This is a genomic window from Neisseria subflava (assembly GCF_024205705.1).
Taxonomy (GTDB): domain Bacteria; phylum Pseudomonadota; class Gammaproteobacteria; order Burkholderiales; family Neisseriaceae; genus Neisseria; species Neisseria subflava_D.
Genome location: NZ_CP073115.1, coordinates 1,720,605 through 1,778,275, shown reverse-complemented (window position 1 = coordinate 1,778,275; position 57,671 = coordinate 1,720,605). Strand labels below are relative to the sequence as shown.

At 50.2% G+C, this 57,671-nt stretch carries 45 protein-coding genes and 9 pseudogenes (2 of these 54 cut by a window edge); 26 read left to right on the top strand and 28 right to left on the bottom strand.

Going from position 1 to position 57,671, the window contains the following annotated elements; genetic code table 11:
* From znuD to KCG54_RS08555, 3 genes and pseudogenes are all read right to left on the bottom strand, one after another.
* Positions 1 to 359, bottom strand: partial view of a TonB-dependent zinc receptor ZnuD gene (gene znuD / locus KCG54_RS08565; RefSeq protein ID WP_254323935.1) — the 5' end (the start) only. The gene continues 1,930 nt to the left of window position 1, outside the view; only the first 359 of its 2,289 coding nucleotides appear in the window; its start codon is at positions 357 to 359; its stop codon lies beyond the left edge, outside the window.
* Between the two features lie 219 nt (positions 360 to 578).
* Positions 579 to 1,060: pseudogene (locus KCG54_RS08560) on the bottom strand (cupin domain-containing protein).
* Between the two features lie 100 nt (positions 1,061 to 1,160).
* The gene (locus KCG54_RS08555) at positions 1,161 to 2,570 is read right to left on the bottom strand and encodes a leucyl aminopeptidase (RefSeq protein ID WP_254323934.1); all 1,410 of its coding nucleotides are present in this window, start codon (positions 2,568 to 2,570) and stop codon (positions 1,161 to 1,163) included.
* 158 nt (positions 2,571 to 2,728) lie between these two features.
* Between KCG54_RS08555 and lptF the strand changes: the two genes are divergently transcribed.
* The 4 genes from lptF to hflX all read left to right on the top strand — a co-directional run bounded on the left by lptF (position 2,729) and on the right by hflX (position 7,456).
* Positions 2,729 to 3,844, top strand: coding sequence for an LPS export ABC transporter permease LptF (gene lptF / locus KCG54_RS08550; protein ID WP_004519285.1), 1,116 nt, complete (start codon positions 2,729 to 2,731; stop codon positions 3,842 to 3,844).
* Positions 3,841 to 4,911: an LPS export ABC transporter permease LptG gene (gene lptG, locus KCG54_RS08545; RefSeq protein ID WP_063075941.1), complete on the top strand. Its 1,071-nt coding sequence runs from the start codon at positions 3,841 to 3,843 to the stop codon at positions 4,909 to 4,911. Before lptF ends, lptG begins: the two co-directional genes overlap by 4 nt.
* A gap of 119 nt (positions 4,912 to 5,030) precedes the next feature.
* Entirely contained in the window at positions 5,031 to 6,251 is a 1,221-nt protein-coding gene (locus tag KCG54_RS08540) for a glycosyltransferase (RefSeq protein WP_254323933.1), read from the top strand.
* 44 nt (positions 6,252 to 6,295) lie between these two features.
* Positions 6,296 to 7,456, top strand: a complete 1,161-nt coding sequence (hflX, locus tag KCG54_RS08535) for a GTPase HflX (RefSeq protein ID WP_254323932.1) — start codon at positions 6,296 to 6,298, stop codon at positions 7,454 to 7,456.
* A gap of 68 nt (positions 7,457 to 7,524) precedes the next feature.
* Here the strand turns inward: hflX and KCG54_RS11985 are convergent, their stop codons facing one another.
* Complete coding sequence (locus KCG54_RS11985; RefSeq protein ID WP_263340872.1) at positions 7,525 to 7,650, bottom strand: hypothetical protein; 126 nt, start codon at positions 7,648 to 7,650, stop codon at positions 7,525 to 7,527.
* Between the two features lie 361 nt (positions 7,651 to 8,011).
* On the opposite strand from KCG54_RS11985, the gene KCG54_RS08530 reads away from it, so the two are divergent.
* Both KCG54_RS08530 and KCG54_RS08525 read left to right on the top strand, forming a co-directional pair.
* Entirely contained in the window at positions 8,012 to 10,498 is a 2,487-nt protein-coding gene (locus KCG54_RS08530; protein ID WP_254325013.1) for a heavy metal translocating P-type ATPase, read from the top strand.
* A 37-nt stretch (positions 10,499 to 10,535) separates the two neighbouring features.
* Positions 10,536 to 10,976 carry a DNA polymerase III subunit chi gene (locus KCG54_RS08525; RefSeq protein ID WP_219089491.1) on the top strand — a complete coding sequence of 147 codons (441 nt, stop codon included), beginning with the start codon at positions 10,536 to 10,538 and terminating at the stop codon, positions 10,974 to 10,976.
* Between the two features lie 88 nt (positions 10,977 to 11,064).
* Here the strand turns inward: KCG54_RS08525 and KCG54_RS08520 are convergent, their stop codons facing one another.
* The 3 genes from KCG54_RS08520 to rph form a co-directional block, all read right to left on the bottom strand.
* On the bottom strand, positions 11,065 to 11,715 hold the full coding sequence (locus tag KCG54_RS08520; protein WP_254323931.1) for a hypothetical protein: 651 nt from the start codon (positions 11,713 to 11,715) through the stop codon (positions 11,065 to 11,067).
* Between the two features lie 336 nt (positions 11,716 to 12,051).
* Positions 12,052 to 13,272, bottom strand: coding sequence for an aspartate kinase (locus KCG54_RS08515; protein ID WP_004519299.1), 1,221 nt, complete (start codon positions 13,270 to 13,272; stop codon positions 12,052 to 12,054).
* 171 nt (positions 13,273 to 13,443) lie between these two features.
* Positions 13,444 to 14,172, bottom strand: a complete 729-nt coding sequence (gene rph, locus KCG54_RS08510; RefSeq protein ID WP_254323930.1) for a ribonuclease PH — start codon at positions 14,170 to 14,172, stop codon at positions 13,444 to 13,446.
* A gap of 138 nt (positions 14,173 to 14,310) precedes the next feature.
* Between rph and KCG54_RS08505 the strand changes: the two genes are divergently transcribed.
* Both KCG54_RS08505 and KCG54_RS08500 read left to right on the top strand, forming a co-directional pair.
* On the top strand, positions 14,311 to 15,198 hold the full coding sequence (locus tag KCG54_RS08505) for a YicC/YloC family endoribonuclease (protein ID WP_283254573.1): 888 nt from the start codon (positions 14,311 to 14,313) through the stop codon (positions 15,196 to 15,198).
* A gap of 204 nt (positions 15,199 to 15,402) precedes the next feature.
* Complete coding sequence (locus KCG54_RS08500) at positions 15,403 to 16,353, top strand: bile acid:sodium symporter family protein (protein ID WP_004519302.1); 951 nt, start codon at positions 15,403 to 15,405, stop codon at positions 16,351 to 16,353.
* Between the two features lie 68 nt (positions 16,354 to 16,421).
* On the opposite strand, the gene KCG54_RS08495 is transcribed toward KCG54_RS08500, so the two are convergent.
* Positions 16,422 to 16,967, bottom strand: a complete 546-nt coding sequence (locus KCG54_RS08495; RefSeq protein ID WP_004519303.1) for a TIGR00645 family protein — start codon at positions 16,965 to 16,967, stop codon at positions 16,422 to 16,424.
* A gap of 196 nt (positions 16,968 to 17,163) precedes the next feature.
* Between KCG54_RS08495 and KCG54_RS08490 the strand changes: the two are divergent.
* Together KCG54_RS08490 and KCG54_RS08485 are read left to right on the top strand one after the other, a co-directional pair.
* Positions 17,164 to 17,730 (top strand): annotated as a pseudogene (locus tag KCG54_RS08490) (sulfite exporter TauE/SafE family protein); the annotation flags it as partial.
* Positions 17,717 to 17,887 (top strand): annotated as a pseudogene (locus KCG54_RS08485) (IS3 family transposase); the annotation flags it as partial. The pseudogenes KCG54_RS08490 and KCG54_RS08485, both read left to right, overlap by 14 nt.
* A 24-nt stretch (positions 17,888 to 17,911) precedes the next feature.
* Here KCG54_RS08485 and copM read toward each other — a convergent pair.
* The 5 genes and pseudogenes from copM to KCG54_RS08460 all read right to left on the bottom strand — a co-directional run bounded on the left by copM (position 17,912) and on the right by KCG54_RS08460 (position 23,962).
* Positions 17,912 to 18,295, bottom strand: coding sequence for a CopM family metallochaperone (gene copM, locus KCG54_RS08480; protein ID WP_036491551.1), 384 nt, complete (start codon positions 18,293 to 18,295; stop codon positions 17,912 to 17,914).
* 241 nt (positions 18,296 to 18,536) lie between these two features.
* Entirely contained in the window at positions 18,537 to 20,132 is a 1,596-nt protein-coding gene (locus KCG54_RS08475; protein ID WP_254323929.1) for a peptide chain release factor 3, read from the bottom strand.
* A gap of 213 nt (positions 20,133 to 20,345) precedes the next feature.
* Complete coding sequence (locus KCG54_RS08470) at positions 20,346 to 21,488, bottom strand: NADH-dependent flavin oxidoreductase (RefSeq protein ID WP_254323928.1); 1,143 nt, start codon at positions 21,486 to 21,488, stop codon at positions 20,346 to 20,348.
* A gap of 118 nt (positions 21,489 to 21,606) precedes the next feature.
* The gene (locus tag KCG54_RS08465) at positions 21,607 to 22,671 is read right to left on the bottom strand and encodes a 2,3-butanediol dehydrogenase (protein ID WP_003745670.1); all 1,065 of its coding nucleotides are present in this window, start codon (positions 22,669 to 22,671) and stop codon (positions 21,607 to 21,609) included.
* Between the two features lie 233 nt (positions 22,672 to 22,904).
* Positions 22,905 to 23,962 (bottom strand): annotated as a pseudogene (locus tag KCG54_RS08460) (histone deacetylase family protein).
* A 177-nt stretch (positions 23,963 to 24,139) separates the two neighbouring features.
* Here KCG54_RS08460 and yajC point away from each other — a divergent pair.
* The 4 genes and pseudogenes from yajC (at position 24,140) to KCG54_RS08440 (ending at position 28,479) form a co-directional block, all read left to right on the top strand.
* The gene (gene yajC, locus KCG54_RS08455; protein WP_003678762.1) at positions 24,140 to 24,406 is read left to right on the top strand and encodes a preprotein translocase subunit YajC; all 267 of its coding nucleotides are present in this window, start codon (positions 24,140 to 24,142) and stop codon (positions 24,404 to 24,406) included.
* A 75-nt stretch (positions 24,407 to 24,481) separates the two neighbouring features.
* A pseudogene (gene secD / locus KCG54_RS08450) lies at positions 24,482 to 26,334 on the top strand (protein translocase subunit SecD).
* 3 nt (positions 26,335 to 26,337) lie between these two features.
* Positions 26,338 to 27,273, top strand: a complete 936-nt coding sequence (gene secF, locus KCG54_RS08445) for a protein translocase subunit SecF (protein ID WP_003686183.1) — start codon at positions 26,338 to 26,340, stop codon at positions 27,271 to 27,273.
* A gap of 324 nt (positions 27,274 to 27,597) precedes the next feature.
* Positions 27,598 to 28,479, top strand: a complete 882-nt coding sequence (locus KCG54_RS08440) for a carbohydrate kinase family protein (RefSeq protein ID WP_254323927.1) — start codon at positions 27,598 to 27,600, stop codon at positions 28,477 to 28,479.
* A gap of 79 nt (positions 28,480 to 28,558) precedes the next feature.
* Here the strand turns inward: KCG54_RS08440 and KCG54_RS08435 are convergent, their stop codons facing one another.
* From KCG54_RS08435 to rimP, 5 genes are all read right to left on the bottom strand, one after another.
* On the bottom strand, positions 28,559 to 29,116 hold the full coding sequence (locus KCG54_RS08435) for a nitroreductase family protein (RefSeq protein ID WP_254323926.1): 558 nt from the start codon (positions 29,114 to 29,116) through the stop codon (positions 28,559 to 28,561).
* Positions 29,117 to 29,226: 110 nt separating this feature from the next.
* Positions 29,227 to 31,965 (bottom strand): calcium-binding protein, encoded by a 2,739-nt coding sequence (locus KCG54_RS11980; protein ID WP_283254572.1) that lies wholly within the window; start codon positions 31,963 to 31,965, stop codon positions 29,227 to 29,229.
* A 350-nt stretch (positions 31,966 to 32,315) separates the two neighbouring features.
* Positions 32,316 to 35,210, bottom strand: a complete 2,895-nt coding sequence (gene infB, locus KCG54_RS08415; protein WP_254323925.1) for a translation initiation factor IF-2 — start codon at positions 35,208 to 35,210, stop codon at positions 32,316 to 32,318.
* A gap of 11 nt (positions 35,211 to 35,221) precedes the next feature.
* Entirely contained in the window at positions 35,222 to 36,727 is a 1,506-nt protein-coding gene (gene nusA, locus KCG54_RS08410) for a transcription termination factor NusA (RefSeq protein ID WP_254323924.1), read from the bottom strand.
* Positions 36,728 to 36,754: 27 nt separating this feature from the next.
* On the bottom strand, positions 36,755 to 37,186 hold the full coding sequence (gene rimP / locus KCG54_RS08405) for a ribosome maturation factor RimP (RefSeq protein ID WP_003685973.1): 432 nt from the start codon (positions 37,184 to 37,186) through the stop codon (positions 36,755 to 36,757).
* Positions 37,187 to 37,528: 342 nt separating this feature from the next.
* Between rimP and serC the strand changes: the two are divergent.
* Positions 37,529 to 38,634, top strand: a pseudogene (gene serC, locus KCG54_RS08400) (phosphoserine transaminase).
* A gap of 62 nt (positions 38,635 to 38,696) precedes the next feature.
* On the opposite strand, the gene KCG54_RS08395 reads toward serC, so the two are convergent.
* The 3 genes from KCG54_RS08395 to rnhA all read right to left on the bottom strand — a co-directional run bounded on the left by KCG54_RS08395 (position 38,697) and on the right by rnhA (position 41,087).
* Positions 38,697 to 39,890, bottom strand: coding sequence for an LD-carboxypeptidase (locus KCG54_RS08395; RefSeq protein WP_254323923.1), 1,194 nt, complete (start codon positions 39,888 to 39,890; stop codon positions 38,697 to 38,699).
* A gap of 73 nt (positions 39,891 to 39,963) precedes the next feature.
* The gene (locus KCG54_RS08390) at positions 39,964 to 40,362 is read right to left on the bottom strand and encodes an HIT family protein (RefSeq protein WP_254323922.1); all 399 of its coding nucleotides are present in this window, start codon (positions 40,360 to 40,362) and stop codon (positions 39,964 to 39,966) included.
* A gap of 323 nt (positions 40,363 to 40,685) precedes the next feature.
* Positions 40,686 to 41,087 (bottom strand): ribonuclease HI, encoded by a 402-nt coding sequence (gene rnhA / locus KCG54_RS08385; protein WP_254323921.1) that lies wholly within the window; start codon positions 41,085 to 41,087, stop codon positions 40,686 to 40,688.
* A gap of 154 nt (positions 41,088 to 41,241) precedes the next feature.
* Here rnhA and KCG54_RS08380 point away from each other — a divergent pair, with 154 nt between their 5' ends.
* Positions 41,242 to 41,631, top strand: coding sequence for a PH domain-containing protein (locus tag KCG54_RS08380; RefSeq protein ID WP_003678731.1), 390 nt, complete (start codon positions 41,242 to 41,244; stop codon positions 41,629 to 41,631).
* A gap of 12 nt (positions 41,632 to 41,643) precedes the next feature.
* Positions 41,644 to 42,513: an SAM-dependent methyltransferase TehB gene (gene tehB, locus KCG54_RS08375; RefSeq protein WP_254325010.1), complete on the top strand. Its 870-nt coding sequence runs from the start codon at positions 41,644 to 41,646 to the stop codon at positions 42,511 to 42,513.
* Between the two features lie 56 nt (positions 42,514 to 42,569).
* Here the strand turns inward: tehB and KCG54_RS08370 are convergent, their stop codons facing one another.
* On the bottom strand, positions 42,570 to 43,070 hold the full coding sequence (locus KCG54_RS08370) for a GNAT family N-acetyltransferase (protein ID WP_070843398.1): 501 nt from the start codon (positions 43,068 to 43,070) through the stop codon (positions 42,570 to 42,572).
* A gap of 13 nt (positions 43,071 to 43,083) precedes the next feature.
* Positions 43,084 to 43,620, bottom strand: coding sequence for an isochorismatase family protein (locus tag KCG54_RS08365; protein ID WP_254323920.1), 537 nt, complete (start codon positions 43,618 to 43,620; stop codon positions 43,084 to 43,086).
* 153 nt (positions 43,621 to 43,773) lie between these two features.
* Between KCG54_RS08365 and argS the strand changes: the two are divergent.
* A pseudogene (gene argS / locus KCG54_RS08360) lies at positions 43,774 to 45,491 on the top strand (arginine--tRNA ligase).
* A 156-nt stretch (positions 45,492 to 45,647) separates the two neighbouring features.
* On the opposite strand, the gene KCG54_RS08355 reads toward argS, so the two are convergent.
* Positions 45,648 to 46,004: an STAS/SEC14 domain-containing protein gene (locus tag KCG54_RS08355; RefSeq protein WP_003745709.1), complete on the bottom strand. Its 357-nt coding sequence runs from the start codon at positions 46,002 to 46,004 to the stop codon at positions 45,648 to 45,650.
* A gap of 18 nt (positions 46,005 to 46,022) precedes the next feature.
* Positions 46,023 to 46,913, bottom strand: a complete 891-nt coding sequence (locus KCG54_RS08350; RefSeq protein WP_070826590.1) for a DMT family transporter — start codon at positions 46,911 to 46,913, stop codon at positions 46,023 to 46,025.
* Positions 46,914 to 47,087: 174 nt separating this feature from the next.
* On the opposite strand from KCG54_RS08350, the gene KCG54_RS08345 reads away from it, so the two are divergent.
* Positions 47,088 to 47,435, top strand: coding sequence for a hypothetical protein (locus KCG54_RS08345; RefSeq protein ID WP_254323919.1), 348 nt, complete (start codon positions 47,088 to 47,090; stop codon positions 47,433 to 47,435).
* Between the two features lie 72 nt (positions 47,436 to 47,507).
* On the opposite strand, the gene KCG54_RS08340 is transcribed toward KCG54_RS08345, so the two are convergent.
* Positions 47,508 to 48,260 carry a CPBP family glutamic-type intramembrane protease gene (locus tag KCG54_RS08340; RefSeq protein WP_107858270.1) on the bottom strand — a complete coding sequence of 251 codons (753 nt, stop codon included), beginning with the start codon at positions 48,258 to 48,260 and terminating at the stop codon, positions 47,508 to 47,510.
* A 206-nt stretch (positions 48,261 to 48,466) separates the two neighbouring features.
* Here KCG54_RS08340 and KCG54_RS08335 point away from each other — a divergent pair, with 206 nt between their 5' ends.
* Entirely contained in the window at positions 48,467 to 48,865 is a 399-nt protein-coding gene (locus tag KCG54_RS08335; protein WP_192832374.1) for a DUF350 domain-containing protein, read from the top strand.
* A 198-nt stretch (positions 48,866 to 49,063) separates the two neighbouring features.
* On the opposite strand, the gene KCG54_RS08330 is transcribed toward KCG54_RS08335, so the two are convergent.
* A complete protein-coding gene (locus KCG54_RS08330; RefSeq protein WP_254323918.1) occupies positions 49,064 to 49,906 on the bottom strand; it encodes an outer membrane beta-barrel protein in 843 nt (280 codons plus the stop codon).
* A gap of 407 nt (positions 49,907 to 50,313) precedes the next feature.
* On the opposite strand from KCG54_RS08330, the gene KCG54_RS08325 reads away from it, so the two are divergent.
* The 6 genes and pseudogenes from KCG54_RS08325 (at position 50,314) to KCG54_RS08300 (ending at position 57,028) form a co-directional block, all read left to right on the top strand.
* Positions 50,314 to 51,327 (top strand): SPFH domain-containing protein, encoded by a 1,014-nt coding sequence (locus KCG54_RS08325; RefSeq protein ID WP_254323917.1) that lies wholly within the window; start codon positions 50,314 to 50,316, stop codon positions 51,325 to 51,327.
* Between the two features lie 202 nt (positions 51,328 to 51,529).
* Positions 51,530 to 53,047: pseudogene (locus tag KCG54_RS08320) on the top strand (DUF4178 domain-containing protein); the annotation flags it as partial.
* A 4-nt stretch (positions 53,048 to 53,051) separates the two neighbouring features.
* Positions 53,052 to 53,198: a hypothetical protein gene (locus tag KCG54_RS08315; protein ID WP_168164757.1), complete on the top strand. Its 147-nt coding sequence runs from the start codon at positions 53,052 to 53,054 to the stop codon at positions 53,196 to 53,198.
* On the top strand, positions 53,195 to 53,578 hold the full coding sequence (speD, locus tag KCG54_RS08310; RefSeq protein ID WP_254323915.1) for an adenosylmethionine decarboxylase: 384 nt from the start codon (positions 53,195 to 53,197) through the stop codon (positions 53,576 to 53,578). The genes KCG54_RS08315 and speD overlap by 4 nt, the downstream gene beginning before the upstream one ends.
* 260 nt (positions 53,579 to 53,838) lie before the next feature.
* Positions 53,839 to 55,356 carry a DUF4178 domain-containing protein gene (locus tag KCG54_RS08305; RefSeq protein ID WP_254323914.1) on the top strand — a complete coding sequence of 506 codons (1,518 nt, stop codon included), beginning with the start codon at positions 53,839 to 53,841 and terminating at the stop codon, positions 55,354 to 55,356.
* 67 nt (positions 55,357 to 55,423) lie between these two features.
* Positions 55,424 to 57,028, top strand: a complete 1,605-nt coding sequence (locus KCG54_RS08300) for an NAD(P)-binding protein (protein ID WP_254323913.1) — start codon at positions 55,424 to 55,426, stop codon at positions 57,026 to 57,028.
* A 62-nt stretch (positions 57,029 to 57,090) separates the two neighbouring features.
* Here KCG54_RS08300 and KCG54_RS08295 read toward each other — a convergent pair.
* A pseudogene (locus KCG54_RS08295) lies at positions 57,091 to 57,671 on the bottom strand (bifunctional 4-hydroxy-2-oxoglutarate aldolase/2-dehydro-3-deoxy-phosphogluconate aldolase) (it continues 3 nt past the right edge of the window).

The following is a 57,671-nucleotide window of genomic DNA, read 5'->3' as shown; positions in this document are numbered from 1 at the left end:
AAGTCCGCCATGTCGCCCGTTTCGCCATGATGGTTTAACACTTTAATTCGTCTGCCTGTTTGACCGCGAATAACGGGAGCGGACGCGCCGCCGCCGTATTGCGAGGCATGAATGCCCGGTACGCCGTCTAAAGCATCGCCTAAGTTGACGGCTTTTTGGCGCAAGGTATCGCCGGAGATGATTTTGTCGGAGGCGGTCGAAGTGTGCAACAGCCCCGACGTAGCGCGCGGACGGCTTTTACCGACGACGGTAACCTCGTCCAAGTCAACTGACTGCTCAGTTTCATGCGCTTGGGAGAGGATGGGGGTGCTGATTAAAAGAATAGATAAAACAATGGGCTTGAGTGTGGTTTGTGTCATTTTAGTTTCTCATCATATTTCGAAAGGCTGTTATTATATAACATTGCATCATTTATATGATAAGATTTTTGAGAAAAAAAGGCCGTCTGAAAACGAAGCGTGGTTTTCAGACGGCCTTTAGCTTGTATGTAGGTTTAAATGAAAACGGAACAATCTCTCTGCTGCCTGGTTTGGGTAAAGCAGAAAGTCATGGCAGATGGTTTGCTTTCATTGAAAGCATTACTTGGTTTCGGCGGCTTTAGCGCCAGCGGTCTCTGCAATCAGATCAAGGAAGACTAACGGCTTTCTGCCGATATTTTTCAACGCGTGGGACTGGCCGGGGCGGGCGATGGTAATGTCGCCGGCGCCGACTTCGGTTTGTTTGCCTTCGCTGTCGGTAAACAGGCCTTTGCCGGATACGATGATGTAAACGTCTTCATTGCCGGTATGTTTGTGTTGGCCGATGGAAGCGCCCGGCGGTAATGTGAGCCAACCGATTTCTTTGAATGCGTCTTGGTCGGCGGTTTGATGGCGCGTGAAGGCAAAGCTGCCGAGCAGAGGGCCTTGGCCTCCGGCAGCGTTTTCGCGGTTCCATTCTGCTAAGTCGGCTTTTTTGTACACTTGGATGCTGCGGTCGGTGGGGTGGTTTGTTCGGCAGCTTGAGCACTTATGGATGTGCCGAGCAGAAGGGCGACAGATAATGCGGCAAATAGTGGTTTCATGGTGGTTCTCCGTTTGTCAGGTTGAGTCAGATAATGCCGATTCCGTTTTCAGACGGCCTGCGGGGTTGAAATGTGTAACCCCGCAGGCTTCCCCCAAGATTTATTTCACATTGCGCAGATAGTTCAACAATAAAGGAACAGGGCGGCCGGTCGCGCCTTTTTCACCGCCGGATTTCCATGCGGTACCTGCGATGTCGAGGTGTGCCCATGAATAGTCTTCGGTAAAGTAAGACAGGAATGTTGCGGCGGTAATCGTGCCTGCACCCGGCGTGCCGATGTTTGGAATGTCGGCAAAGTTGGATTTGAGTTGGTCTTTGTAAGTCTTAAAGAGCGGCAGTTGCCATGCTTTGTCGTCCACGTTGCGGGAAGCGGCCAGCAGGCTGTCGACCAAATCTTGATTGTTGCCCATCACGCCGCTGACGTCATGACCCAAGGCGATGATGCACGCGCCGGTCAGGGTAGCGACGTCGATGACGGCTTGGGGTTTGAATTGTTCGGCGTAAGTTAAAGCGTCACACAAAATCAGACGGCCTTCGGCATCGGTGTTCAACACTTCGATGGTCAAGCCTTTCATGCTTTTTACGACATCCCCCGGTTTGTTGGCCACGCCGGAAGGCATGTTTTCACAAGTGGCGACGATGGCAATCAGGTTGATCGGCAGTTGCAGTTTGACGGCGGCGCAGAATGTGCTGATGACGGTTGCCGCGCCGCACATGTCGAACTTCATTTCGTCCATGTTTAGGCCGGGTTTGAGGGAAATGCCGCCGGTGTCGAAGGTAATGCCTTTGCCGACCAATACCACAGGCGCGGCTTCTTTGTCGGCTGCACCGAAATAGCTCAGTTCGACCAAATATGGGTCTTCGACGCTGCCTTTGGCGACAGACCAGAACGAACCCATGTTTTCTTTGATGTAGTCTTTTTCAATGATTTTAGCGTGTGCGCCCAGTTTTTCGGCTTCGGCTTTGGCGGTACGCGCGAGGAATTCAGGCGTGCATTCGTTTGGTGCGGCATTGCCCAAGTCGCGGCAGAGGCTTTGTCCGTAAACTTGCGCTTCGGCAACGCGCAGGGCTTCTTTGACGGCGGCTTCGTGTGCGCTGTGGAACACGGCTTCTGCAAATTTGGCCGGTTTGGCTTCTTTTTTGTAGCGGTCGAAACGGTAGGCGGCATTGCCGAACGCAATTGCAAACGCTTCGGCAACGGCGGCGGCTTGCGCTTCTTCAAAGGCGTGAACGTCCACATTGACCGTTTCTTGATTTTGCGCCCATTTGGCGGCTTCGGCTGCGGCTTTGTTCAATGCGGCGCGGTCGGTTTTTTCGAGGCGGACGACGGCAATGGCTTGCAAACCGTTGTCCGTCGGGATTTTGGTGTCGGCGAAATTTTGACCTTCTTCAAGGGAAGCGAAGAGGGCGAGGGCAGTCGGGTTGCTCAGTTGCGATGCGTCGGCGCAGACAAATAATTGCGCACCTGCCTGTTGAGCCTGCAAAGTTTCGGCTTTTGTGCTAAATTTCACGTTTATTCTCCTGATTGGAACGGTTGTCGGTTGTTCAGACGGCCTGTTGACCAGCCGTCCGAACAGATGAAAATCATTGTACTCCATTTGTGTCATGCCGTCTGAAGCCTTATTAATAAATATAGGTTTCCCATAAACCGTATACCACGCTCAATCTTATGATTTACCAAAGAAACTTTATTAAAGAACTTTCCTTTACCGCCGTCGGCATCTTTGTCGTCCTCTTGGCAGTATTGGTGTCGACGCAGGCTATCAACCTGCTTGGCCGCGCAGCCGACGGGCGTGTCGCCATCGATGCCGTGTTGGCCTTGGTCGGCTTTTGGGTAATCGGCATGACCCCGCTTTTGCTGGTGTTGACCGCATTTATCAGTACGTTGACCGTATTGACCCGCTATTGGCGCGACAGCGAGATGTCGGTTTGGCTCTCTTGCGGATTGGCATTGAAACAATGGATACGCCCGGTCATGCAGTTTGCCGTGCCGTTTGCCATTTTGATTGCCGTCATGCAGCTTTGGGTAATGCCGTGGGCAGAGTTGCGCAGCCGCGAATATGCCGAAATCTTGAAGCAGAAGCAGGAATTGTCTTTGGTGGAAGCCGGCGAGTTTAATAGCTTGGGCAAGCGCAACGGCAGGGTTTATTTTGTCGAAACCTTCGATACCGAATCCGGCATCATGAAAAACCTGTTCCTGCGCGAGCAGGACAAAAACGGTAACGACAACATCGTTTTTGCCAAAGAGGGCAATTTTTCGCTGACCGACAACAAACGCACGCTTGAATTGCGCGACGGCTACCGTTATAGCGGTACGCCCGGCAAAGCCGATTACAACCGCGTTTCTTTCCAACACCTCAGCCTGATTATCAGCACCACGCCCAAACTTATCGACCCTGTTTCACACCGCCGTACCATTCCGACTGCTCAACTGATTGGCAGCAGCAATCCCCAACACCAGGCGGAATTGATGTGGCGTATTTCCTTGACCGTCAGTGTTTTGTTGCTGTGCCTGCTTGCTGTGCCGCTTTCCTATTTCAATCCGCGCAGCGGCCATACCTACAATATCCTGATTGCCATCGGTTTGTTTTTGGTTTACCAAAACGGGCTGACCTTCCTGCGCAACGCCGTGGAAGACGGCAAAATCCATTTCTGGCTCGGGCTGCTGCCTATGCACATCATCATGTTTGTGATTGCCGTCGTCCTGCTGCGCGTGCGCAGTATGCCCAGCCAACCCTTCTGGCAGGCGGTTGCCAAAAGTCTGACATTGAAAGGCGGAAAATGAACCTGATTTCACGTTACATCATCCGTCAAATGGCGGTTATGGCGGTTTACGCCCTCCTTGCCTTCCTCGCTTTGTACAGCTTTTTTGAAATCATCAACGAAGTCGGCGATCTTGGAAAAGGCAGCTATAACGGCGCAAAATTGGGGCAGTATGTTTTAATGCAGATGCCTGCGCGCGCATATGAACTGATGCCGTTAGCCGTTTTGATCGGCGGCCTGATTTCCCTCAGCCAACTGGCTTCCGGCAGCGAGCTGACCGTTATCAAAGCCAGCGGCATGAGTACCAAAAAGCTGCTGTTGATTCTGTCGCAGTTCGGTTTGATTTTCGCCATTGCCACCGTCGCACTTGGCGAATGGGTTGCTCCCACTCTGAGCCAAAAAGCCGAAAACATCAAAGCTGCGGCCATTAACGGCAAAATCAGCACCGGCAATACCGGCCTTTGGTTGAAAGAAAAAAACAGCATTATCAACGTGCGCGAAATGTTGCCCGACCATACGCTTTTGGGCATCAAAATTTGGCAGCGCAACGATAAAAACGAACTGATCCAAGCGGCAGAAGCCGAATCCGCTGTTTTGAATCCAGACGGTAGCTGGCAGCTGAAAAATATCCGCCGCAGCATATTGGGCGAAGATAAAGTCGAGGTTTCTACTGCCGCCGAAGAAAACTGGCCGATTTCCGTCAAACGCAACCTGATGGATGTATTGCTCGTCAAGCCCGACCAAATGTCTGTCGGCGAATTGACTACCTACATCGACCATCTGGAAAAAAACAACCAAAATACCCAAGTCTATGCCATCGCATGGTGGCGCAAGCTGGTGTATCCCGTTGCCGCATGGGTGATGGCGCTTGTTGCCTTCGCCTTTACCCCGCAAACCACGCGCCACGGCAATATGGGCTTGAAACTTTTCGGCGGTATCTGTCTCGGTTTGCTGTTTCACTTTGCCGGACGGCTCTTCGGCTTTACCAGCCAGTTGTACGGCGTGCCGCCGTTTTTGGCAGGCGCATTGCCGACGGTTTTGTTTGCACTGTTGGCGGTGTATCTGATACGCCGTCAGGAAAAAAGATAAGGCAAAATAAACTTCAGGCCGTTTGAAAGGCAATCTTCAGACGGCCTGAGTATTTTGTGTGCAAAAAACAAAATGCTAAAGTAAAATAATACCTTTCCAAACCAATGCGGCTATTGAAAATGTCCCAAACCATCTGCTTGAATATGATTGTCAAAAACGAAGCGGCAATCATCGAAGAAACACTGGCCAACATCACCGACCACATCAAACTTGACTACTATGTCATCAGCGACACCGGCTCGACCGATGATACCGCCGGCGTGATCCGCCGCTTTTTCGATGCAAAGGGCATCGCAGGCGAGATTCATCATGATGGTTGGCAAAATTTTGCATACAACCGCAATCAAGCGTTGAAACACGCAAAAGACAAAACCGATTACGTGTTGATTTTTGATGCGGACGACCGCTTTGAAGGCAAATTGGAATTGCCCGAGCTGACCGCCGACCGCTACCGCCTCCGCATGAGAAATGCCATGGGCAGCGTGGTTTATTATCGTCCGCTGTTGTTACGCAATGACGGCACATTCTACTGGCGCGGCGTGTTGCACGAATTTATTGAAACCGACAAACAAGATACCAGCGAAGCCACGCTTCATGGCGACTATACGGTTCTCAGCGGTCGTTTCGGCGCACGCAGCAATATGGCGAACAAATACCTGCTTGACGCCGTTTCTTTGGAAAAAGCGTTTTACAGCCCTGAAGACGAAGACCTGAAACCGCGTTACGCCTTTTATGCGGCACGCTCTTATTGGGATTCTGATATGCCCGAGCGTGCAAGCGAATGGTTTAAAAAACGCATCGAGTTGGGCGGTTGGATAGAGGAAGTGACGGTTTCTTACCAACAGCTGGGCGAGTGCTACAAATTAATGGGCAAACGCGATGAAGCCTTGGCGACTTGGTTGGCAGGCTACGATTACAATCCGCGCCGTGCCGAGTGTCTCTACCTTGCGCAAACCATGCTGCGTCAGGAAGGAAAATACCGCATTTCCCATGCAATCGGCCTGATGGCGAAACGCATTCCGTTCCCAACAGACGATATTCTTTTTGTCCAAAGCAATGTTTATCAGTTGGACATCGACTATGAATTGTCGGTTACCGCCTATGCGGCCGGCGATTTGCGTCAAGGCTATGAGTCTTGCCGACACTTGCTCTTGCTGGATGTACGCGAGGAATTGACCACTGTGACCATGCAAAATATGTGGCTCTACCGCGAACACGCGCAAACCGAAACGCGCGAAGTATTGGAGCAGCTGGTGGCCGTCATGCAGCCTTATGCCGTGCAAGGCGGACGTTTGGCAGAAGTGGCCGAATATTTCGCCGATATTTTGAAAAACCGTTAATCAGCACTTTGACCCAGCCGTCAGGCCGTCTGAAAGGAAATTCTTTGAGCAAGCGCAATCTGTTTTCCGTCGATAAATCTTTGGAAAAGCCCGAACGCGTCCTCTTGGTCGGCGTGATGCTGACGGCGGACTATTCCGGCGCAAACGAAACGCGCGAACGCGGCTTTCAGACGGCTTTGACCGAAGCGGCAGAATTGGTGGGCGCGGCCGGCGGCGATTTGGTTTCTATCGAAACTTCACGCCGCGATAAACCGCATCCGGCTTTGTTTGTCGGTACGGGCAAGGCGGAAGAGTTGGCGGCAGTGGTTAAGCAGCATGATGTCGGGCTGGTCGTGTTCAACCACGAACTCACGCCGACACAAGAGCGTAATCTGGAAAAAGAGCTTCAATGCCGCGTCCTCGACAGAGTGGGTTTAATTTTGGCGATTTTTGCCGAACGCGCCCAGTCGCAGGAAGGTAAGTTGCAGGTGGAGCTGGCTCAGTTGAATCACTTGAGCGGACGGCTGGTGCGCGGTTATGGGCATTTGCAAAGTCAGAAGGGTGGTATCGGCTTGAAAGGGCCGGGTGAAACCCAGTTGGAAACCGACCGCCGTTTAATCGGACAGAAAATCACGGCATTGAAAAAACAGCTTGCCGATGTCCGCAAGCAACGCGCCACACGCCGCAAATCGCGCATGAGCGGCCGTCTGAAAACCTTTGCCATTGTCGGCTATACCAATGCCGGAAAATCCAGCCTGTTCAACCGCTTGACCAAAGCGGACGTATTGGCGAAAGACCAGTTGTTCGCCACTTTGGATACTACTGCGCGACGGCTTTTCCTGTCGCATGAGGCAAGCGTGATTTTGACCGATACCGTCGGCTTTGTCCGCGATTTGCCGCACAAGCTGGTATCGGCGTTTTCCGCTACCTTGGAAGAGACGACGATGGCGGATGTGCTACTGCACGTCGTTGATGCCTCCAATCCCGATTTTGAACGGCAGATGGACGATGTCAACGAAGTCTTGGAAGAAATCGGCGCACATGAAATTCCGCAATTGGTGGTGTACAACAAAATCGATTTGCTGCCGTCGGGTATGCGTGAAGCAGGCATTTTGCGCGACAATTCCGGGCATGCCGTCGGCGTGAATGTTTCCGTTGCTGAAAGTTTGGGTTTGGACGGTTTGCGCGAAGCGATGATTGAATTGGCCGTACAGCCAAGTGCTTGATGGTATGGAATGAAACAAGGCCGTCTGAATGTTCAGACGGCCTTACCGTAAAATTCTAAATCCGAGGATTATGCCGACAGAGGGCTTTTCTTTTTGAACACGTTTTCGTAAAGCATCCAAGCGGCGAGGCTCAGGTATACGGTGCTGGACAAAATGCCGATAACGGCGAAGATAGGCATAAGGCGATCAATCATGGTGAGGTTTCCCAATAAGTTAGTTTTATAAGTAAATGTGTGTTTTTTGATTTCCGTCTTCGCGGAATGCCTAAAGTATGCTGCTTAAATGGATTGAGGTCAACAAAGAATGTATCGGGATTTTTAAAAAAGTTCCATTTTTACATTAAAATAATCGGAAGTTTTTAAAGATAAACGGTATTTATATGTTACCGTTCATCGTTTGATGAACGGGCAATACTTTGTTTTCCATATTTTTTACAAAATCCGACAGCCTGTTAATTCAAAATTGAATGAAAAGAGGCGGAAAAACGCTTTTTGCTAAAATGTAACACCCAGGGACGGTTGTTTCAGGCCGTCTGAAAAATAAATCGAACACATGATGACATCTCCCACACATCCCAAAAAAAACTGTTTCCATTGCGGGCTTGAAGTCCCCGAGCATCTGCATCTGACGGTTCGTTTTGAAGACGAAGAACACGAAACCTGCTGCGCAGGCTGCCAAGCAGTGGCGCAGAGTATTATTGATGCCGGTTTGGGCAATTATTACAAACAGCGTACTGCCGACGCGGAAAAATCCGAATTGCCGCCGCCGGAAGTATTGTCGCAATTAAAGCTGTACGATTTGCCCGAAGTACAGGCGGACTTTGTCGAGGTAGGCGTTGGGGATGAACGCGAGGCGGTGTTGATGCTGGGTGGCATTACCTGCGCCGCGTGTGTGTGGCTGATTGAGCAGCAGTTGTTGCGCATGAAGGGCGTGGTGCGTGTGGATTTGAATTACAGCACCCACCGCTGCCGCGTGGTGTGGGACAGCGCCCACATCGAATTGTCGGACATTTTGCTTAAAATCCGCCAAACCGGTTATACCGCTGCGCCTTATGATGCGCAAAAAATCGAAGCGCAGGCGCAGAAAGAGCGCAAGCAGTTTATCGTCAGATTGGCCGTGGCCGGTCTGGGCATGATGCAGACGATGATGTTTGCCCTGCCGACTTATTTTTACGGTGGCGACATCGAGCCGCTTTATTTGGAAATCCTGCATTGGGGCGGCTTTTTGATGGTGTTGCCCGTTGTGTTTTACAGCGCGTTGCCGTTTTACCGCGGCGCATGGCGCGACTGGAAAAACCGCCGTGTCGGCATGGATACGCCGATTGCCATTGCCATTGTGATGACCTTTATCGCGGGTATTTACAGCCTGATCACCAACGCAGGGCAGGGCATGTATTTCGAATCCATCGCCATGCTGCTGTTTTTCCTGTTGGGCGGGCGTTTTATGGAACAGATTGCCCGACGCAAAGCAGGCGATGCGGCGGAGCGGTTGGTCAAGCTGGTTCCGGCATTTTGCCACCGTTTGCCGTCTTATCCGGAAAGCGAAGCCATTGAGGAAGCCGCAGTCGTCCGCCTCAATATCGGTGATACGATTGTTGTGAAACCTGGCGAAGTCATTCCGGTGGACGGTACGGTTTTGTCCGGCGAGAGCGAAGTTAACGAAGCCATGTTGACCGGGGAAAGCCTGCCCATTGTGAAAAGGCCGTCTGAAAAAGTAACCGCCGGCACGCTTAACACCAGCAGCCCTTTAATCATCCGCACCGACCATACCGGCGGCAACACGCGCCTGTCCCATATCGTCAAACTGCTCGACCGCGCGCTGGCGCAAAAACCGCGTGCCGCCGAGTTGGCCGAAAAATACGCGTCCAGTTTCGTGTTTGGCGAGCTCTTGCTTGCTATTCCCGTTTTTATCGGCTGGGCTTGGTATGCCGACGCGCACACCGCCTTGTGGATTACCGTCGCCCTGCTGGTCATTACCTGCCCGTGCGCCTTATCGCTTGCCACACCGACCGCGCTGGCCGCTTCGACCGGTGCGCTTGCCAAAGACGGCATTCTCATCAGCGGCAAACAAAGCCTGGAAACCCTCGCCCAAATTGACGACGTCGTGTTCGATAAAACCGGTACGCTGACCAAAGGGCAGCTTTCCGTCAGCCGGATGTTGAGTGCAGGCCGTCTGAACGAAGCCCAAGCCCTTGCCATTGCCCAAGCATTGGAGCAGCAATCGGAACACCCCATCGCCCGTGCCATTTTGAACCATATGCTTTCAGACGGCCCTGTATCCGCGCTTGATGTGAAAGTGCAGCAACGGGTCAACCGTATCGGACACGGTGTCAGCGCGCAAATTGAATTGGATGGCGAAACCCAAGTGTGGGCTTTGGGCAAAGCGGCGTTTGTTTCGGAAATTGCCGGGAATCTGCCCGAAGCCTTTACCCATATCGACCACACGGGCGGCATTATTTTCTTGGGCAATCAAAGCGGTTTTCAGACGGCCTTTTTGCTGGAAGACCAAATCAAAGACAGCGCCGCTGAAATGCTGCAAAACCTGAAGCAACACGGCATCCGTCTGCACCTTTTAAGCGGCGACCGACAGGCTGCCGTCGCCCAAGTCGCGCAAGAGCTGGGCTTGGATGCCTATCGTGCCGAAGCCACGCCGGAAGACAAGCTGGCTTATGTAGAAAGTCTGCAAAAACAAGGACGTAAAGTCATGATGATCGGCGACGGGATCAACGACGTCCCCGTCCTTGCCCAAGCCGACGTGTCGGCCGCTGTGGCCACGAGTGCCGATGTGGCGCGCGACGGTGCCGATGTGGTTTTGCTCAATGATGATTTGAACGTTTTGCCCGTGATGATGGAACAGGCACGCCGCACCCATCAAATCATCCGCCAAAACCTGACTTGGGCGAGCGCATACAATCTGGTTGCCGTTCCGCTGGCCGTATTTGGTTACGTGACCCCGTGGATCGCCGCGCTCGGCATGAGTTTCAGCTCGCTGCTGGTGTTGGGCAATGCCTTGAGATTGTTGAAAACCAAAAAGGCCGTCTGAAAACGGCAAATTTATTGCCTAAACGAAAGAATACGCCATGCCTAAAGCCACTTTTTATACACACGTCGCCCGACCGGCCGCCTTTGCCTGTCGCTTGATTTCGCGCGCCATACGCGATGGCGGGCAGATTTTGGTGTGGTCGGATTCTGCCGCGGCAGTACAGCAACTCGACATTGATTTGTGGCAGCAGATTCCCGAAAGCTTTATTCCGCATGAAATCTGGCTGTCTACCGACCCCATGCCGTCTGAAACGCCGGTATTGCTTGCGTTTGGAAACGCATTGCCGAATATTTCGCAAGATTGCACGGTTTTGAACCTGTCTGCTGATTTCTGGAGTCAAGCCCCGGCCATTCCAAACCGTATCCTTGAAATTGTGGGCAACAGCTTGGAAGATTTGGCCGAAGCCCGAGACCGTTTCCGAGCTTATCGTCAGAGTGGATTCGAGATTGAGCATTTTTCTAGAGAAGGGAAGGATTGAGTGTTGGAGATATTCAAGGCCGTCTGAATATAAACAAAGGGACATTTTGATGATGTCCCTTTCTGCTATTTATTGGAAACAATAGGGCTTATTGGGAATATTTCTTGCCTAAGGCTGTGGCAGCCTTTTCTACTTCTTGATTGGCTGCACGCAGGGTTTCTTGCAATTTTTGAGATTTTTCTTGGAAATCTTTGGCAAATTTGACTGCATCTTTATCTTTGCCGTCGATAGTCAGCTCAGAAGAATACTTGCCTGCATAAATCATCAGGTTGTTGGCAGCACTGCTGACTTGCAGTGTACGATCCATAACTGCTTTGATTTCAGGATCTTTGATATCGAGGGCAGTTGCGCTCTGATGGAATTGCTCCAGAGCGTCAGTCAGTTTTTTCATCTGATCTAAAGTCTCGGCTTCTTTACCTTGTCTGGCCAGTTGTTGTAATTCTTGCCCCATCTTACCGATGTTTTGAGCTTCTTCACTGGTGGTGAAGTGAATAAATCTTTGCAATTCGGCAAGACCTTCTGGAGATTTTTTATCGGAAATAACAATAGGTTCAGCCAGTTTAGGATCTGCTTCCGGGAATTCACTCAAAGCTTTTTCGTATTTATTGGCCGGGCTAGATTCGCTTTGAGCGACTTGTTCGGCTGGTTTGTCGCTGCTGCCTTTATTGCCGGAGTCGCCGCAGGCTGCCAGCAGGGAAGCGGTCAAGATTAGCATACCGAATTTGTTTAATACGTTCATATTAGGATTCCTTCTTAAGTTAAGAGAAAATTGGGGGAAATTTGTTTTTATTGATGAGCGTAGATAATTGTTTGTACTTTTGTTCTATTTTATTACAGATTTGTTTATTTTTCTCAAATTAGGTTAAGTGGTATGTTTTTGGAATTAAACGGCGAAGGTGGATGGTTGTAAAATATTGAACATATAATGAAATTAACAAGGGTAATAATAAGCAAGGCTACACTGTTTTGAGCTAAAGTAGATTTTTTTATTAAGATATTGTTGATTTATGTAATGGAAATAAAAAAGGCCGTCTGAAACAATAAAGTTTCAGACGGCCTTTTTGACTGGTTGAAATTAGTTGCCTAAGTCGAATGCTTTATGCAGAACGCGGGTAGCCAGTTCCATGTATTTTTCGTCAATCAGGACGGATACTTTGATTTCGGAAGTTGAAATCATTTGGATGTTGATGCCTTCTTCTGCGAGGGTGCGGAAGATTTTGGCGGCCACGCCGACGTGTGAACGCATGCCCAAGCCGACTGCGGAGACTTTGCATACGGTGTCGTCGCCGTCGATGTAGGCGGCGCCGATGCTGTCTTGGCGTTGTTGCAGGAGTTCGATGGTTTGTTTGTAGTCTCCGCGTGGAACGGTGAAGGAGAAGTCGGTTGTGCCTTCGCTGCCGACATTTTGGATGATCATGTCGACTTCGATGTTGGCATCGGCAACTGCGCCGAGGATTTGGTAGGCAACGCCGGGTTTGTCAGGTACGCCGCGTACGTTGATGCGGGCTTGGTTTTTGTCGAATGCGATACCGGTTACGGCTGCTCTTTCCATGTTGTCGTCCTCTTCAAAGGTAATCAGGGTGCCGTTGCCGCCATCTTGCAGGCTGCTGAGTACGCGCAGGCGCACTTTGTATTTTCCGGCGAATTCTACGGAGCGGATTTGTAAAACTTTTGAGCCGAGGCTGGCCAATTCGATCATTTCTTCAAAAGTGATCGTGTCCATACGGCGCGCTTCGGGTACGACGCGCGGGTCGGTCGTGTAAACGCCGTCTACGTCGGTATAAATTTGGCATTCGTCAGCTTTGAGGGCTGCGGCGATGGCAACGGCGGAGGTGTCGGAACCGCCACGACCGAGGGTTGAGATATTGCCTTCGCTGCTGATGCCTTGGAAACCGGCTACGATAACGACTTTACCGGCGGCCAAATCGGCACGCATTCTTTCGTCGTCGATGTTTTCGATGCGGGCTTTGGTGTGGGAAGTGTCGGTTTGGAGGGCGACTTGCCAGCCGGTGTAGCTTTTGGCGTCAACGCCAATGTCTTTCAGGGCCATGGCCAGCAGGCCGATGGTTACTTGTTCGCCGGTGGCAAGGACGACGTCCAGCTCGCGCGGATCGGGATGTTCTTGCATTTCGTGCGCCAGGGCGACCAGTCGGTTGGTTTCGCCGCTCATGGCGGATACGACGACTACGATGTCGTGTCCTTCGGCGCGGGCTTTGGCGACACGTTTGGCTACGTTTTTGATGCGTTCGGGCGAGCCTACTGATGTGCCGCCGTATTTATGTACGATTAACGCCATGTTTCGTGCTTTCTTGTGGGGGTTGTCGGGCAGCTTGGTTTGCTGGAAAAAGGGTTATTATTACTATTTTTTACATGGAATTCAAGGATAGAACGCGCTTTTTTGAGTAAATACGCATAAAGGGGTTTAGTTAAAAAAGGCCGTCTGAAATCTTTCAGACGGCCTTGCTGATTATAGGGCCAAAAGGGCGGCCTGCTGGTGTTGAACCAATTCGGCAATGCCTTTATGTGCCAAGGCAATCAGCTTGCCCAATTCTTCGATGCTGAACGGTGCGCCTTCGGCCGTGCCTTGGATTTCGATGATTTTGCCGGATGCGGTCATGATGATGTTAACGTCGCTGTCGCAGCCTGAGTCTTCGGGATAGTCCAAGTCCAAAAGCGGTACACCGCCAACCACGCCGGCGGAAACGGCAGCGACGGCTTCACGGATCGGATTTTCGCTGATAAGGCCGTCTGAAAGCAGTTTGTCCACGGCGATTTGCAGGGCAACGTAGGCACCGGTAATGGAGGCGGTACGCGTGCCGCCGTCGGCTTGGATAACGTCGCAGTCAATCAGGATTTGGCGTTCGCCGAGTTTTTCCATATCGACAACGGCGCGCAGCGAGCGGCCAATCAGGCGTTGGATTTCTTGTGTGCGGCCGGACTGTTTGCCTGCGGTGGCCTCGCGGCGCATACGAGAGGCGGTGGAAGCCGGCAGCATACCGTATTCGGCCGTTACCCAGCCTTGTTCTTTCCCGCGCAGGAACGGTGGGACATTTTCGTCGATAGAGGCAGTGCAAATCACTTTGGTGTTGCCGCACTCGATAAGGCAGGAGCCGTCGGCGTGGGGGAGAAAATTGGGCGTAATTTTGATGTTGCGCAGGCTGTTGGCGGCGCGGCCGGTGCGGGTGTAGTTACTCATGATGATCCTTTGGGCGGAATGAAAAATAGGTTGCCTTGAATTATAGAGGAATTTGGCACCAAAGGCCGTCTGAAAATCGTCGGTCGGGTGTGTTATAGTGTCCATACTTTCACTCGTATTTGGAAACGGAGTAAAACCATGGCTACAAGACGAACTATTCAAATCCACAGCATGACCGGCTTTGCCAATGCCGCAGGCGAATGCGGCGGCAAGCGGATTAATTTGGAAATCCGCGCGGTCAACCATCGTTATTTGGATGTCCAATTCCGTATGCCGGAAGAGTTGCGCTATTTGGAAGGTGCGTTGCGCGAACAGATTGCCGCGGCTGTGGCTCGCGGTAAACTGGAATGCCGTGTTCAGCTGCAAGATGCGGCTTCTGGCGGTCAGACTTTGGAGGTCAATCAGGACTTGGTCGCACAGCTGGCGAAGTTGAACAAAGAATGGCGCAAGGAACACAATTTCGGCAAGCTGAGCGTGGCCGATGTTTTGCGTTTCCCCGGCGTTTTGGCAGGGCAGGGCGAAGACGCCGAGGCCTTGGCGAAAGGTGTCAAAGATTTATTGACCGGCGCGTTGAAAGAGTTCACGGCTGCCCGCAAACGTGAAGGCAAAAAACTGGGCGAGCACCTGCTGCAACGTCTGGACGGCATGGAAGAGATTGTGGATGCTTTGAACGAACTGTTCCCAAGCCTGCTGCAGGCGCATATGGACAAAGTCAAAGCCCGTTTGGCAGAAGCCGTCGGCAATATCGACAACGACCGCTTGCAACAGGAATTTGCTTTGTTCATCCAGAAATCCGATGTGGATGAGGAATTCAGCCGTTTGCGCACCCATATCGCCGAAGTACGCCGCATCGTTACCGAAGGCAAGGGCAGCGCAGGCAAACGCTTGGATTTCCTGATGCAGGAACTCAACCGCGAGGCCAATACATTGGGCAGCAAGGCCATCGCCGCCGAATGCACGCAAGCGTCGGTAGAACTGAAAGTCTTAATCGAACAAATGCGCGAACAGGTTCAAAATATCGAATAAATCGATAACGAATAGATAAAACAAGGCCGTCTGAAAAGTTTCAGACGGCCTTTGTGTTGATATTGGGTGGAGTTAGTGTGGTTTGTTTTTAAACATTATTGGATGATGGATTTCCTGTTTCGTTACTGTAATTGCGCATAAGAGTTAACATGTGTTAAATTATGGCAATTATTGTCATGATAAAAACATACAAAGGAGTAAAATATGAACTTTCTGACCGCTATCAGTCGGCAAATGACCCGCTTCACCGCCTTGATTATCGTCCTTGCCTCCATCATCGCCTTTATCGAACCTGCCACTTTTTCGTGGGTAAAAGGCGATACGCAAGTCGTCGTACTCGGCATCATCATGCTCGGCATGGGCATGACTTTGGGCAAAGAAGATTATCAAATTCTGGCGCAACGTCCGCTCGATATTTTTATCGGCGCCATCGCCCAATACACGATTATGCCCTTGCTCGCCATCGGCATTGCCAGAGCCTTTGACCTCTCGCCCGGATTGACGCTGGGTTTGGTTTTGGTCGGTACCTGCCCGGGTGGTGTTTCGTCCAATATCATGAGTTTTTTGGCTAAAGGCGATGTTGCCTTTTCGGTTGGCATGACCACTGTTTCCACCGTCCTCGCGCCTGTGATGACGCCGCTGTGGATGACTTATTTGGTCGGACAAACCGTCGAAATGGACGGCTGGGGTATGTTCAAATTTATGCTGCTCGTTACCCTGTTGCCTGTCGTTATCGGCTCTGCCGCCAATATATTGCTGCATAAAAAACATTGGTTTGAAGACGTGCGCGCGATTATGCCTGCCGTTGCCGTTGTCGCGTTTGCCTGTATCGTCGGCGGCGTTGCTGCCGTTCACGGCCACCGCTTTGCTGAATCCGCTTTTGTTATGGTACTCGCCATCGCTGCCCACAACATCGGCGGCTACATCCTCGGCTACTACAGCGGTGCGCTGACTGGCATGAATACTGCTAAAAAACGCACCCTTGCCATCGAAGTCGGTGTACAAAACGCCGGACTTGCGACTGGTTTGAGCGCTAAATTCTTCCCCGGTAATGCCGAGTCTGCCGTTGCCGCCGCCGTTGCCTGCGTTTGGCACTCTGTGTCAGGAACGGTTTTGGGTAACTTGTTTGCCTGGTGGGACAAGCGTAAGCAATAAGCTGTAAACATTGCCAGATAATAAAAGGCCGTCTGAAACACTTCAGACGGCCTTTTGATTGCTTTTTATCAATGCGCTTTATGTGTCGTGCTGTACACGATTTTGTCTGTTAAAGCCATGGCGAGGGCGGAAATCAGGAAGCAGATGTGGGTAATACATTGCCACATGATTTGTTTTTCCGACAGATTGGCGGCGTTGAGGAAGGTTTGCAGCAGATGGATGGAGGAAATGCTGATGATGGACATCGACAGCTTAACCTTTAAAACCGAAGCATTGACATGGCTGAGCCATTCGGGCTGGTCGGGATGTTCGTCAACGTGAAGGCGGGAGACGAAGGTCTCGTAGCCGCCGACAATGACCATGGTCAGCAGATTGGCAATCATCACGACATCAATCAGGTTCAATACAGCGATCATGATGGTGTTTTCATCCATGATGCTGAAATTGGATACCAAGTGCCACAAGGATTTGAGGAACTTACAGGCATAAATGACTTGGGCGATAATCAAGCCTATATAAATCGGCAGTTGCAGCCAGCGGCTGGCAAAAATGAAATGCGCGAAGATGCCCATTCGGTCGTGGGCTGTGCGTTTGGTTGGGGTGGAATGTTCCATAAAATGTGTTGTGTGTAGGAAAGATAAGGGGCGGCATTTTAATGGAAAAATTTTCAGGCTGCAATTTGAGCGGCTGAATTGAAAAAGAAAGGCCGTCTGAAAACAGGATATGGTTTCTTGTTTTTCAGACGGCCTTGTAGGTTGTCAGGACAGGCAAACACGCGCAAAATCGCTTTGCTTTTTAGAGATGGACATTATGTTTGCAGATTCGTTTTTTTATTATCTGGTATTGGTCGGTTTTTCCGCCGGGCTGATGGATGCGGCGGTTGGCGGCGGCGGGCTGTTGCAGATTCCCGGATTGTTCAACCTCTTGCCAAACGCTACGCCTGTGGCCTCGGTGATGGGTGTCAATAAATTTGCTTCCTGCTGCGGCACGCTGACTGCGACGGGGCAATATCTGCGCCGAATCCCCGTGCCGTGGAAAATGCTGCTGCCTGCCGCGGTGTTGGCGTTTGCCGCTTCATATTTGGGCGCGAAAACGGTGGTGTATTTTCCTGTGCAATACATGAAACCGGCAATGTTGGTCACCATGATTGCCATGTGCCTGTACACTTTTTTGAAAAAAGACTTGGGGCAGACGGCGCGCACTGAAAAGCTGACGCGCCGTGAAACCTTATGGGGCTTGTTTTTTGGCGCATTAATCGGGTTTTACGACGGCATGTTCGGGCCGGGGACGGGCAGCCTGCTGGCTTTTGTGTTCGTCCGCTTTTACGGCTATGATTTTTTAGCGGCCAACGCTTCGGCAAAGGTCATCAATTGGACGATTAAAAATGGAATGTTATTACGGTAAATGATTTGAGACGTTCTAACAACTGGAAAAAACGATTCATGAGTACATTCATTATTACAACCATGAGCGCATTCAGGGGAAACTAAAAGGACTGAGCTCTGTGAATTACAGAACTCAGTCCTTGAACTAAATCAGTCTAACTTTTGGGGTCAGATCATTTTACGGAGCTTTTTTTGTTGTGTGCTTTAAGCCATTTTTGCATTTGTTCAATTTCCGCTTGTTGTGCGTTAATAATATCCTCAGCAAGCTTACGCATCTCAGGATCCTTTCCGTATTTTAATTCAACTTCCGCCATTTTTACTGCGCCAATATGGTGTGGCAACATACCTGCTGCAAAAGCAACATCAGGATCTTTATATTGCGCAGCTGCCATCATGTCTTGATTCATTTGATTCATACCTTGCATTAATTCTTGTTGCATTGCAGAATCTGTCGACATTGGCATATTCATGTGTGCTTGATGCGGTTGTTCATTAGCTTGGGCATAATTTGAAATTGCAACAGCGCTAAGTGTGATAAAAGTCATAAGTTTTTTCATGTTTTTCGCCTATGTGATAGCTGAATGAGTATAAATTATAAACTTTGACCTAAGGTTAAAGTCAACATTTATTCCGAAAATGTTTGGTGAGGTGCTAAAAGCTAAAATAAGACAATATTTGAGCTGCGTTACGGATTTATGTTGCTGCTGTGCCTGACCATTGGAAAGTTTGCTTGGGATTTATTGGGTTGATATCGAATGAAAAAAAGGCCGTCTGAAAGTTTCAGACGGCCTTTGCGTTTTACAGTTTAACCGAATGCTCGCGTGTTTCGTGGAATACGATGTCCGGCCAGCGTTCTTGCGTCAGATTCAGGTTGACGCGGTTAGGCGCGAGGTAGGCGAGGTTGCCGTCTGCGTCTATCGACAGATTGCCTGCATTGGCTTTTTCAAACTCCGCCAGCTTTTTCTTGTCTTCGCACGATACCCAGCGCGCCGACCAGATGGATGCGCTGTCGAACACCGCTTCCACGCCGTATTCGTTGGCGAGACGCGAGGTAACGACTTCAAACTGCAACACGCCGACCGCGCCCAAAATCAAATCCGCGCCGCTCATCGGTTTGAAGACTTGCACTGCGCCTTCTTCGCCGAGCTGTTGCAAACCTTTTTGCAGTTGCTTGATTTTCAGCGGGTTTTTAATGCGGACGCTGCGGAACAGTTCGGGTGCGAAGAATGGGATGCCGGTAAACGCCAGTTGTTCGCCTTCGGAGAAGCTGTCGCCGATTTGGATGTTGCCGTGGTTCGGGATGCCGATGATGTCGCCCGCGTAGGCTTCTTCCACCAGCTCGCGGTCGTGCGACATGAAGGTTACCACGCTGGAGGCGGCGATTTCGCGGTTGATACGCAGGTGTTTCATCTTCATGCCGCGCTCGAATTTACCGGAGCAGACGCGCAAGAAGGCGATACGGTCGCGGTGTTTCGGGTCCATATTGGCTTGGATTTTGAAGATAAATCCGGAGAATTTCGGCTCGTCCGGCTCGACCATTCGTACGGTTGCGTCACGCGGTTTCGGCGCAGGAGCCCATTCAATCAATGAATTGAGGATTTCCTGGATACCGAAGTTGTTAATCGCCGAGCCGAAGAACACGGGCGTGAGTTCGCCGGCGAGGAATTCGTCGAGATTAAATTCGTTGGAAGCCGCCTGCACCAATTCGATTTCGTCGCGCAACTGCTGGATTTCCAACGGAAAGCGTTGTTCCAATTCAGGATTGTCGATGCCTTTGATGATGTCGAACTCGTGCGGCAGGCGTTCGCCGCCGGCATCAAAGAGATAGATTTCGTCGTTCAGGATGTGGTACACGCCCTTGAAGTTTTTGCCCATGCCGATCGGCCAGGTTACGGGCGCGCAGCGGATTTGTAGGATGTTTTCCACTTCGTCCAGCAATTCCAACGAATCGCGTACTTCGCGGTCGTATTTGTTCATGAACGTGACAATCGGCGTATTGCGCAGGCGGCAGACGTTCAAGAGTTTGATGGTTTGCGCTTCCACACCTTTTGCTGCGTCAATCACCATCAAGGCGCTGTCGACGGCGGTCAATACGCGGTAGGTATCTTCGGAGAAGTCTTGGTGTCCCGGCGTGTCTAAGAGGTTGACGGTATGGTCTTTGTAGTCGAACTGCATTACGGATGAGGCCACGGAAATGCCGCGCTGCTTCTCGATGTCCATCCAGTCTGAGGTGGCGAATTTGCCGGTTTTCTTGCCTTTTACCGTACCCGCGCTTTGAATCGCACCTGAAAACAGCAGCAGTTTTTCGGTCAGCGTGGTTTTACCCGCGTCAGGGTGGGAGATGATGGCAAACGTGCGGCGGCGGCGCACTTGGTCGAGGATTTCTTGGGACATGGTTTTCTTTGTAAAAAGGTTTCAGGCCGCTTTTTCAGACGGCCTGAAGGATATGGGTGTTGGAAAACAGGCTAAAATAAGGGGTGTGCAACACGCCCTGCAATAGATTGAAAGATGCGGAATTGTACAAAAAAATGCTTGATAACTCAATGTTTGCACTAAGACAAAGGCCGTCTGAAAAGTTTCAGACGGCCTTATGCTATGAATCGATGATTAAATATCCATCGGTTTCCATTCCGCGCCTTTTACCGGCGGCAGCCATGATTGCGTACCGCTGGAGGAAAATCCCCACAAGGTGTCGGGGAGGCCGTAATGGTCGGCGCGCGTCGGGTCGAGTTGCGTTTCGATTTCATCTTCGCGGCCTTCACGGATTTGCGTGGCGATGTGCGGATTAATCATCACAGTTTTGCCCAATGCGATAAATTCTGCCCAGCCGGTTTCATAGGCGGCCAAAATTTGGTCGGCGGTAAACAGGTTGCCCACGCCGATAAGCGGCAGTTTGTCGTTGATGCGTTCGTGGATGAACTGCATACGGGTTTGCGCGGTATCGCCGCCGCGACGGATTTTTTTATCAAATTCCCACAGGGAAACGTGCAGATATTGCAGCGGTTTTTGTACCAATGCGTCAATCAATGCGCCGGTTTCGGTCATGGTTAAGCCGTCGTCGCCCGGTTCTTCAGGGGAGAAGCGGTAGCCGATGATGAAGTCGTTGCGCTGGTGTTTTTCACAGACGGCAACTACTGCATCGATCACGGCAAGCGGGAAGCGCATTCTGTTTTCCAAGCTGCCGCCCCATTGGTCGTTGCGGCGGTTGCTTTGGGCAGAGTAAAACTGTTGGATCAGGTAGGCATTGGCACCGTGGATTTCCACGCCGTCAAAACCGGCGCGAAGCGCCAAATCGGCGGCTTGTGCATAAGAGGCGATGAGCGCTTCGACTTCTTCTGCGGTCGCTTCGCGTGCGTGTTCAGCTTCGCTGGCGGAAGCGCTGATTTTGTCGAGACCGTCCAAAAGGTCATCAATGGCTTTGGAACCGCCGTGATGGATTTGCAAAATCGCTTTTGCGCCTTGCTGTTGCAGGATTTGTGCAGTTTCTTTCAGGCTGTCGAGGCAGTGTTCGCCTGTGGCCTCAGGTTGGCCGTGAAAGGCTTTACCGTCTTTTTGAACCAAAGTGGCGGCAGTGATAAACATGCCCATATCGCCTGCGCGGTTGCTGAGGAAGGTACGCTCTTGGTCGCTGATTAAACCGTCGGTTTGTGAGCCGAAATGGGTCATAGGGGCGACGACAAGGCGGTTTTTGATGGTTACGCCGTTATTGAGGGTGTATGTTTGAAAGAGTGGGGCGTATTTTGGATTCATGAGATTTTGCTCTTGATAAGTGAATGGTTGGCAGAGAATTGGGCTATTCGGGAAATTATCAAGTACACAGGCCGTCTGAAAAGTTTCAGACGGCCTGTTTATTCTTTAAGCCTTAGGATTAAAGATTAGGATTGACAATGATTTTTACGGCGGATTCGTTGTTGTGAATCAGACGCTCGAAGCCTTCGGAAATCAATTCGTCCAGTTTGATGCGTTGGGTGATGAAAGGCTCAAGGTTGATTTTGCCTTCTTCAACCAATTTGATGGTTTCTGCGTGGTCGTTACAGTAGGCGATGGTGCCGCGCACGTCCAGCTCTTTCATCACAACGCTGTGGACGTTGATGGTGGCGGGGTGGCTCCAAATGGATACGATGACGACTTTCGCAGTCGGACGGCATGCTTCGACCATGGTGTCCAGCACTTTGTTGACGCTGGTGCATTCGAATGCGACGTCTACGCCTTCGCCGTTGGTCAGTTTTTTCACTTCTTCGACGACATCGACTTCGGATGGGTCGAGGATGTAGTCGGCCACGCCGGCTTCGCGTGCTTTGTCTTTACGTGCTTTGCTCAATTCGGTGATGATGACTTTGATGCCTTTGGCTTTCAGTACGGCAGCCAACAGCAAACCGATTGGGCCTGCACCGCCGACCAATGCAACATCGCCTTCTTTCGCACCACTGCGTACATAAGCATGGTGGCCGACAGACAGAGGCTCAATCAAAGCAGCTTGGTCCAATGGGATTTTGTCGGAAATAGGGTGTACCCAACGGCGTTTGACGGCGATTTTTTCAGACAAGCCGCCACCGCAGCCGCCCAAGCCGATGAAGTTCATGTCTTTGGAGAGGTGGTAGTTGCTGCCTTCGCCGGTCGGTACGTCGTCGCGGATGATGTAGGGTTCGACAACAACGTGTTGGCCGACTTTGATGTCGTCCACGCCTTCGCCTACGGCATAAACCACGCCGGAGAACTCGTGACCCATGGTTACAGGGGCTGACTCGCCGGAGATTGGGTGCGGATGGCCGCAAGGCGGAATGAAAATCGGGCCTTCCATGAATTCGTGCAGGTCGGTACCGCAGATACCGCACCAAGCAACATTGATGCCGACAGTACCCGGAGCTACGGTTGGCTCTGGAATGTCTTCGATGCGGATGTCGCCTTTGTTATAAAAACGTGCTGCTTTCATTGTAACGCTCCTTTTTTAAAGTGGAGGCCGTCTGAAAAAGACGGTCAATTAGGGAAAGGGAAGCAGTGTGGCGTGTGAAATGGTTTTATTGATATGTTTTATGTTTGTTATTTTACTACTAATAATATGGAAATGGTTTGTCTTTGCTCAAATTAAAGTTTGTAAATGAAAAAAAAGGCCGTCTGAAATGGATAATCTATTTTCAGACGGACTGGGGCAATAGTTTGAATGCGTTATGGTGTAGGATTGTTACTTTTGCCGCGCTTCAGATGTTTTTGGTAGGCGATGACGTAGTCGGCCTTGCTTAAGCCCGCCAATACGCGAATATGGGCGGCGGCGGATTTGGACATGGATTCCAAGGTATAGCCGCCTTCCAGCACGGAAACGACACGTCCTTGACAGCTTGCCGTTGCTTGGACGATTTTGTGCGTCAGCCAGGCAAAGTCGGCTTCATGCAGGTTCAGACGGCCTGTTTCGTCTTGTTTATGCCCGTCAAAACCTGCCGAAAGCAACACCAACTCGGGACGGAAAGCCGTGAGCTTGGGCAGCCATTGTTCGCGGATGGTCGTGCGGAAGATACGGCTGCCTGTGCCCGGTTTGAGGGGCGTATGCAGCATATTTTTATTGCCGGCGTATTGTTCCGCCTGAGGGAAGGGAAAGATGTCGGTTTCAAACAGGTTGAAAAACATCACGCGCGGATCGTCTTGGAGAATCTCCGCCGTACCATCGCCGAAGTGGACGTCGAAATCGATGACGGCGATGCGTTGCAAGCGGTATTGGGCAATGGCGTGCATCACGCCGGCGGCAACGTTGTTGATCAGGCAAAATCCGCCGGCGCTGTTGCTGTGGGCATGGTGGCCGGGGGGCGGATGGCGCAAAAAGCATGCCAGGCCTTTTTGTGCATCACCATATCGACTGCTTTAACAACGGCTCCGGCCGCAAAACGGGCGGCTTGGAGGGAGTCGTGGCAGATGACCGTATCGTCGTCGATACGGTGGATTTTACCGGGGAGCGGCTGGGCGGCTTCCAACTCGTGTAGATAGTTGCGCGAGTGGACCAATGCCAGCTGCGCATCTTTGATTTCCGGTGCTTCGGCGGTTTGCAGGCGACGCCAAATGCCTTCTTGTTTTAAGGCGGTTTGAATGGCGCTGATGCGTTTGGGCCTGTCGGGATGGTTGGGTCCCGGCTGGTGCTGCAGAAATATCGGATGGGAAATCCATACGGTGCGGGCATTTTTGCCGAGTAGTCGACGCAGCAGGGTACGTACGCGCCAAATGATTTTTTTAAGCATGGAAAGTGTGTATCGAACGAGTCGCACGGACTGCTAAATATGGTTAATAAATACGGAAATGCTTGGAAATTTTTCAGACGGCCTTTAGAATAGCTCAATTTTACAGTCCGACCAACTGCGTTTTGGACTGTATGCAGTTTTTTACTTTATCTTAAAACTCAAAAGAACGGATATATTATGAATCAAGCTGTGGCTCAATTTGCCCCTTTACTGTTGATTATGGTGGTGTTTTACTTCCTGATTATGCGTCCTCAACAAAAGAAATTCAAAGCACATCAAGCTATGCTGGCTGCTTTGAAAGTAGGCGATAAAGTCGTTTTGGCTGCAGGTTTCAAAGGCCGCGTGACCAAAGTCGGCGAGCAATTCTACACTGTCGACATCGGCCAAGGTGCGAGAATCGAAGTAGAAGTGGAACGCAACGCGATTGCCGCGAAAGCCGAATAATCCGTTTTTTTGCGAAAAGCCGCCTCATTTTCCGAGTGCGGCTGTTTGCCTTTATAAATAAAGCAAAGGTTTACCATGAACCGTTATCCTTTATGGAAATACCTGCTGATTGCGTTCACGATTGTGGTTGCGGCTGTTTATTCGCTGCCCAACCTTTTCGGTGAAACGCCTGCGGTACAGGTATCGACCAACCGACAAGCCATCGTTATCAATGAGCAAACCCAGTCTAAAGTGTCTTCTGCGTTGCAAAGCGCAGGTATTCAGACTGACGGTATGTTCATTGTCGATAACTCGCTGAAAGTGCGTTTTAAAGATACTGAAACGCAACTGAAAGCGCGTGATGTCATTGAAAACACTTTGGGCGAAGGCTATATTACCGCGCTCAACCTTTTGGCGGACAGTCCTGAGTGGATGGCGAAAATTAAAGCCAATCCGATGTTCTTGGGTTTGGACTTGCGTGGCGGCGTGCATTTCACCATGCAGGTGGACATGAAAGCCGCGATGCAGAAAACGTTTGAACGTTATTCCGGCGATATCCGCCGCGAATTGCGCCGCGAAAAAATCCGTACCGGCACGGTGCATCAGACTGAAAACGGTCTGACCGTGCCTTTGCAAGATGCTGCCGATGTACAAAAAGCATTGCCTCAGTTGCAAAAATTGTTCCCTGAAGCCACGCTGCTGCCGGACGGCAACAATATCGTGCTGACTTTGTCTGAAGAGGCAATCAATAAAGTACGTTCTGATGCGGTTAAACAAAACATCAATACGTTGCACAACCGTGTGAACGAATTGGGTGTAGCCGAACCGGTTATCCAACAATCCGGCCTTGACCGCATTGTCGTACAGCTGCCGGGCGTGCAAGATACTGCCAAAGCAAAAGACATTATCGGTCGTACCGCGACTTTGGAAGTACGCATGGTGGAAGACGATCCGATTAAATTGCAGGAAGCCTTAAACGGTAATGTACCGACTGGTTATGAATTGCTGTCAAGCGGTGGCGATCATCCGGAAACTATCTTGGTCAACAAACAAGTTGAACTGACCGGCGACAACATCAACGATGCGCAACCTAGCTTTGACCAAATGGGTGCGCCTGCCGTGAGCCTGAGCCTGGATAGTGCGGGCGGCAGCATTTTTGGCGAATTGACTTCGGCCAATGTGGGTAAACGTATGGCTATGGTGTTGATCGACCAAGGTAAATCCGAAGTCGTGACCGCACCAGTCATCCGTGCCGCCATTACCGGCGGCCGCGTGGAGATTTCCGGTAGCATGACGACAGCCGAAGCCAACGATACTTCATTGTTGCTGCGTGCCGGTTCGCTGGCCGCGCCGATGCAGATTGTCGAAGAACGTACCATCGGCCCGTCTTTGGGTAAAGAAAACATTGAAAAAGGTTTCCACTCTACCTTGTGGGCTTTGCCGCTGTTGCTGCATTCATGGTGATTTACTATCGCTTGATGGGTTTCTTCTCTACCATTGCCTTGAGTACCAATATCTTGTTTTTGGTGGGTATTTTGTCTGCCATGCAGGCAACGCTGACCTTGCCGGGTATTGCCGCCTTGGCTTTGACCTTGGGTATGGCGATTGACTCCAACGTGTTGATTAATGAACGTATCCGTGAGGAACTGCGTGCCGGTGTCGCACCGCAGCAGGCCATTAACCTCGGTTTCCAACACGCTTGGGCAACCATTGTCGACTCCAACTTGACCTCCCTGATTGCCGGTATCGCTTTGTTGGTATTCGGTTCCGGCCCGGTACGCGGTTTTGCGGTTGTACACTGTATCGGTATTCTGACTTCGATGTATTCATCCGTGGTTGTGTTCCGTGCTTTGGTCAACCTGTGGTACGGCCGTCGCCGCAAATTGCAAAATATTTCCATCGGTTCGGTATGGAAGCCGAAAGCTGAAATGGCAGAAGGCAAGGAGTAAAACATGGAATTATTTAAAATCAAACGCGATATTCCGTTTATGAGCTACGGCAAACTGACGACTTTTATTTCGTTGGTTACGTTTATCGCCGCCGTGTTCTTTTTGGTAACCAAAGGCCTGAATTTCTCCGTCGAATTTACAGGCGGTACGGTGATGGAAGTCCAATATCAGCAGGGCGTGGATGTGAATAAAACGCGCGAACGCCTCGATACGCTGAAAATGGGTGATGTACAGGTTCAGGCATTGGGTACGAACAAACACATCATGATTCGCCTGCCGAACAAAGAAGGCGTAACCTCCGCCCAATTGTCCAACCAAGTGATGGATTTGCTGAAAAAAGACAATCCTGACGTTACCTTGCGCCAAGTCGAATTCATCGGCCCTCAAGTCGGCGAAGAATTGGTCACCAATGGTTTGATGGCATTAGGCTTCGTGGTGGCAGGTATTATTATTTACTTGTCCATGCGTTTTGAGTGGCGTTTTGCAGTGTCCGCGATTATTGCGAATATGCACGATATCGTGATTATTCTCGGCTGTTTCGCCTTCTTCCAATGGGAATTCTCATTGACTGTCTTGGCAGGTATTTTGGCAGTTCTGGGTTATTCTGTGAACGAATCTGTGGTCGTGTTTGACCGTATTCGTGAAAACTTCCGTAAGCCGCATATGCGCGGCCACACTGTGCCAGAAGTCATCGACAACGCGATTACCGCGACCATGAGCCGTACCATTATTACCCACGGTTCGACCGAAGCAATGGTTGTTTCTATGCTGGTGTTCGGTGGTGCAGCCTTGCACGGTTTCTCTATGGCGCTGACCATCGGTATCGTATTCGGTATTTACTCTTCCGTATTGGTTGCCAGCCCGCTCTTGCTGATGTTTGGCTTGAGTCGTGAGAACATTGCCAAAGAAGTGAAGAAAAAAGAAGAAGTTGTAGTTTAATCGCTGCAATGCTGCGATAAAGGCCGTCTGAAAATTGATTGAATCAGTTTTCAGACGGCCTTTTGTATTTAAATTTCAGAATGTTTTGTTTTAATGAAATATGAGGGGATAAATATGAAAGAAAAAGAAAAAATAGGAACAATATAATTTTGTGATGAATCAAGTTTATTGTCTGATGTTCCCTTAATTGCTTGTCAGTCCCAATATTTTAAAACATAATACTTTTGCCCCCGATGCTGGAGTTTTACTACAAGTACATGATTTGCAAAAAATCTGTCGGGAGTGCAGACCCTGCCAATCAACCTCAAAAAAGGAAGGCCAAGAATGAAAGTAACCAGTTTCGGCGAAGTACTGTGGGACGATTTTCCAAACGGAAAGGTATTGGGTGGTGCACCCCTGAATGTTACCGTTCGTTTGCAGTCTTTGGGTATCGATACTGCCATTATCAGTCGTCGCGGCGATGATGCCGATGGTGAAGAATTGCTACGCAAGATTCAAAGCAAAAACGTCAACACTGATTATTTGCAGGTTTGCCAGGAATGCGCGACCAGTTTGGTGAAAGTACACTTGGACAAGTCTGGCAGTGCGTCTTATGAGATTGTTTATCCTTGCGCGTGGGACAGGATTGCGGTTGATGATGCGGCAATCAAACGTGTGTCAGAATCCGATGCTTTCGTTTTTGGCAGCTTGGCAACCCGTGATGAAGTTTCGCGTAAAAGTTTGGCAGTTTTGCTGAAAGAAGCCAAATTCAAAATTTTTGATGTTAATCTGCGCAAGCCTCATTACGATATTGACCGCTTGTTGGAGACCATGAAACAGTCTGATATGGTCAAACTCAACGATGATGAGTTGTATGAATTGGCTGCGGCTTATGGCTCTCCTTATCACAGTATCGAGCAAAATATCAGCTACCTCGTTGAGTTGAGCGGCGTCAAAATTTTTTGCGTGACTTTGGGCAGTCATGGCGCGGTTTTGTATAAGGACGGCGAGTTGTACCGTCATTGCGGTTTCCGCGTCAAAGTGGTGGATACTGTCGGCTCCGGCGACAGCTTTCTTGGCGGTTTGACTTACAAGCTGCTCAATAATGCGCCTCCTCAAGAAGCCATTACTTTTGCTTGTGCGCTGGGTGCATTGGTTGCTTCGCGTCATGGTGCAACGGCGGATATTTCTTTGGAAGAAGTTGAAGCGTTTATGAATCCGGCTTGATATTTTGACAAGAGACATAAAAAGGCCGTCTGAAAACCATTAAATCAGGTTTTTCAGACGGCCTTAGTATTTTCAGGCTTTACCAATAAGTTGTAAAACATTCTAAGTTGGTATTTTTCGGGCCACTTCCTTCTTCGGTCGGCGAACCAATCATCATCAGGCCGATGATTTTGTCTTTGTCGGCACACTCAAATGCTTCGCGCAACAATGGGCTGTTGACCCACATGCCGGTAATCCAAACATTGTCGAAGCCTTGAGCAGAAGAAGCCAGTTGTAAAGCATAGGCGGCGCAGCCGGCAGTCAGCATTTGTTCCCATTCAGGTTTGGGTTTTGCCACTTCATGGTTCGGCGCGAATGTAACGCCGATAATCATAGGCGCCATGTTGCCGACGCGTTCGGCCTTTTTCATGGCATCATCGCCGAAGTTGAGTTCGGTAACGGTCTTGCTCAAAAGCTCACGGAAACGTTGTAAGCCAGCCTCGCTTTGAATCACAGTAAAGCGGTAAGGGCGCATATTGCCGTGATCAGGTACTTGTGTTGCCGCTTGCAGCATTTGTTCCAGTTGCTCGGCATTGGGTGCCGGAGCAGCCAGTTTTTTGGAAGAACGACGCGTGGTGAGGAGATTTAAGGCATCCATTTTTATTCTTTCTTGTGGATTCGAATGAGAATAATTATATAACAGAACGATAAATAAATCAGCAAAGGACTAAGGCCGTCTGAATTAAGGTTTCAGACGGCCTTTGAGTTTTACAGGATACCGTTGTTTTGTGTATTTTCAGTAATCAGAGCTTTGCTGATTTCGTCGGCGGTGTAGCTCTTACCGTTTCCGAATACAAAGCTGTCGACATTATTGTTGGCAATGTCATGGATGGTCAGGGTGTCGCCTGTATCTTTGATGGTTAATACCCAATCATCGCCGGTTTTTAACTGTAAATCTTTCAGCGTAATCCCTTCTTTGAAAAGGACTTGGGTATCGCTGCCACCATACGGATTAAAGGTGTCGTTGCCGCTGTTTCTGCCGAACATAATCACCGTACGCTCGGAACCGGGGTCGGTAATGGTATCGTTGCCGCCGGCCGTATCAACGATGTTGATGCCTCGGCCCAAAGTAATGGTTTCATCACTGCGGTTGCCCCTGTATTCGACAACAGAAGTGTAACGCGACAAATCTAAATCGCTGTTGTCGCTATCGGCATGGATGGTGTGGTTGAAGTTGTTGTACACATCCCGGTTGAGTTCTTCAACGGGTTGGCCGGTGTATTGGACGATGTTTGTGTTGCCGATCATGTGCGGGATAGACAGTTTGAAGTGGTTGATTAGCTCGCCGGTGCTGTATGAGGTATTGCCGTCAAACTGAAACTCGGAAATCGCACCATAAATACCGCTTTGGTTTTTGATGGTTAAAACATCGTCTGTGCCTTTGATGCGGATATGCCAAGTGTCGCCATTCAGCAGGGGTGGAGATACAAATTGGTTGCTGTCGGGCATGTCGGCAATCCCGGTTTTGTCGTAACCTTTTTCAACGGTAATTTCGAGGTCGTCAAGGGTAATGTCGCTGGTAAATTTAACGACATTAGCGTTGAGTCTGTGTAGGCTTGCCTCGCTATCAAAACCGAAGTTGAAGTCAAAAATGGTATCATGACCGTAACCTTTGCCGAAGATATAGGTATCGTTGTGTTCGCCGCCTTCCAGATAATCATTGCCTGCGCCGCCGTCAAGCAGGTCGGCACCTACATGGGCATAGAGTTTGTCATTGCCGTTGCCACCATAAAGTTTATCGTCGGAATCCGGCTCAGTGCTGTAATAGGTTGCACTGTGTTCGCGCAAGATGTCATCGCCATCGTGGCCATAAAGGGTATCATGGCCGTCATTGCCGCCGTCGATTTCATTGTTGCCTGCATTGCCATGCAAGGTATCATCGTCGTTTGTGCCGACGAGTTTAATGGTTTCGGTCTTCAGCGCTTGGAAGGTTTGTTGGAACTGTGCGGCAGTGTAGGTTTGGTCGTTGAACTGGAAACGGTCGATGGAAATGCTGCCATCCGCACCGATTTGGTTTTGAATCAGGGCTGAACCTTGTTCCGAAGTGATTTCCCAACTTTGGCTGCCATCATCGTTATGAATGGTCTTCAGGTTGAGCTTGGCATTGTTCAGGCCGTCTGAAAACTTGAGGGTATTGATGCCTTGGTTGTCGATAATGGTATCGTTGTCGCCGTAGATATAGGTATCGTTTCCGGCTCCGCCTTTCAGAATGTCTTTACCGTTGCCGCCCACTAAAATGTCGTCGCCTGCATCACCGTTGATGACATCGTTGCCGTCGCCGCCATCCAGATAATCGTTGCCGTCGCCGCCGTTGAGGTTATCGTTGCCACCCATGCCGTAAACGGTATCATCACCACGTCCGCTATTGAGGCGGTTGCGGCCTTCGTTACCGGTCAGGATGTTATTGCTGTTGTTGCCGGCGGCAAAAATATTGGCCGAGCCGGTCAAGGTAACATTTTCGACGTAGGTAGCGGCGGTATGGGAAATGCTGCTGAATACGGTGTCTTCTCCGCCGTCAGCCTGTTCAATCACCACGTCTTTTACATCATCAATGTAGTAAGTGTCATTGCCGTCTCCACCTTCCATAATGTCGGCACCGGCTTTGCCATCGATAATATCATCGCCGGATGTGCCGATCAGATGGTCATTGCCGCCGCTGCCAGCGATGGTCTTGCCGCTTTCGGTATGCTCAGTCAGGGAAATATTGAAATATTTGGCAAAGCTGTTTACATCCAGTTTTTGTGTGCCGATGATGAATTGGGAGACTGCCGGTGTTGTACCGTTTTGAGTGTATTGGTTTTTGATAGTTAAAACGGCGTTGCTGTTTTTCACGGCAATCAGCCAGTCATGGCCGCCGGTTTCATTGTTTCGGACTTCGACGGTTAAATCGTTAAGGCTTAGGTCGGTATGAAAGCGGATGCTGTTGTGGCCTTGATTGTCGATGATGGTGTCTTGCTCGCTTTTGGCAGAGAAAAGGTAGGTATCATCGCCTTCGCCACCTTCAAGCACATCGTTGCCTGCTTCGCCGTTGAGGATGTCATTGCCTGTTTCGCTGAAAAGAAGGTCGTTGCCTTCGCCACCATTGATGACATCGTTGCCACCGCCGCCGTAAACGATGTCGTCACCGCGCCCGCTGTTGAGGCGGTTGTGGCCTTCATTGCCGATGAGGATGTTGTTGCTGTTGTTGCCAGCACCGAAAATGTTGGCTGTACCGGTCAAAACAAGGTTTTTAACGTGGTTTGGAAGGGTATAGCTGACGTTGCTGCAAACCGTATCATCGCCGCCATTTGGGTTTTCAATGATTGTATCGTCAGTGAGGGTTACATAATAAACGTAATCTTCCGACGTGCCTGTCGTTACTTGTTCAAGGGCGGAAGGTTGTAATTGCTCTAAATGTCGTAATTCAAATTGCGCATTGGAGGTGCGCATTGCTTTTTCGATTGTCATGATATTTTCTTTAGATATTGATGAGAGTAACAAGGAAGTAAACGTATCCGGCATATGGCCGGTATTGCTTAATTTGTATTGTGTTTAGGCTGTATATACTAGTGCCGAAATTTGATAAAAACAACAGAAACGTTAAGATATGACAATATATAGAGAGCTTTATCAGGCTTTGTCTGCCGTCTATTCCTTTGCTAAATGGCTTTGCCTTGTATGTCTGTTTTGTTTCTTATATACCACACATCAATTTTCATAGTTTCAAACTATGAATAGTTGTAAAAAGGCCGTCTGAAAAAAAGAAGCAGGTTTCGCATTGCAAAACCTGCTTCTGATTTTTCAGACGGCCTGTCTGATTACAGAGTACGGGCAACTTCGACGATGTCGAAACATTCGAGTTGATCACCTTCCATAATCTCGTTGTAGCCTTTGAGCATCAGACCACACTCGAAGCCCATGCGGACTTCTTTGACGTCGTCTTTGTAGCGTTTCAAAGAAGACAGCTCGCCGGTATGGATAACCACGTTGTTGCGGATGAGGCGGACGTGGGAATCGCGTTTGACCACACCGTCGGTAACCATACAGCCTGCAATATTGCCGACTTTGGAAACGGAGATAACCTGACGGATTTCGACCGTACCGGTGACTTGCTCTTTCTCTTCCGGAGAGAGCATACCGCTCATGGCGGCTTTCACATCGTCGATGGCATCGTAAATGATGTTGTAGTAACGGATTTCCACGTTTTCATTCTCAGCCAGTTTGCGTGCGGAAGCATCTGCACGGACGTTAAAGCCGATGATGAATGCGCCGGAAGCGATGGCCAAGTTGACATCAGATTCGGTAATGCCGCCAACGCCGCTGTGTAACACGTTCACTTTCACTTCGTCTGTGGACAGTTTTTTCAGGCTGCTCGCCAAAGCTTCGTAAGAACCTTGTACGTCTGCTTTGATGATGACGGACAAGGATTGGGCTTGGTTTTCGCCCATGTTGTTGAACATGTTTTCCAGTTTTGCGGCCTGTTGTTTGGCCAAGCGCACGTCGCGGTATTTGCCTTGACGGAAGAGGGCGATTTCGCGCGCTTTTTTCTCGTCGGCCAATACCATTGCATCTTCGCCTGCGTTCGGAACGTCGGACAAGCCGAGGATTTCGACAGGGATAGACGGACCAGCTTCATTGATGGCTTTGCCGTTTTCGTCAACCATCGCACGGATTTTACCGAATGCGGTACCTGCCAGCAGCATATCGCCTTTTTTCAGCGTACCGCTTTGAACCAGCAATGTGGCAACCGCGCCGCGGCCTTTGTCCAAACGTGCCTCAACGATGATGCCTTTTGCAGGTGCATCGACTGGGGCAGTCAGTTCCAAAACTTCGGCTTCGAGCAATACCGCTTCGAGCAATGCATCGATGTTCAGGCCTTTTTTAGCGGAAACGTCGATGAACTGTACATCGCCGCCCCATTCGTCAGGCACGACTTCGTGCGCAGTCAGCTCTTGGCGGATACGCTCAGGGTTGGCGGCTTCTTTATCGATTTTGTTGACGGCAACCACCATCGGTACGCCCGCGGCTTTGGCGTGAGCAATCGCCTCGATGGTTTGCGGCATCACGCCGTCGTCGGCTGCTACAACAAGAATCACGATATCGGTGGCTTTCGCACCGCGTGCACGCATGGCGGTAAACGCTTCGTGACCCGGAGTATCCAAGAAGGTAATCACGCCGCGAGGGGTTTCAACGTGGTATGCACCGATGTGTTGGGTAATGCCGCCCGCTTCGCCTTGTACCACTTTGGCGCGGCGGATGTAGTCCAGTAGGGAGGTTTTACCGTGGTCAACGTGACCCATCACGGTAACAACCGGAGGACGCGGCAATGCTTCGGCTTCTACTGCTTCAACGCCTTCATCCAAGAATGCTTCAGGATCGTCGGCTGCGGCAGGTTTACCGATGTGGCCGAGTTCTTCTACCACAATCAGGGCAGTGTCTTGGTCGATAGATTGGTTGATGGTTACCATCATGCCCATTTTCATCAGGGCTTTAACCACTTCGACGCCTTTAACGGCCATTTTGTGTGCCAAGTCGGCAACGGTAATGGTTTCAGGCACCAAAACTTCGTGTATGACAGGCTCGGTCGGCGCTTGGAAGGCGTGTTGGTTTGGCTCAAGTTTGAGTTTTTTGCCTTTTTTGCCGCCGCGTACGCGCTCGTCGTCGCTAGTGCGTGTATTGTTGCGGTCGCGACCACCTTTGCCGCCTTTGCCTTTAACATTGCGGCCTTGAGTGTCTTCATCACGCTCACGACGGTCTTCTTTTTTACTGCGCGCGTTGTGTTCGGATTTGCCTTCGCCGGATGTTGCTTTGGCTTTCTCGGCAGGTTTGTTGCGTTCGCCTGATTTGGCTCCTTTAGTAGGTTTTGAGTCTTGATCGGCCTGTTGTTTCATGGCTTCGCGGCGCGCTTGACGCTCTTGTTTTTCTTTCAACAAGGCTTCTTGATGCGCACGCAGGGCGGCGGCACGACGGGCTTCTTCATCGCGTTGAGCCTGTTCTTCCACGCTGACGACAGGTTGCGGTACGGCAGGAGCAGCAGGTTTGGCTGCCTTTTTCGCTTCTTTGCCTTTGCCGCCTTTGTCTTGTTTGGCTTTGGCAGGTTTTTTGGCTTCGGCTGGTTTTTCAGCTTCAACGGATTTTTCAGACGGCTTGTTGTCTGCTTTAGCCTCAACTTTTGCTTCGGCCTTGGCTTCTACGGCTTCAACCGGTTTTGCTTCTTCTTTTTGGGCTTCGGCAGGTTTGCCTTCCGCTTTTGGTGCGGCTTTGGCTGCTTTCAGTCTGGCAGCTTCGGCCTCAGCTTTGGCACGTGCTTCGGCTTTTGCGGCAGCTTCTGCTTCAGCTTTGGCTTTTTCTTCGGCAGCTTGGGCGGCTGCTTTTTCTGCTTCGGCTTTTTGGTTTTCCGCTGCTACTTTGGCTTTGGCTTCCGCTGCCAATTCTTCGGAAGAAGGAATGGCAACGGCACGGCTGCGGCGGCGTGTTTCCACTTTTACGCCGTCAACGGTGCTGACTTCGGTTTTTTTGCGGCGGATGCTGATGGTGCCGCTGTTGCTGCCGTTTTTCTTTTGCAGGTAAGCAGTCAACAGTTGTTTGTCGTCAGTGGTTATGCTGTCATTACCGCTGTTTTTATTGACCCCGGCTTCTTTTAATTGTTTAAGCAAATCATCAACGGGGCGGTTTAGTTCGGCGGCAAATTGCGCTACGGTTGTATTACTCATTCAGTACCCCCTTAGTTGTTTTCTTCAGTAAACCAGTGTTCGCGTGCAGCCAAAATCACTTTTTTGGCTTCTTCTTCGTCAACACCGGTAATTTCGACCAATTCGTCAACAGACAATTCGGCCAGATCATCGCGTTGGGTAACACCGGCTTCGGCCAGTTTGCGCAACATATCGGAATCTACGCCGTCCAGATTGCGCATGTCTTCAGACACTTCACCCAGTTTTTCTTCTGCGGCGATGGTAATGGTCAGGATCGCGTCGCGTGCGCGGTTGCGCAGGGTTTCAACGATTTCTTCGTCAAAGCCGTCAATCGAGAGCAATTCTGCCGCTGGAACGTAAGCAACTTCTTCCAAAGTGGCAAAGCCTTCTTCAACCAAGATATCGGCGGTTTCGTCGTCGATGTTCAAGTGGGTGGTGAAGAGGTTGCGGATAACGGCGTCTTCGGCGGCATTGCGCTCGTCGGCTTCTTCAACGGTCATGATGTTCAGCTGCCAGCCGGTCAGGATGGAAGCCAGGCGGACGTTTTGACCGCCGCGGCCGATGGCCAGCGCCAGTTGGTTTTCATCAACAATCACGTCAACGGCGTGTTTGTCTTCGTCAATCACGATGCGGCTCACTTCGGCAGGAGACAGCGCGTTCATCACGAATTGGGCTGGCTCAGGAGACCACAATACGATGTCGATGCGTTCGCCGGACAATTCGTTGCTCACGGCGTTAACACGGGAACCGCGCACGCCGATACAAGTACCTTGCGGGTCGATGCGTTGGTCGTTGGCTTTAACGGCAACTTTGGCGCGTTGGCCTGGGTCGCGTGCTACTTCGCGGATTTCCAACAGGCCGTCTGCAATTTCAGGTACCTCGTTGGCGTAGAGTTTGGCCAAGAAGTCGCCGCTGGTACGGCTCAAAATGACTTGTTTGCGGCCGGTATTGCCGATTTCGTCCACACGCAGGAAGAGGGCGCGGATGCGGTCGCCGCTGCGGAAGTTTTCGCGCGGAATCATTTCTTCACGCGGAATCAGTGCATCAAGTTTGCCTGCGACGACTTCAACGATGATGCCGTGGCGCTCGACGCGTTTTACCGTACCGGAAACGATGTCTTCTTTAGAAGCGAGGAACTCGTTCAGGTTTTGCTCGCGCTCCGCATCGCGGATGCGTTGCAGAATGATTTGTTTGGCTGTTTGCGCTGCTTGGCGGCCGAAGCCTTCGTTTGGCAGCTGCTCTTCGTAGTATTCGCCGATTTGGATGGTTGTGCCGGGGATTTCTTCTTGGATTTCCTCGATGGTTTTTTCTATGTCGGGGTAGGTGTAGTCTTCATCGGCAACAATCAGCCAGCGGCGGAAGGTTTGGTATTCGCCGGTATCGCGGTCGATTTCGACGCGCACGTCCATGTGCTCGCGGTCGGCTTTTTTCTTGGCAGCAGTAGAGAGGGCGAATTCAAGGGCTTTGAATACGACTTCCGTTTCAACGTTTTTTTCACTTGCCAGCGCTTCGGCCAGCTGTAACATTTCGCGACTCATTTTCTAGAATCTCCAAGTAATCGGTTTTTAAAATTTAAATTCGGGGCGCAAACGGGCTTTGTCGATATTGCTCAATTCGATTTGGGCAGTTTTGCCGTCGAAAGAGACGGTAACGATGTCGTTTTCGCAAGATTCGATACGGCCGATGAAGTTTTTCTGACCATCAATCGGCAGGCGTGTTTTGATTTTGGCGTTCTGGCCGGCAAAGCGCACGAAGTCGGCGGCTTTTTTCAACGGACGGTCAAGGCCCGGGCTGGAGATTTCCAAACGTTTGTAGTCGATGTCTTCAACCATAAACACGCGGCTCAGATGGTTGCTGACAGTGGCGCAGTCTTCGACGGTGATGCCGCCTTCTTTATCGATAAAAACGCGCAAATCGCCTTGTGCGGTCAGTTCGAAATCGACCAGCTCGTAGCCCAAGCCGGGCAGGGTTTTATCAAGAATGCTTTGAATATCCATGTTTCTCCAGAAGTATATAAACAAAAAAATGGCCGCGCGGCCATTTTTCGTGTGATTTGAAAAATTGGCCTATTATAACTGTTTTCAAGATAAAAGAAAAGTGTTGATTTGGCGTGGATTTTTTGAAGTGATTGCGTAAATGGAAGGATAGGGGTGAGACCGTCTGAAAAGGAAATTGTTGACAAGTTTTGATATAGTACTTCTGAAATTGTTTTGAAAAACAAATAATTGGTATTGCTTTATTTTCAGACGGCCTTGTATTTCCAGATTTTTCGTGCTTGCACAATGTGCAAGGCGGTTCTACAATTTCTTCATACCCACCGAATAAGAAAGAAGGCCGCCATGTCCGCACACCCGATTTACAATTTTTCCGCCGGTCCTGCCGTATTGCCGGAAGCGGTATTGCGTACCGCGCAACAGGAAATGCTCGACTACAACGGTACGGGCTTTCCCGTGATGGCGATGAGCCACCGTTCGGATATGTTTTTGAGTATTCTGCATCATGCCGAACAAGACTTGCGCCAGCTTTTGAATATTCCGTCCAACTATAAAATCCTATTTTTACAGGGCGGTGCGACCACGCAATTCAATATGGTGGCCATGAATTTGGCGCATGGTTTTGCGACTGCCGACGCGGTGGTAACGGGCAACTGGAGCCGCATTGCCTATGAACAGATGAGCCGTTTGAGCAATGCTGAAATCCGTTTGGCCGCGCATGGCGGCGAGCAATATGCCTATAAAAACCTGCCTGCGGTTGAGGATTGGGATGTCAACCCGAATTCTGCGTTTGTTCATTTTGCGATTAATGAAACCGTAAACGGCTTGCAGTATCAAAACGTCCCCAAACTTTCAGACGGCCTGCCGCCGTTGGTATGCGATATGTCGAGCGAGATTTTGTCGCGTGAGTTTAATGTGTCTGATTACGGCTTGATTTATGCCGGCGCGCAAAAAATATCGGCCCTGCCGGTGCGACCGTGGTCATTATCCGCGAGGATTTGTTGGAGCGTTGTCCAAAAGATATTCCCGATGTGTTCAACTACCGTTCGCACATCAACCGCGACGGTATGTACAACACGCCTTCCACTTATGCGATTTATATGTCGGGTTTGGTGTTCCGCTGGCTGCAAACGCAGGGCGGTGTGAAAAAAATTGAAGCGGTCAATCGAATAAAGGCGCACACCTTGTATGAGGTGATAGACAGCAGCGGCGGTTTTTACATCAACGATATCCATCCTGATGCGCGCTCCAAAATGAACGTGGTCTTCAAAACCGCAAGCGAAGATTTGGACCGCCGCTTTGTGTTGGAAGCTGAGTTGCAGGGCTTGTGCCTGCTCAAGGGTTATAAAACCGTCGGCGGTATGCGTGCCAGTATTTACAATGTGATGCCGCTTGAAGGTGTGAACGCGTTGGCTGACTTTATGAAAGATTTTCAACGACGTTACGGTTAAGACTTAAGATAAAAAGGCCGTCTGAAACTGGGTTTCAGACGGCTTTTTAATTTGAACAAGCCTTATTCAGTGACTTCTTCAGTAATGCTGTCGCGGTAGATGGTGCTGTCGTAAGTCGGAACAGGAGGCGGCAGCAGGTTGTCGAGTGTCAGCGCGGACGGGTTCAGCGTAGGGTAGCCACTGAAGGTAACGGAATAACCGCCGTTGCCGGTACTGCGGACTTTGGCATGCGTGCCCAACGGGAAAGTGGTTTTGTTGGTGATGTGGCCGAATGGGAAACCGGTCAACACAGGAATTTTGGCGGTGCGCGAAATGTGGTTGACGACGGCGGAGAAGTCGTAGCTAGAGTCGTACACGTCGCGGATGGTACCCATGCGGAAATCGCCGAAGATGATGGCGCGTTGTTTTTGCAAAACACCTGACAGGTAAAGCGTATTGAGCATGCGCTCGATGCGGTAGGGTTGCTCGCTGACGTCTTCGATAAAGAGGATGCCGCCTTGAATATCGGGCATGTAAGGCGTGCCGGCGAGGGAGGCGAGAACGCTGAGGTTGCCGCCCCACAATGTGCCTTCTACGTTGACATCGGCGCGTTGGATGGTCGGAACATCAACGATGTTGACATTGTTGGTCGTGCCGCGGATGAAAGAATCCATGGTAAAGACGCTGGGGTCAGCTTTGCCGAATTCGCTGTACACCATCGGGCCTGCAAAGCTCATCATATTGCCTTTGGCCAACAGGGCGAGTTGGACGGCGCATACGTCGCTGAAACCGAAGAACAATGTGCCGCGTTCGCGCATTCTAGCGCCGAGTGAGGCAAAATCGATTTGCGGCAGGATGCGTGCCGCGCCGTAGCCGCCGCGCAGGCCCATCAAGACTTTAGGCGTTTCGACGCGGCCGCTGGCAACTTCTTGGAAGTCGGAGGCACGTTGGGCGTCGCTGCCGGCAAAGCGTTGGTAACGGCGGCTACCTGCCTGTTGGTTGGTCACGGTAAAGCCTGCGTTGTAGAGGCGGGTCAGGCCGGTGGTCACGCGGTTGGGGTCTTCGGCGAAGCCTGACGGCGCAACAACGCGCAGGAGGTTGTCGCCGGAACGTGGCGGATGGGGTTGCTTAGGTTGCACGGTTTTGGCTTTCGCGGTGGTAGAAGTGGTTTTGGTTTGCGGCGTGGTGGTCGTGCCTGTGCCGCAGGCTTGCAACAACCCTGCGCCTGCCGCGGCAGAGCAGGTACGCAGGAAATGGCGGCGCGTGGTGGAGTTCATTGAGGTTTTCCTTTCGTTATATGTTCAGACGGCCTGAATTTGGCGTGTCGGACCTTACAGGCCGTCTGAAAGTTTAAGCGATTAAGTTTTTGATTTGTTCCGGCCAATTTTCGGGCAAGGCCATACCGTGTTCGCGGACGGGCGCGGCCCAAATCGGCGCGGGGAAGTTGGCGTCGTTTTCAAAACGGGCGATGACGTGCCAATGCAGGTGGGGCACAACATTGCCGAGGCTGGCCAGATTGATTTTGGCCGGGCGGAAGACTTGGCGCATTGCGGCTTCAACCTGATACACCATTTCCATGATTTCGTTGCGTTCGGCAGGGGAAAGGTCGGTCATCTCGGAAACATGGTCATTCCAAATCACGCGGCAGAATGCCGGTGCGCCGGCTTCGTTGTGGACGGCGATAACGCGCAGATTGGGCGTTTGCAGCAAAATGTCTTCGTTGTCGGCAGTGCAGATGGGGCAGGTCATGGGTTTTTCTTTCTCAGTCTGAATAGGAATCGGATGATTTCAATCAGGATTTTTAGAATGAGGTAAATAGCAGTCAGCGTGATGAATGCGAAAAGCCACGGTTTGGGTATAAACCACCAAAATAAATAGGAGGGCGTGATTCAGTCGGCACATTCTTCGGCACTCTTAACGTGATCGCACAAGCTAAAGCTAAAAAAAATCATTGATATCATGAAACGGCGAATAGGCGAACATTAAGTGCCATTGGCGTCACACAAACCAATGCAATGACGACAATCCAAAAGAATGGTTTGAGATGTTTGAGTGCAGTCATGGACGAAGTGTTATGCAAATTTTGCTGCACCGCGGTTGGCAAGCTCGTCGGCTTTTTCGTTTTCAGGGTGTCCGGCATGGCCTTTTACCCACGTCCAGCGGACATCGTGCTGTTGAACCAGGCTATCCAGCTCTTTCCATAAATCGTCGTTTTTGACCGGTTTTTTGGCGGCGGTTTTCCAGCCGTTTTTTTTCCAGCCGTGTATCCAGCTTTCCATGCCGTTTTTGACGTATTGCGAGTCGGTGCAGATGACGACTTGGCAGCGGCGTTTTAAGGATTTCAGGCCTTCGATGACGGCGGTCAGCTCCATGCGGTTGTTGGTGGTTTCGGCTTCGCCGCCGAACAGTTCTTTTTCGTGTGTGCCGTAGCGCATAAATACCCCCAGCCGCCTGCGCCGGGGTTGCCTTTGCATGCGCCGTCTGTGTAGAGGTAAACGGGTTTATCCATGGGCATGTCTTTGTCGAATAAGGCGGTATCATAACATAAGGCCGTCTGAAATATCGGCAAATACGGTTTGCGCGTGTAAAATACCCTGCACTTATCACTCGTATAGAAAGCAGGCAGATATGGGATTATTCAGTGGCCTTTTGGGCAATGCTTCGCAAAAAGACGCCGATGCGGTGGAACGCGATTTGGCGAATATCCTGATTGATGGCGAACAGGTAAAAATGGCATTCAGCCTGGTGCGCGATTTGATTGTGTTTACCGAGTATCGGCTGGTGTTGGTGGATAAACAGGGTTTGACCGGCAAGAAAGTGTCTTACCGTTCGATTCCGTACCGTTCAGTATCGCGCTTTTCGGTAGAAACCTCGGGTCATTTCGATTTGGATGCCGAGCTGAAGATTTGGGTTTCTTCCGGCGAGGCACCGACTGAAACCTTGCAGTTTAAAAGCGACAAGAGCGTGATTGCCATTCAGAAAGCCTTGGCAGAAGCCGTGTTGAAACCGTCAAAATAGAAAGGAAATATGATGAGCGAACAGCAAGAATTGTTTTGTTACAAACAGATGCCGGTATGGACGGCGGACGAGATTCCCGAAGCCTTGTTGTCCAAACACAATACTGCCGCCAGTACTTGGGGCTGCCTCAATGTCCTCCAAGGCCGTCTGAACTTCAACGAAGTGGACGAGGCGGGCAATATTACGGCCACGCACGAGTTGACGCCTGAAAGCGATGATTGGGTTATCCATCCGCAAGCATGGCACTTTATCGCGCCGCAAACGCAAGATACGGAAATCCAACTGTCGTTTTACTGCGAGGCGGCGGACTATTTCAATAAGAAATACGGCATGAGCGCAACACATTCGGCCGTCCGTGCCGCCGAGGGCATCGTACCTGTCGGCAAGGTTTTGGATATGGGCTGCGGTCAGGGGCGCAATGCGCTGTATTTAGGTTTGAAAGGTTTTGACGTTACCGCTGTCGATAATAATCCCCATGCGGTTCAAAACGTGGAAGAGCTGGCGCGTATCGAAGAACTGAATGTCCGCGCGTTTGAATACGACCTCAACGCCGCCAATATTCAGGAAAACTTCGATTATATGGTGGCGACCGTGGTGTTTATGTTCTTGATGCCGCGTTACGTTCCTGACGTGATTGCCAATATGAAGGAACACACCAACCCCGGCGGCTACAACCTGATCGTGTCTGCGATGGATACGGAAGATTTCCCTTGCCCGATGCCGTTCCCGTTCAAGTTTGGAGAGGGCGAGTTGCGCGAATACTATAAGGATTGGGAATTGGTGGAATACAAGGAAGAGCTGGGTTCGATGCACGCAAAAGACGAATTCGGCAATCCGATTCAGTTCAAATTCGTTACCATGCTGGCGAAGAAACCGGAATAAAGGTTTTGCCGTCAAAAGGCCGTCTGAATTCAGTTTTCAGACGGCCTTTGTCGTAATCAATCCACAATCCTTTTGCCCAAAATCACCACGTCTGCCAACATGGTGTCCAAATCGCAGACTTGCGGCAGCCGCCCCCATTCTTCAAATCCGAAACGGTGAAACAGATTCAGGCTCGGATAGTTGTGGCCGAACACAAGCGCGATGACGTTGCGGATGTCTAAGGACGGTGCGCGTTCGAGCATGTGCCGCAACAGGATTTTGCCCACGCCTGCGCCGCGCATATCGTGGCGGACATAAACGCTGACTTCCGCACTGATGTGGTAGGCGTAGCGCGGATGGTAGTCGCTGAAACTGCCCCAGGCCAATACGGTGCCGTCGGCATCGTAAAGAGCGTAGATCGGGCGTTTGTCCGTGTGCGCGGCAAACCACATTTCGCGTTCGGCAACCGTGGTCGGCGACAAATCGGCCGTGGATTGGCGCGTGGCCACGGTGCTGTTGTAAATATCGACGATGGCGGGCAAGTCTTGGCGCAGGGCAGGGCGGATGGTGTATTGCATTTCAGACGGCCTGTTATTGAATCAGTTTGGAGATGATCTTAAAGGCTGGATGTTTGGCATCGCCGAGCAGTTGGAACAAAATACTTTCGACATTGGAAATGATAATGCCCTGACGGCTCAGTTGCGCCAAACCATTGTCGCGGTTGGCCGTTGTACGCGAGGCAGTGCATTCAAAAGGCAGGGATACGGCGTAACCTTGCGCCTTCAAATCCAAGGCCGTCTGAAGCATACAGATATGCGCTTCCGCCCCCACCAAAATAACGGTTTTAATGTCGTTTTTGCGTAAGATTTCCTGAATTTCAGGTAAAAACGCCGAAAATTGGGTTTTCTCGACAATCGGTGTGCCTTCGGGCAACAGCAGCGATACGGCGGATACGGTGTTGCCCAAACCTTTCGGGTATTGTTCGGTTACGGCAAAGGGTACGTCCAAAGCCGTCAAGCCTTGAATCAGTAGGCGGCAGCGTTCCAACATTTCGTCCGTGCCGGAAAGGGCGGGCAGCAGGCGTTCTTGAATATCGACAATCAGACAAAGCGTATTTTTGGGGTTCATGGCTTTTCCTTTCAGACAGCCTTTACAGCAAAATCGTTGAATCAGAATGCAATCATATAACAAGCTGCTGGAAAAGTATTGCAGCTTGCCCTGTTTTAAAGCCTGAAATTCTTTTAAAATACCGCCTGATTTGAATTGATAGAGACCGACAACATGAATTTATACCAAACCGTCGAACGTGAAGCCCAAGCAGCCTTTGCCGCTGCCGGTTTGTCCGACAGCCCCGTCGTATTGCAGGCGGCGAAAAATCCCGACTTCGGCGATTTCCAAATCAACGGCGTAATGGGTGCGGCGAAAAAAGCCAAACAAAATCCGCGCGAGTTGGCGCAAAAAGTGGCCGAAGCATTGGCTGACAATACCGTGATTGAAAGCGCGGAAGTAGCCGGCCCGGGCTTTATCAACCTGCGCCTGCGTCCTGAGTTCCTCGCCCAAAACATTCAGACGGCCTTGAACGACGCACGTTTCGGTGTAGCAAAAACCGATAAGCCGAAAACCGTCGTTATCGACTATTCTTCGCCTAATTTGGCCAAAGAAATGCACGTCGGCCACCTGCGTTCCAGCATCATCGGCGACAGCATTTCGCGCGTGTTGGAATTTATGGGCAACACCGTTATCCGCCAAAACCACGTCGGCGACTGGGGTACGCAGTTCGGCATGTTAGTCGCTTATCTGGTTGAGCAGCAAAAAGACAATGCCGCGTTTGAGCTGGCGGACTTGGAGCAGTTTTACCGCGCCGCTAAAGTGCGCTTTGACGAAGCCCCCACCTTTGCCGACACCGCGCGCGAATACGTTGTGAAGCTGCAAGGCGGCGATGAAACCGTTTTGGCGTTGTGGAAACAGTTTGTCGATATTTCGCTCTCGCACGCCCAAGCCGTTTACGACACATTGGGCTTGAAACTGCGCCCCGAAGACGTGGCGGGTGAATCGAAATATAACGACGATTTGCAGCCCGTGGTCGATGATTTGGTTCAAAAAGGTCTGGCAGTCGAAGACGACGGCGCGAAAGTCGTGTTCTTGGACGAATTTAAAAACAAAGAAGGCGAACCCGCCGCATTTATCGTGCAAAAACAAGGCGGCGGCTTCCTTTATGCTTCCACCGACTTGGCGTGTTTGCGCTACCGTGTTGGCACGCTTCATGCTGACCGCCTGCTGTACGTCGTCGACCACCGCCAAGCCCTGCACTTTGAGCAACTTTTCACCACTTCCCGCAAAGCAGGCTATCTGCCGGAAAATGTAAAAGCCGAGTTTATCGGCTTCGGCACCATGATGGGCAAAGATGGCAAACCGTTCAAAACGCGCAGCGGCGACACCGTGAAACTGGTTGACCTGCTGACCGAAGCTGTCGAGCGCGCCACTGCTTTGGTAAAAGAGAAAAATCCTGAATTGGGCACAGACGAAGCAGGAAAAATCGGTAAAACCGTCGGCATCGGCGCGGTCAAATATGCCGACTTGAGCAAAAACCGCACCAGCGATTATGTGTTCGACTGGGACGCCATGCTTTCGTTTGAAGGCAATACCGCCCCTATCTGCAATACGCCTATACCCGCGTGCAAAGCGTGTTCCGCAAAGCAGGCGAATGGGACGCAACCGCGCCAACCATTTTGACCGAACCTTTGGAAAAACAACTGGCCGCCGAGCTTCTGAAATTCGAAGACGTGCTGCAAAGCGTGGCGGACACGGCATATCCGCACTACCTCGCCGCCTACCTCTATCAAATCGCCACTTTGTTCAGCCGCTTCTACGAAGCCTGCCCAATCCTGAAATCAGAAGGTGCAACTCGTAACAGCCGCCTGCAACTGGCGAAGCTGACCGGCGACACGCTGAAACAAGGCTTGGAATTGTTGGGCATTGATGTATTGGATGTGATGTAAGTTTTTGAATAAAATGATGAAAGGACGTCTGAAACTTTGCAGGTTGCAAGGTTTCAGACGGCCTTTTTTATGCTTTGAAAAATATTGTGATACCGTTGATTTTGAGCCTAAGCGGTTTTGAATTTGCTTAGGTAATGTGTTCAGACGGCCTTGTCTTTATTTCAAATTGCTTGCCAACAACCAAGCCTGCGCTTCGGTAGCATCGCTGAAATATTTGGGATGTTGGTTGGTCAAGAGGCTGGAAAGGCGCGCGCCGAGTTTGATCCAGATGTCGTCGGTAATGACGGCAACGCGGCCAAAGTCGGTTTCGTGTTGGTTGAGAAATTTGATTTGCTCAACCGCCATATCGATGGTGAAGTCTTTCAGCATGGACAAGTCCAACAGGATGTCGGGCAGATGGATTTTTTGTTTCGCGGCCAACAAGGCTTCTTCCAATTGGCGGAAATCGTCCAAAGTGAACTCGTTGTACAGCGCTACGTTTAAGCCGTAAGATTGTTCGCGGATGGAAATCATGGTGTTCTCCTTGTTAAATTATTGCTTCATCAGAAATTTTTTGATTGAGGCCGGAGTAAAGCTGCTGAACACGCCGCCTGCAACAATGATAACCATGCCGGCGGCTTCCTGCCAAGTGATTTTATCGCCGAAAAGCAGTACGCCGGACAGGGCGGAGAAAACGACGGTCAGGTAGGAAAGCGAGGCAACGGTAAATTTCTTACCGACCTTGTAGGCGCGGGTCATGGCCAATTGTGCAATCATGGCGGAGATGCCGATGCCGGCCAGATAGGGCAGGGAAGACACGGTCAGCGGATGCCAGCCTGTGATGGTGCTCCAGACTGCGCCCATAATCAGGCCGGTAAGCGACAAATAAAACACCACGCGCCAGCCCGGTTCGCCCAAAAGCGAGAGTTCGCGCACCTGCAAATACGCCCAGCCTGACATGGCGCCGCCTGCCAAACTGACCAGCGCGGCAAATTCCTGTCCGCCTTGAAAAGATGGGTTGAGCAACAGGATAACGCCGATAAAGCCCATGACCAAGATGGCTTGAGTATAAAGCGTAATTCTTTCTTTTAAAATGAAAAATGAAAAAATGGCAAGCCAGATGGAGGACGTGTAGTTGAGCGTGACACCTGTTGCTAGCGGCAGGTGCATGACGGAATAAAACGTGCACATCATGGCAAGCGTGCCGATGACGCTACGGTTGAGATGGGTTTTCCAATGCGGCGTGGAAAACGTGTTGCCTTGCGCTTTGGCCATGATGCCTAAGAACAGGGTGGAGACCAGCATGCGCCAAAAGACCAGCTCGCCGCTGGAAAAGCCGAATTGCGTTGAGGCGGCTTTGATGGAGAGGTTCATGACGGTAAAGCCGAGCGCGGCAATAACCATCCATGCCGAGCCGAGCGGATCTTTTCTGACGGTTTCCATTTGATGGGTGTGTAAAGCGATTTTATTAATAAGAAAATATTATACAGGTCAATCAGGCCGTCTGAAAAATATCGTTGGGTTTCAGACGGCCTTTTTATTAGAAATAAGAATTATTATTGAATAATAAAGTGGTTTTTTATAGAATGGAAGCCCTATTTTCAAGAAAGGCTTGTCATGAAAGTTTCCAATATTTCTGCCGTATTGCTGTCCGCTTTGTTTTCCGTTGCCGTTTCTGCCGCACCTTTGGGAGAAGTTTCTTCCGAAAACGGTAAGATTTTCAGCGGCGAAAATTACATGGTCGTTAAGAAGGACATGAAGAAAGGGGAGCAGATTAAGCCGCACGATCATCCGGGTTTTAAAACGCTGATTTTTGCCATTGGAAAAGGAAGCTTTGACGTGACGTTGAATCAGACTGAAAAACATACTGTCGGCGCAGGCTCGGTTTTGCGGTTTGGCGGCGATGCAGTGATTGAGGCAGTTGCAACCGAAGATGCCGATGTAGCAATTACTTTGATTAAGTAAACCGATAGAGGATAAAAGGCCGTCTGAAGATGATGTTTCAGACGGCCTTGTTTATTCAGTCAACCGTTGGCATTAAGCGCAAATCAAATAGATGAAGCCGGAGCCGAATATATCTGCCAAGGCGTGAATCAGGAAAAACGGCAGCAGGTTTTTAACTTTGTATTTGTAGAAGAAGTAGTACATCAAGCCGAAAACAACACCGATAACGGTCGCCCAAAGCATACCTTGATAAGTATGGAAGGAGATGCGCACCAAGGTCGAATAGGCCAATGCCTGCCATTTGTATTTGTCTTCCACGCAGGTTAAAAGACCGAGGAAACAGAATTCCTCATAAAAGCCGTTTAAAAGGCCGTAGAGGATGGCCATCGGCGCAAGGGCGGCGAATTTATCGAAGATGGATAATGGTTTGATGTATTGGAAGATTTCAGTGGTGAAGTAATTGTAGCCGCCGCTTAACGAAGTTACCGCATCGGCGGTTAGACCCATCAGGATAAAAATCACAGGCGTCCAAAACAATACGCCTAAATTAAAGCGAATTGGCAACTGCTTAAAGTCGAAACGGCGGATAATGAGGTAGATCAGAGCAATAGCAAGCAGAGTCAACTGCAGGCTCATGTTTTCAGAATAAGCCACGCCGGTTACCGCAGTATCGCGCACTTCTTCGGCAACAGCGGCTGTTTCTACTTTCGGCATCAGGCTGGCAATATAAAGTTGGGTAGAACGGTAGGCAAATTGACCGAACAGGATAGCGGTCACAATCAGCATGTCAAACCAGCGCAGATGGCGCAAAGGCTCTTTAGGGCGGATGACGGCGAGTATGCTCATAATTCTCCTCTTTGCTCTAATAAATAGCGGTGCGCAATAGTTACATAAACATACAAAAATCGTCAACAATTATCACAATAAAACATGAATTAAAAAACAGACCGTTTCAGACGGCCTGAAGCGCTTCTAAAAATGCCATATTTTCCGAAGGGTTTATCTTCAAAAATATGGCATAATCACTTTATTGCAAACCAAGGAATCTTATCGTGAGTATTTCTCTGTCCCAATATCTGCTCTACCTGCAATACATGTTGGCAGGTATCGCCATGACCGTTGTTTTTGCTGCCGTATATCTGCGGATTACACCCGTTGAAGAATTGCGCCTGATTAAAAACGGCAACCTTGCCTGCGCCTTATCATTTGGCGGCGCGTTGGTCGGTTTTTGTCTGACACTGGCGTCAAGTATTGCCCACAGCGTCAGCTTCATCGATTTTATCCTGTGGGCCCTTGCCGCAGCAGTGATTCAGATTTTTGTCTATTTCGCTGCAACAATGATGATTAAAGACGCTACCGAAGAACTCATTGGCAATAATGTCGCCGTCGGCGCGCTGTTTGGTGCAGTGTCCATCTCGATCGGCATTTTGAATGCGGCTTGCTTGACTTGATTTTGATGGTCGGTTGGATAGCAAAGATGTGTTGATCCTAACTCCTACCTGGAGAAATTATCGGTAGATTTTTTGACTGATAATGTCTTATGTCTGATGGTATTGGCGTTATAGTGAAATTCTGAAAGTATCAGAAAATTCAGACGGCCTGTATATACAAGGCCGTCTGAAACGTTTTAACTACTTAAATTCGTCAAATTAGAAAGAGTATTGCAATCTTATGCCCGTTTCGTGGGTGTGGTTTTTAGGTTCTATAGATCCCAATCCATATGAGTCATACTCTTCCGTAACGGTAAGGTTCGATTCTTTAACTTTCCAGCCGCGATAGAATGGAGTGAGGCTGATTTTGGAGCCGTTAGCGAATTTTTTAGATACAGGTACTTCAACCTCAATACCTTGTCCGCCACCTTGTTTCATTCGGGTTTCTGCCTGGTCGGGTTCGTAAGAATATTGGCGGCCTTTCACGGCACGATTGTAGGCAATGCGGGGAGATATCTCAAAGTTTGCAGGAAGGGCGATATTTACTCCGGTATTGATTTGCGCATATATGGTTCGGTTTTTGCGGTCATAATCATTAGGATCAATACGGCTGCTTAAGTCTCTCAGAACACGGTGTCCCAAGCCGGCTCCGGCAGTAATGCTAAAGCGATCGTTAATCGGGAGTGTATATTCGTATAAGGCACGGATATCGTATGCGCGGCGTGGTGCATTTTTGAGTGTGGCTGAGCCATAACTTGCTGAATCGTCGATATAATCCTCAGTTATATATTGTACGCTTCCCGTGTAATCTGTTTTACCGCGCGAATAACGGCCTTCTAATTTTGCCGCATGGCGATCGTTGAAACGGTATTTTACGCCGGCATTAATAGACCATAAGTTGCCTTTTTGCTGCATTAAGCGACTACCATCTTTTTCGTATTCGCGATAGGTCTCGTTGTAATATTCGCTACCAACGGTAAATTCAACAGGGCGGGCAGCCTGTGTACTTACGGCAGCAGAGAGTGCTAACACTGCAAAACAGAAATGAGCAGAATTTTTCATATAAATTCCTTTTACTTTATGAAAGCCAATGTGATAATTTGACAATACAGCATGATGAATTTCTAGGATTTGGTAAATATTAACAGGTGTAGTGAACGCTTGGTATGGTGTTTAATGATTTTCTACCTGTATTTGTCTTTTTTATGATATAGCGCAGGTAAAAGCAGAAAAATAGTGTAAAACAGAGTCTGCATGAATTTTAATAATATGTTAATGTTTCTGGGTCGGCTAGTGGGTTTAACACTAAAAATAGATAGAGCAACCCACTCTATTCCCATGCATAAAGACATTTTGAATGTTAATATCGTATGACATTCTATTTATATAAAATAAGCGATATTACCGACCAGGCAAATTGACCTGACTGCCCATTAAGTTATCCCTTCTTCTTCAAATAAGGAACTGCGATGTTCAACTTTATCAAGAAACAGTTTATCGACGTCATTCAATGGCCGAATCCCGATGACAGCCTGCTGATGTGGCGTTTTCCGATTGCCGATGAGGAGATCCAAAACGGTGCGAGCCTGACTGTGCGTGAGGCGCAGATGGCGATGTTTGTCGATGAAGGCGTGACCGCCGACGTGTTCGGGCCGGGGCGTTACACGCTCAATACGCAAACGCTGCCAGTGCTGACCAACTTGAAAAACTGGGACAAGCTTTTTGAGTCTCCGTTTAAATCGGATGTTTACTTTTTCAATACCAAACAACAGCTCGCACGTAAATGGGGTACGTCCCAACCTGTTACCGTGCGCGATGCCGAGTTTGGCGCGGTGCAACTGCGTTCGTTCGGTATGTATTCTTACCGCATCAGCGATCCGGCAAAATTTTTCAAAGAAGTCAGCGGCGTGGCGGCGCAATATAGCGGCGTAGACTTGGAAAACCAACTGCGCAATATTGCAGTCACCCAATTGGCGGCCGCATTTGGCAGCTCCGGTATCCCGTTCTTGGATATGGCGGCGAACCAAGTTTTGCTGTCGCAAAAAATCGGCGAATTGCTTGGCGCGGAATTTGCCAAGCTGGGTTTGGCGCTGGAAAACTTCACTGTTGAAAGTATTACCTTGCCCGCGTCTATTCAGGCTGCGTTGGATAAGAAAATTTCGATGGGCGTTATCGGCGATTTGGGACGCTACACCCAATATCAAACCGCCGAATCTATCCCGCTTGCGGCACAAAATGAAGGCGGACTTGCCGGAATTGGTGCAGGTTTGGGCGTAGGTGCCGGTATTGGTCAAGCGATGGCGGGTGCCATGGCGGGCATGATGCAGCCGAATACGCAACAGGCTCAGCAAAATGTTCAGCCGGCTGCCGAAGATCCGCAGGCGAAATTGGTGAAACTCAAGTCTTTGCTGGATGGCGGTTTGATTTCGCAAGAAGATTTTGATAAAGCCAAGGCTGAAGTGTTGAAGCAGCTGATTGGTTAATCAATTGAAGGCCGTCTGAAAAATATCATTCAAAAGAAGCGTAGCTGCTTCTGTGAAAAGGTTTCAGACGGCCTTTCGAATCATTTGATTGAGTCCGTTCGGCGATTTGGTTTGTTTCTAATCTGAAATCATTGATAAAACCAGTTGATATAAACATTAAGGCCGTCTGAAACACTCCAACCCATTCTGGAAAAGCAAATTCATGTCTCAAACTCCTTTCTTCAAAACCGACTGTCCAAGCTGCGGCGCACCGGTCGAAGCGCATTCTGCTTCTGCCGTGACGCTGGTGTGCGGCTATTGCAACAGCATGCTGGTGCGGCAAGATAACGGCGTTGTCGACTCCGGCCGCGATTCCGCATTGCTGGAAGATTTTAGTCCTTTGCAAATCGGAACCAGCGGCACATTTGTCGCGCAACGCTTTACCTTGGTCGGACGGCTTCAGGTGCAATACGACGATGGTGCGTGGAATGAATGGTATGCGCTGTTTGACGACGGCAGGGCCGGTTGGCTTTCTGAGGCGGGTGATTTGTATGTGATGACCATGCCGATCGAAATCGATAATCCGCCGAAATTTGAAGACACGCGAGCCGGATTTAGCGAGCTGACTTTTCAAGATAAGCACTATATTGCCTCCGATGTCCGCAAAATCAGCTTGAAACGCGCCGCCGCGCAGGGCGAATTGCCGTTTGTTTTGAAAGAGGATACAGAAAATCGGGTTTCCGACTGGCGTTGCGAAAACCTTTTCATCACGCTTGATTACAGCGGAAAAACACCCGAAGCCTTCTTCGGACGGATGGTAAACCTAGATGATTTGAAGCTGGAAAACACGCGCCACGAAGATGAAATTAGAGAAAGCGCAGGCCGTCTGAAAGGCAGTATTTCCTCAGAAAACTGTCCCAACTGCGGCTCGTCCGTCCACTGGGTCAACGGCCTCACCGCCCATCTCAACTGCCCAAGCTGCGGCAGCGAATTGGCAATCGGCAAAGACAAAGCCGAACTCATTACCGCCAACGCCATGCGCACGGCGCAGCAAAGCCTGTTTACCCTGCCCGTCGGTTCGAAAGGTCGTCTGAAAAACCGCGAATTTTACGTTATGGGGGCGGTCAGATACGCCGAAACCGACGCACAGGAAACATTCGACAACCTGTTCAACGGCGCCGACCGCACGCTCACGCCCGAAGGACAATGGTCGGAGTATCTGCTTTACAACCCGACGCAAGGGTTCCTGTGGCTGGTCGAATCCGATGACGGCTGGAGCCTTTCCCAAACCCAAAACACATGGCCGCGCCTCGACCGCAACCGCCAACCGCAAGGCTATGGCAAACTTTATGACTATGGAGGCAGGGTAGAAGTCGCTGCCGGCGCCTTCTATTGGCGTGTCCGAAGCGGTGATTTGAACTATTACAGCGATTACCGAGACGGACAAAGCCGTAAGCTTGGTTCCGAACTAAACAGTCACGAAATGGCATGGAGCAGAAGTACCCCCATTGCTTATCGGGAAATTGCAGATGCATTTAATTTGACCAGCCGCGCTCCGCATTACACTGCAAACATGGCGGCAGACGGTATTGATAAGTCATTAAGAATCATAATGACCGCCATCTTGGTTGTCGTCAATCTCCCTACGCTTCTGACCGGCGACAGCTCTGCCGCACTTTCCGTCATCTTTGTAGGATGCTGGTTGTTGTGGACCATGGGCAAAAAAGACGAGGACGAGGATTAACATGTCGAGAATCACTTACATCATTTTCAGCACCATCATCATCGTCATCTCCATGATCATCAGCTACGGCTCTTCTGACTCCGACGGCTCGCGTATGCACTCCGGCGGCTATTACGGCGGCAGAGGTTATTCCGGAGGCCATAAATGACCCACATGCCCGGTAATCATGGCTTATTGGACTTATATGGCTGCGATGAAGCCATCTTAAAAGATGAAGGCCGTCTGAAAACCGCTTTGGTAGCTGCCGCACAGGCTGCAGAAGCCACCATATTAACCGAACACTTCCACATCTTCGGCGGAGCTGGCGGCGTAACCGGCGTTTTACTGCTCGCCGAGTCCCATATCAGTATCCATACTTGGCCTGAACTCCGCTTCGCCGCTATAGACGCATTTATCTGTGGCGGTATGAAATTGGAAAAAGTGAAGGAAATCTTGTGCAGGGAGTTGGTGGCAGAAAGGGCTGTTTGGACGGTTGTGCAACGTGGCGAAGGTATACTGGACGATATACAACCATTGGTTGAGCAATAAAATCTGTTAGGCCGTCTGAAAGCATATTCAATCCGTTTTCAGACGGCCTTAAACCTTGTGCTGATTAAACTGAAATATTGACGTTATATGGAAAAAACGCCTTTTTTTAAAACCGATTGCCCAAGCTGTGGTGCGCCTGTGGAGGCGTATTCCGCTACTGCCGTGACGCTGGTGTGTGGCCATTGTCACAGTATGCTGGTTGCTAGAAGCGGTAAGGGAGGAGCGGATATTTTGTTGCCAATTCAGGGCATGATTCAACGTTGCTGGAAGATTTCAGTCCGTTGCAGATTGGAACGCGAGGCGTTTTTGATGATCGGAAATTTACGCTGATTGGGCGATTGCAGGTGCATTACGATGTCGGCGCATGGAATGAATGGTATGTCTTGTTTGATGACGGGCAGACCGGCTGGCTTTCCGAGGTTGGCGATTTATATGCGATGACTTGTTTGCTTTCCCAGAAGAGGAGACGGGGGCCGAAAAAATTTAAGTCGGTGAAAGCCGGCTCCAGTTCGTTGGTCTTTAATGGCCAAACCTTTATTGCGTCAGACGTCCGCACCATACATTACCGTAATACCGATGCGCAAGGCGAATTGCCGTTCAATTTATCTGGGAATCAAGCGACAGGCGAGGTTTGCGACTGGCGACGCGGCAATTTGTTTTTGACCTTGGATTATTCGACTTTTCCAATGGACTCCTACTTCGGACGCATAGTCAGTTTGGACAGTTTGAAGCTGGAAAATAAGCGCAGTGATGATGAAATCCGTGAAAGTGCAGGCCGTCTGAAAGGAGAGATTCTTTCTGAAAACTGCCTGCATTGCGGCTCTCCTGTTCATTGGCCAAGGGGTGTTACTTCTTTCCTTTTGTGTCAGTCTTGCGGCAGCAGTTTGAGCACGACAAAAGATACTGTTGCGTTGATGGAGGCAAATGTCCAAAGAAAAGAACAAGAAAACCTGTTTACACTTTCCATTGGTACGAAAGGCCGTCTGAACGATACAGAATATCTGATTATCGGGGCTGTAAGATTTGCCGAGATATCGTCCTATAACCAAAATCAGTCCGAATACTGGACGGAATATCTGCTTTATAACACTCAACAAGGGTTTGCCTGGCTGATTGAGTCTGGAAAACGCTGGCGGCTGTCAGAAACCTTACAAACATGGCCGGACTTTGATTCAAGTGGCAATCCTGCCGGTGAAATGTTGATTGATCATTACCGTGGGCAGGTCGAGGCAGCGGCTGGTGCTTTTTATTGGAAAGTCAAACAAGGCGATTTGCTTCATTACAAGGAATATAGCGGCAAGAAAAGTTATGGCCGGAATGTCATTCTGTGTTCCGAGCAGAGCAAGGATGAAATTGTCTGGAGTAAAAGCAGTCCTGTGTCTTACCGTCAAATGAGAAAGGCATTCGGTCTGTCTTTTGATACTAAGGAGATGCTCTCTTACTGGCTGAAGGGCGACAATAGAAATGTTGGGAGTAGAGATAATGTAGCCCGTATCATTGCTATGCTGATTCTTATCATCGTCAACCTTCCGGCCTGGCTGTCGCCGCATCTACGTAGTCCTGTCGGCATAGTGGTCAGTCTATGTGCGTTGGTATGGATATGGATTTCTGACAGATATAAAAACGATCGTGATTACGAAGAAGAACGGGTAGGGATGATTATTTTCTTTGCTTTCATCATTTTTCTTACCGTCTTATTCAACTATGTCCAAGCGGAAGACAGTGATTCATCGCATTCCGGCAGATCCTATCATGGTTATTCGGCAGGGCATAAATAACGTGAGATCTGCTTAACCTCGTTGTACCGTTTTACTTTTATTTTTTCAGACGACCTTTTTATAAAACATGCTAACCCGCCGTCAATTTCTCAGCTATACCGCCGTGCTTGGTGCCGCCTCTGCTTTCTCTTGGCAGACTTATAAGTACCTCAACCGCAAACCGCCGGTTTCTATTAACCGTGTCGGCTTGCCGTTGGGGCATTTGTTGCGCGATCGAAAATTGTTGCAAGCGCCGACCCGTCGTTATGAATGCAATACGCTGATACTCGGCGGCGGTGCGGCGGGTTTGGGAGCATTGTGGTATTTTGCGAAGCATAATCACCGCGATGTATTGTTGGCAGAAGGGTTTGAACGTAATGGCAACAATGCCGCCTATACGTCTTCAGACGGCCTGAAAGCGCCGAGTGGTGCGCATTATTTGGCTTTGCCGTCGAAAGAAAGCGTGTATGTGCGCGAGATGTTGGCGGATTTCGGTATTTTGCAGCCGGACGGCAGCTTTAGGGAAACCGATTTGGTCTATGCGCCCGAATCGCGCCTCTTATATCAGGATAAATGGGTGGAACATTTATTGCCGAAAGAAGATGCGGATTCCAAACGGTTTTTTGATTTGATAGGCCGTCTGAAACAGGCTTACGGCAATGACGGTAAGAAAATTTTTGCCATTCCGATCGCGCTGTCATCGGCAGATGAGACATGGCGCAAACTCGATAATCTGACGTTCAAACAATGGCTTGAGCAAGAAGATTACCACTCGACCGAGCTTTTATGGTATCTCGATTATTGTTGCCGCGACGATTACGGACAGGGCATAGCGCAAGTATCCGCCTTTGTCGGACTGCATTATTTTGCCGCCCGCAACAGCGCGGAAACCGTCCTCACTTGGCCCGAAGGTTTGGCACATCTTTCTGAAAACCTGCGCCGTCATGCCGGTTTGCAGGAAGGTTGGCAATGGCCGTCTGAAAATAGTATCCGTTTGGAGAAACCTGCTTCGGTTAATGCTTCAGCCGTCAAAATCAAACCGCTTTCAGACGGCCGGATTGAAGTGTGGCTGCGTGATAATGCAAAAGGGGAAACCGTTGCCGTCACCGCGCAACACGTTATCTCCGCCATGCCGCTGATGGTTGCCGCCCGCATTATTGAATCTCCCGAACAATTTGGTCTGGACATTCCCGAATACGCGCCATGGCTGGTTTCCAATTTTGAACTGCACAGTTTCCCGAAAGAAAAAAACAACAGCGAACTTGCGTGGGACAATGTGGTTTACGGTAGCCAAGGGCTGGGCTATGTTGTTGCGACCAATCAGCTTATTCGGGTTGCCCGTCCTGAACGTACGATTTTTACCACCTACGCCGCGCTCAACCACGATACGCCACAAGCCGTCCGCCGCCAGCTGCTTGACGCAAGCGATGAAGAGCTGCTCCAGCTTGCCGCCCAAGATCTGCTTACCGCTTACGGCGAAGGCTTTTGGCGGCACGTTTCCCATGTTGACATTACCGTTCGCGGGCATGGCATGAGCGTGCCGAAACCCGGGTATTTAAGCGATGAGGCTTTATTAAAAATCAGAAACCGAAATGCCGGATTGTTGTTCGCACACAGTGATTTAAGCAACTATTCGGTATTTGAAGAGGCTTTGTATTGGGGTGTGGAAGCGGCACGGAAAGTGTTGGCTTAATTGATATAAAAAGGCCGTCTGAAATCATATTCAGACGGCCTTTTTTTTAACCTATAACCTGATTAGGCTTTTGGTTTTAAAGCGGCAGCTTCGCGAGCCAGACGGGTGATGGTATCCCAGTCTTTGTTTTTGATGGCTTCTTTCGGAGTCAGCCATGAGCCGCCGACGCACAAGACATTAGGCAGTGCTAAGTATTCGGGTGCGGATGCCAGGCTGATGCCCCGGTCGGACAGAAGCGAACATCGGCGTAAGGGCCGTACAGGGCTTTGAGCATGGCTTTGCCGCCAACGACTTCGGCAGGGAAGAGTTTGAGGGTGTCGATGCCGTGTTCCAAAGCCAGTTGGACTTCACCCGGAGTGGCAACGCCGGGAATCAGGGGGATGCCGCTGTTGTGGCTGGCTTTGGCGAGGGATTCGTGCAAACCAGGGCTGATGGCGAAAACTGCGCCTGCATCTTCGACGGCTTTGAGCTGTTCTGGATTGGTTACTGTACCCGCGCCGACGATGGCGTTGGGCACTTCTTTGGCAATCAGGCGGATGGCGTTGAGGCCGACAGGGGTACGCAGGGTGATTTCGAGGGTGGGAATGCCGCCTTCGACAAGGGCATGGGATAAATCGACAGCAGTACTCAAGTCGTCAATCGC

What these genes read in the sequence shown, in the direction of transcription:
- yajC (WP_003678762.1), top strand. Translation starts at nt 24,140, where the DNA reads ATGAATCAAGCTGTGGCTCAATTTGCCCCTTTACTGTTGATTATGGTG.
- KCG54_RS08395 (WP_254323923.1), bottom strand. Translation starts at nt 39,890, where the DNA reads ATGAACTCCACCACGCGCCGCCATTTCCTGCGTACCTGCTCTGCCGCG.
- nusA (WP_254323924.1), bottom strand. Translation starts at nt 36,727, where the DNA reads ATGAGTCGCGAAATGTTACAGCTGGCCGAAGCGCTGGCAAGTGAAAAA.
- infB (WP_254323925.1), bottom strand. Translation starts at nt 35,210, where the DNA reads ATGAGTAATACAACCGTAGCGCAATTTGCCGCCGAACTAAACCGCCCC.
- KCG54_RS08500 (WP_004519302.1), top strand. Translation starts at nt 15,403, where the DNA reads ATGAACTTTCTGACCGCTATCAGTCGGCAAATGACCCGCTTCACCGCC.
- KCG54_RS08330 (WP_254323918.1), bottom strand. Translation starts at nt 49,906, where the DNA reads ATGAAAAATTCTGCTCATTTCTGTTTTGCAGTGTTAGCACTCTCTGCT.
- KCG54_RS08520 (WP_254323931.1), bottom strand. Translation starts at nt 11,715, where the DNA reads ATGAACGTATTAAACAAATTCGGTATGCTAATCTTGACCGCTTCCCTG.
- KCG54_RS08475 (WP_254323929.1), bottom strand. Translation starts at nt 20,132, where the DNA reads ATGTCCCAAGAAATCCTCGACCAAGTGCGCCGCCGCCGCACGTTTGCC.
- KCG54_RS08325 (WP_254323917.1), top strand. Translation starts at nt 50,314, where the DNA reads ATGTTCAACTTTATCAAGAAACAGTTTATCGACGTCATTCAATGGCCG.
- lptF (WP_004519285.1), top strand. Translation starts at nt 2,729, where the DNA reads ATGATTTACCAAAGAAACTTTATTAAAGAACTTTCCTTTACCGCCGTC.
- KCG54_RS08300 (WP_254323913.1), top strand. Translation starts at nt 55,424, where the DNA reads ATGCTAACCCGCCGTCAATTTCTCAGCTATACCGCCGTGCTTGGTGCC.
- KCG54_RS08495 (WP_004519303.1), bottom strand. Translation starts at nt 16,967, where the DNA reads ATGGAACATTCCACCCCAACCAAACGCACAGCCCACGACCGAATGGGC.
- KCG54_RS08340 (WP_107858270.1), bottom strand. Translation starts at nt 48,260, where the DNA reads ATGAGCATACTCGCCGTCATCCGCCCTAAAGAGCCTTTGCGCCATCTG.
- KCG54_RS08350 (WP_070826590.1), bottom strand. Translation starts at nt 46,913, where the DNA reads ATGGAAACCGTCAGAAAAGATCCGCTCGGCTCGGCATGGATGGTTATT.
- speD (WP_254323915.1), top strand. Translation starts at nt 53,195, where the DNA reads ATGACCCACATGCCCGGTAATCATGGCTTATTGGACTTATATGGCTGC.
- KCG54_RS08370 (WP_070843398.1), bottom strand. Translation starts at nt 43,070, where the DNA reads ATGCAATACACCATCCGCCCTGCCCTGCGCCAAGACTTGCCCGCCATC.
- rph (WP_254323930.1), bottom strand. Translation starts at nt 14,172, where the DNA reads ATGAGTAACTACACCCGCACCGGCCGCGCCGCCAACAGCCTGCGCAAC.
- lptG (WP_063075941.1), top strand. Translation starts at nt 3,841, where the DNA reads ATGAACCTGATTTCACGTTACATCATCCGTCAAATGGCGGTTATGGCG.
- rimP (WP_003685973.1), bottom strand. Translation starts at nt 37,186, where the DNA reads ATGGATATTCAAAGCATTCTTGATAAAACCCTGCCCGGCTTGGGCTAC.
- KCG54_RS08540 (WP_254323933.1), top strand. Translation starts at nt 5,031, where the DNA reads ATGTCCCAAACCATCTGCTTGAATATGATTGTCAAAAACGAAGCGGCA.
- KCG54_RS08525 (WP_219089491.1), top strand. Translation starts at nt 10,536, where the DNA reads ATGCCTAAAGCCACTTTTTATACACACGTCGCCCGACCGGCCGCCTTT.
- KCG54_RS08515 (WP_004519299.1), bottom strand. Translation starts at nt 13,272, where the DNA reads ATGGCGTTAATCGTACATAAATACGGCGGCACATCAGTAGGCTCGCCC.
- KCG54_RS11985 (WP_263340872.1), bottom strand. Translation starts at nt 7,650, where the DNA reads ATGATTGATCGCCTTATGCCTATCTTCGCCGTTATCGGCATTTTGTCC.
- KCG54_RS08345 (WP_254323919.1), top strand. Translation starts at nt 47,088, where the DNA reads ATGAAAGTTTCCAATATTTCTGCCGTATTGCTGTCCGCTTTGTTTTCC.
- rnhA (WP_254323921.1), bottom strand. Translation starts at nt 41,087, where the DNA reads ATGCAAAGGCAACCCCGGCGCAGGCGGCTGGGGGTATTTATGCGCTAC.
- copM (WP_036491551.1), bottom strand. Translation starts at nt 18,295, where the DNA reads ATGAAAAAACTTATGACTTTTATCACACTTAGCGCTGTTGCAATTTCA.
- KCG54_RS08505 (WP_283254573.1), top strand. Translation starts at nt 14,311, where the DNA reads ATGGCTACAAGACGAACTATTCAAATCCACAGCATGACCGGCTTTGCC.
- KCG54_RS08530 (WP_254325013.1), top strand. Translation starts at nt 8,012, where the DNA reads ATGACATCTCCCACACATCCCAAAAAAAACTGTTTCCATTGCGGGCTT.
- KCG54_RS08435 (WP_254323926.1), bottom strand. Translation starts at nt 29,116, where the DNA reads ATGGATGCCTTAAATCTCCTCACCACGCGTCGTTCTTCCAAAAAACTG.
- KCG54_RS08365 (WP_254323920.1), bottom strand. Translation starts at nt 43,620, where the DNA reads ATGAACCCCAAAAATACGCTTTGTCTGATTGTCGATATTCAAGAACGC.
- KCG54_RS08470 (WP_254323928.1), bottom strand. Translation starts at nt 21,488, where the DNA reads ATGAATCCAAAATACGCCCCACTCTTTCAAACATACACCCTCAATAAC.
- KCG54_RS08390 (WP_254323922.1), bottom strand. Translation starts at nt 40,362, where the DNA reads ATGACCTGCCCCATCTGCACTGCCGACAACGAAGACATTTTGCTGCAA.
- KCG54_RS08440 (WP_254323927.1), top strand. Translation starts at nt 27,598, where the DNA reads ATGAAAGTAACCAGTTTCGGCGAAGTACTGTGGGACGATTTTCCAAAC.
- secF (WP_003686183.1), top strand. Translation starts at nt 26,338, where the DNA reads ATGGAATTATTTAAAATCAAACGCGATATTCCGTTTATGAGCTACGGC.
- KCG54_RS08465 (WP_003745670.1), bottom strand. Translation starts at nt 22,671, where the DNA reads ATGAAAGCAGCACGTTTTTATAACAAAGGCGACATCCGCATCGAAGAC.
- KCG54_RS11980 (WP_283254572.1), bottom strand. Translation starts at nt 31,965, where the DNA reads ATGACAATCGAAAAAGCAATGCGCACCTCCAATGCGCAATTTGAATTA.
- KCG54_RS08315 (WP_168164757.1), top strand. Translation starts at nt 53,052, where the DNA reads ATGTCGAGAATCACTTACATCATTTTCAGCACCATCATCATCGTCATC.
- tehB (WP_254325010.1), top strand. Translation starts at nt 41,644, where the DNA reads ATGAGCGAACAGCAAGAATTGTTTTGTTACAAACAGATGCCGGTATGG.
- KCG54_RS08380 (WP_003678731.1), top strand. Translation starts at nt 41,242, where the DNA reads ATGGGATTATTCAGTGGCCTTTTGGGCAATGCTTCGCAAAAAGACGCC.
- KCG54_RS08355 (WP_003745709.1), bottom strand. Translation starts at nt 46,004, where the DNA reads ATGATTTCCATCCGCGAACAATCTTACGGCTTAAACGTAGCGCTGTAC.